Source organism: Novosphingobium marinum, assembly GCF_013408095.1.
GTDB classification, from domain to species: domain Bacteria; phylum Pseudomonadota; class Alphaproteobacteria; order Sphingomonadales; family Sphingomonadaceae; genus Novosphingobium; species Novosphingobium marinum.
On the sequence record NZ_JACBZF010000003.1, the window covers coordinates 1 to 55,096 of the forward strand.

Annotated in this window: 56 protein-coding genes, 2 tRNA genes and 1 pseudogene (1 of these 59 cut by a window edge); 25 read left to right on the forward strand and 34 right to left on the reverse strand. The window is 65.2% G+C overall.

The window, feature by feature from the left end:
- Window positions 1–754: 754 nt before the first annotated feature.
- Window positions 755–1,432: a recombinase family protein gene (locus FHS75_RS09230; RefSeq protein ID WP_179407457.1), complete on the reverse strand. Its 678-nt coding sequence runs from the start codon at window positions 1,430–1,432 to the stop codon at window positions 755–757.
- 684 nt (window positions 1,433–2,116) lie between these two features.
- Between FHS75_RS09230 and FHS75_RS09235 the strand changes: the two genes are divergently transcribed.
- The 4 genes and pseudogenes from FHS75_RS09235 (at window position 2,117) to FHS75_RS09250 (ending at window position 4,686) form a co-directional block, all read left to right on the forward strand.
- Window positions 2,117–2,590, forward strand: a complete 474-nt coding sequence (locus FHS75_RS09235; RefSeq protein ID WP_179407458.1) for a helix-turn-helix domain-containing protein — start codon at window positions 2,117–2,119, stop codon at window positions 2,588–2,590.
- Window positions 2,591–3,077: 487 nt separating this feature from the next.
- Window positions 3,078–3,551, forward strand: a pseudogene (locus FHS75_RS18250) (site-specific integrase); the annotation flags it as partial.
- A gap of 205 nt (window positions 3,552–3,756) precedes the next feature.
- Window positions 3,757–3,841 (forward strand) — tRNA-Leu (locus tag FHS75_RS09245).
- Window positions 3,842–4,014: 173 nt separating this feature from the next.
- Window positions 4,015–4,686 (forward strand): PilZ domain-containing protein, encoded by a 672-nt coding sequence (locus FHS75_RS09250; protein ID WP_179407459.1) that lies wholly within the window; start codon window positions 4,015–4,017, stop codon window positions 4,684–4,686.
- A gap of 1 nt (window position 4,687) precedes the next feature.
- Here the strand turns inward: FHS75_RS09250 and msrB are convergent, their stop codons facing one another.
- The 3 genes from msrB to FHS75_RS09265 all read right to left on the reverse strand — a co-directional run bounded on the left by msrB (window position 4,688) and on the right by FHS75_RS09265 (window position 7,489).
- Window positions 4,688–5,182, reverse strand: coding sequence for a peptide-methionine (R)-S-oxide reductase MsrB (msrB, locus tag FHS75_RS09255; protein WP_229735531.1), 495 nt, complete (start codon window positions 5,180–5,182; stop codon window positions 4,688–4,690).
- 64 nt (window positions 5,183–5,246) lie between these two features.
- On the reverse strand, window positions 5,247–6,482 hold the full coding sequence (locus tag FHS75_RS09260) for an ABC transporter permease (RefSeq protein ID WP_179407460.1): 1,236 nt from the start codon (window positions 6,480–6,482) through the stop codon (window positions 5,247–5,249).
- Entirely contained in the window at window positions 6,479–7,489 is a 1,011-nt protein-coding gene (locus FHS75_RS09265) for an ABC transporter ATP-binding protein (protein WP_179407461.1), read from the reverse strand. Before FHS75_RS09265 ends, FHS75_RS09260 begins: the two co-directional genes overlap by 4 nt.
- A gap of 46 nt (window positions 7,490–7,535) precedes the next feature.
- Here FHS75_RS09265 and queG point away from each other — a divergent pair, with 46 nt between their 5' ends.
- Window positions 7,536–8,612, forward strand: a complete 1,077-nt coding sequence (gene queG, locus FHS75_RS09270; protein ID WP_229735532.1) for a tRNA epoxyqueuosine(34) reductase QueG — start codon at window positions 7,536–7,538, stop codon at window positions 8,610–8,612.
- On the opposite strand, the gene FHS75_RS09275 is transcribed toward queG, so the two are convergent.
- The 8 genes from FHS75_RS09275 to FHS75_RS09310 form a co-directional block, all read right to left on the reverse strand.
- Window positions 8,609–9,838 (reverse strand): NAD(P)/FAD-dependent oxidoreductase, encoded by a 1,230-nt coding sequence (locus FHS75_RS09275; protein ID WP_179407462.1) that lies wholly within the window; start codon window positions 9,836–9,838, stop codon window positions 8,609–8,611. The genes queG and FHS75_RS09275 overlap by 4 nt on opposite strands.
- 88 nt (window positions 9,839–9,926) lie before the next feature.
- Window positions 9,927–14,627 carry an NAD-glutamate dehydrogenase gene (locus FHS75_RS09280; protein ID WP_179407463.1) on the reverse strand — a complete coding sequence of 1,567 codons (4,701 nt, stop codon included), beginning with the start codon at window positions 14,625–14,627 and terminating at the stop codon, window positions 9,927–9,929.
- Window positions 14,628–14,691: 64 nt separating this feature from the next.
- A complete protein-coding gene (locus FHS75_RS09285; RefSeq protein ID WP_179407464.1) occupies window positions 14,692–15,699 on the reverse strand; it encodes an LLM class flavin-dependent oxidoreductase in 1,008 nt (335 codons plus the stop codon).
- Complete coding sequence (locus tag FHS75_RS09290) at window positions 15,696–16,562, reverse strand: tetratricopeptide repeat protein (RefSeq protein ID WP_179407465.1); 867 nt, start codon at window positions 16,560–16,562, stop codon at window positions 15,696–15,698. The genes FHS75_RS09285 and FHS75_RS09290 overlap by 4 nt, the downstream gene beginning before the upstream one ends.
- A gap of 15 nt (window positions 16,563–16,577) precedes the next feature.
- Entirely contained in the window at window positions 16,578–17,324 is a 747-nt protein-coding gene (locus FHS75_RS09295) for an alpha/beta hydrolase (protein ID WP_179407466.1), read from the reverse strand.
- Between the two features lie 83 nt (window positions 17,325–17,407).
- Window positions 17,408–17,599: a helix-turn-helix transcriptional regulator gene (locus FHS75_RS09300; RefSeq protein WP_179407467.1), complete on the reverse strand. Its 192-nt coding sequence runs from the start codon at window positions 17,597–17,599 to the stop codon at window positions 17,408–17,410.
- Window positions 17,596–18,018 (reverse strand): hypothetical protein, encoded by a 423-nt coding sequence (locus FHS75_RS09305; RefSeq protein WP_179407468.1) that lies wholly within the window; start codon window positions 18,016–18,018, stop codon window positions 17,596–17,598. Before FHS75_RS09305 ends, FHS75_RS09300 begins: the two co-directional genes overlap by 4 nt.
- Window positions 18,015–18,209: a hypothetical protein gene (locus FHS75_RS09310; RefSeq protein ID WP_179407469.1), complete on the reverse strand. Its 195-nt coding sequence runs from the start codon at window positions 18,207–18,209 to the stop codon at window positions 18,015–18,017. The genes FHS75_RS09305 and FHS75_RS09310 overlap by 4 nt, the downstream gene beginning before the upstream one ends.
- A 192-nt stretch (window positions 18,210–18,401) precedes the next feature.
- On the opposite strand from FHS75_RS09310, the gene thrS reads away from it, so the two are divergent.
- On the forward strand, window positions 18,402–20,411 hold the full coding sequence (thrS, locus tag FHS75_RS09315; protein ID WP_179407470.1) for a threonine--tRNA ligase: 2,010 nt from the start codon (window positions 18,402–18,404) through the stop codon (window positions 20,409–20,411).
- Between the two features lie 3 nt (window positions 20,412–20,414).
- Here the strand turns inward: thrS and FHS75_RS09320 are convergent, their stop codons facing one another.
- From FHS75_RS09320 to FHS75_RS09330, 3 genes are all read right to left on the reverse strand, one after another.
- Window positions 20,415–20,852: an RNase A-like domain-containing protein gene (locus FHS75_RS09320; protein ID WP_179407471.1), complete on the reverse strand. Its 438-nt coding sequence runs from the start codon at window positions 20,850–20,852 to the stop codon at window positions 20,415–20,417.
- Window positions 20,853–21,136: 284 nt separating this feature from the next.
- Window positions 21,137–22,165: an agmatine deiminase family protein gene (locus FHS75_RS09325; RefSeq protein WP_179407472.1), complete on the reverse strand. Its 1,029-nt coding sequence runs from the start codon at window positions 22,163–22,165 to the stop codon at window positions 21,137–21,139.
- On the reverse strand, window positions 22,165–23,850 hold the full coding sequence (locus tag FHS75_RS09330; protein ID WP_179407473.1) for a M28 family metallopeptidase: 1,686 nt from the start codon (window positions 23,848–23,850) through the stop codon (window positions 22,165–22,167). The genes FHS75_RS09325 and FHS75_RS09330 overlap by 1 nt, the downstream gene beginning before the upstream one ends.
- A gap of 105 nt (window positions 23,851–23,955) precedes the next feature.
- On the opposite strand from FHS75_RS09330, the gene FHS75_RS09335 reads away from it, so the two are divergent.
- From FHS75_RS09335 to FHS75_RS09350, 4 genes are all read left to right on the forward strand, one after another.
- A complete protein-coding gene (locus tag FHS75_RS09335; RefSeq protein ID WP_179407474.1) occupies window positions 23,956–26,664 on the forward strand; it encodes a bifunctional [glutamine synthetase] adenylyltransferase/[glutamine synthetase]-adenylyl-L-tyrosine phosphorylase in 2,709 nt (902 codons plus the stop codon).
- Complete coding sequence (locus tag FHS75_RS09340; RefSeq protein WP_179407475.1) at window positions 26,661–27,146, forward strand: peroxiredoxin; 486 nt, start codon at window positions 26,661–26,663, stop codon at window positions 27,144–27,146. The genes FHS75_RS09335 and FHS75_RS09340 overlap by 4 nt, the downstream gene beginning before the upstream one ends.
- The gene (locus tag FHS75_RS09345; protein WP_179407476.1) at window positions 27,143–27,940 is read left to right on the forward strand and encodes a ferritin-like domain-containing protein; all 798 of its coding nucleotides are present in this window, start codon (window positions 27,143–27,145) and stop codon (window positions 27,938–27,940) included. Before FHS75_RS09340 ends, FHS75_RS09345 begins: the two co-directional genes overlap by 4 nt.
- 156 nt (window positions 27,941–28,096) lie before the next feature.
- Entirely contained in the window at window positions 28,097–28,855 is a 759-nt protein-coding gene (locus FHS75_RS09350; protein ID WP_373284986.1) for a M23 family metallopeptidase, read from the forward strand.
- Window positions 28,856–29,117: 262 nt separating this feature from the next.
- Here the strand turns inward: FHS75_RS09350 and FHS75_RS09355 are convergent, their stop codons facing one another.
- The 11 genes from FHS75_RS09355 to ccoN are packed head-to-tail and all read right to left on the reverse strand — an operon-like array spanning window position 29,118 to window position 38,744.
- The gene (locus FHS75_RS09355; RefSeq protein WP_179407477.1) at window positions 29,118–29,387 is read right to left on the reverse strand and encodes a hypothetical protein; all 270 of its coding nucleotides are present in this window, start codon (window positions 29,385–29,387) and stop codon (window positions 29,118–29,120) included.
- 39 nt (window positions 29,388–29,426) lie between these two features.
- Window positions 29,427–30,740: an oxygen-independent coproporphyrinogen III oxidase gene (gene hemN, locus FHS75_RS09360; protein WP_179407478.1), complete on the reverse strand. Its 1,314-nt coding sequence runs from the start codon at window positions 30,738–30,740 to the stop codon at window positions 29,427–29,429.
- Window positions 30,741–30,772: 32 nt separating this feature from the next.
- Window positions 30,773–30,994 (reverse strand): hypothetical protein, encoded by a 222-nt coding sequence (locus tag FHS75_RS09365; RefSeq protein WP_179407479.1) that lies wholly within the window; start codon window positions 30,992–30,994, stop codon window positions 30,773–30,775.
- Window positions 30,991–31,149 carry a cbb3-type cytochrome oxidase assembly protein CcoS gene (gene ccoS / locus FHS75_RS09370; protein WP_179407480.1) on the reverse strand — a complete coding sequence of 53 codons (159 nt, stop codon included), beginning with the start codon at window positions 31,147–31,149 and terminating at the stop codon, window positions 30,991–30,993. Before ccoS ends, FHS75_RS09365 begins: the two co-directional genes overlap by 4 nt.
- Window positions 31,146–33,272 (reverse strand): heavy metal translocating P-type ATPase, encoded by a 2,127-nt coding sequence (locus FHS75_RS09375; RefSeq protein ID WP_179407481.1) that lies wholly within the window; start codon window positions 33,270–33,272, stop codon window positions 31,146–31,148. Before FHS75_RS09375 ends, ccoS begins: the two co-directional genes overlap by 4 nt.
- Window positions 33,269–33,718, reverse strand: a complete 450-nt coding sequence (locus tag FHS75_RS09380) for a FixH family protein (RefSeq protein ID WP_308420087.1) — start codon at window positions 33,716–33,718, stop codon at window positions 33,269–33,271. The genes FHS75_RS09375 and FHS75_RS09380 overlap by 4 nt, the downstream gene beginning before the upstream one ends.
- On the reverse strand, window positions 33,715–35,268 hold the full coding sequence (ccoG, locus tag FHS75_RS09385; protein WP_179407482.1) for a cytochrome c oxidase accessory protein CcoG: 1,554 nt from the start codon (window positions 35,266–35,268) through the stop codon (window positions 33,715–33,717). Before ccoG ends, FHS75_RS09380 begins: the two co-directional genes overlap by 4 nt.
- The gene (ccoP, locus tag FHS75_RS09390) at window positions 35,255–36,175 is read right to left on the reverse strand and encodes a cytochrome-c oxidase, cbb3-type subunit III (protein ID WP_179407483.1); all 921 of its coding nucleotides are present in this window, start codon (window positions 36,173–36,175) and stop codon (window positions 35,255–35,257) included. Before ccoP ends, ccoG begins: the two co-directional genes overlap by 14 nt.
- Window positions 36,165–36,338 carry a cbb3-type cytochrome c oxidase subunit 3 gene (locus FHS75_RS09395; RefSeq protein ID WP_179407484.1) on the reverse strand — a complete coding sequence of 58 codons (174 nt, stop codon included), beginning with the start codon at window positions 36,336–36,338 and terminating at the stop codon, window positions 36,165–36,167. Before FHS75_RS09395 ends, ccoP begins: the two co-directional genes overlap by 11 nt.
- Window positions 36,335–37,081 carry a cytochrome-c oxidase, cbb3-type subunit II gene (gene ccoO / locus FHS75_RS09400; RefSeq protein ID WP_179407485.1) on the reverse strand — a complete coding sequence of 249 codons (747 nt, stop codon included), beginning with the start codon at window positions 37,079–37,081 and terminating at the stop codon, window positions 36,335–36,337. The genes FHS75_RS09395 and ccoO overlap by 4 nt, the downstream gene beginning before the upstream one ends.
- Window positions 37,082–37,091: 10 nt before the next feature.
- Window positions 37,092–38,744: a cytochrome-c oxidase, cbb3-type subunit I gene (ccoN, locus tag FHS75_RS09405; RefSeq protein ID WP_179407486.1), complete on the reverse strand. Its 1,653-nt coding sequence runs from the start codon at window positions 38,742–38,744 to the stop codon at window positions 37,092–37,094.
- Here ccoN and FHS75_RS09410 point away from each other — a divergent pair.
- Both FHS75_RS09410 and FHS75_RS09415 read left to right on the forward strand, forming a co-directional pair.
- On the forward strand, window positions 38,743–38,985 hold the full coding sequence (locus FHS75_RS09410; protein ID WP_179407487.1) for a hypothetical protein: 243 nt from the start codon (window positions 38,743–38,745) through the stop codon (window positions 38,983–38,985). The two genes, ccoN and FHS75_RS09410, sit on opposite strands and share 2 nt — an antisense overlap.
- A complete protein-coding gene (locus FHS75_RS09415; protein ID WP_179407488.1) occupies window positions 38,973–39,644 on the forward strand; it encodes an OmpW/AlkL family protein in 672 nt (223 codons plus the stop codon). The genes FHS75_RS09410 and FHS75_RS09415 overlap by 13 nt, the downstream gene beginning before the upstream one ends.
- A 55-nt stretch (window positions 39,645–39,699) precedes the next feature.
- Here FHS75_RS09415 and FHS75_RS09420 read toward each other — a convergent pair whose 3' ends face one another.
- The gene (locus FHS75_RS09420) at window positions 39,700–40,398 is read right to left on the reverse strand and encodes a Crp/Fnr family transcriptional regulator (protein ID WP_179407489.1); all 699 of its coding nucleotides are present in this window, start codon (window positions 40,396–40,398) and stop codon (window positions 39,700–39,702) included.
- Between the two features lie 64 nt (window positions 40,399–40,462).
- Window positions 40,463–40,539 (reverse strand) — tRNA-Arg (locus FHS75_RS09425).
- Between the two features lie 109 nt (window positions 40,540–40,648).
- Here FHS75_RS09425 and FHS75_RS09430 point away from each other — a divergent pair.
- Together FHS75_RS09430 and FHS75_RS09435 are read left to right on the forward strand one after the other, a co-directional pair.
- Window positions 40,649–41,080, forward strand: a complete 432-nt coding sequence (locus FHS75_RS09430) for a hypothetical protein (protein WP_229735533.1) — start codon at window positions 40,649–40,651, stop codon at window positions 41,078–41,080.
- A gap of 43 nt (window positions 41,081–41,123) precedes the next feature.
- A complete protein-coding gene (locus FHS75_RS09435; protein ID WP_179407490.1) occupies window positions 41,124–41,627 on the forward strand; it encodes an MmcB family DNA repair protein in 504 nt (167 codons plus the stop codon).
- On the opposite strand, the gene FHS75_RS17845 is transcribed toward FHS75_RS09435, so the two are convergent.
- Window positions 41,624–41,815, reverse strand: a complete 192-nt coding sequence (locus FHS75_RS17845; RefSeq protein WP_179407491.1) for a DUF1289 domain-containing protein — start codon at window positions 41,813–41,815, stop codon at window positions 41,624–41,626. The two genes, FHS75_RS09435 and FHS75_RS17845, sit on opposite strands and share 4 nt — an antisense overlap.
- 97 nt (window positions 41,816–41,912) lie before the next feature.
- Here FHS75_RS17845 and FHS75_RS09445 point away from each other — a divergent pair, with 97 nt between their 5' ends.
- From FHS75_RS09445 to FHS75_RS09490, 10 genes are all read left to right on the forward strand, one after another.
- Window positions 41,913–42,647: a sterol desaturase family protein gene (locus FHS75_RS09445; protein ID WP_229735534.1), complete on the forward strand. Its 735-nt coding sequence runs from the start codon at window positions 41,913–41,915 to the stop codon at window positions 42,645–42,647.
- Window positions 42,648–42,685: 38 nt separating this feature from the next.
- The gene (locus FHS75_RS09450) at window positions 42,686–43,063 is read left to right on the forward strand and encodes a DUF2141 domain-containing protein (RefSeq protein WP_179407779.1); all 378 of its coding nucleotides are present in this window, start codon (window positions 42,686–42,688) and stop codon (window positions 43,061–43,063) included.
- 87 nt (window positions 43,064–43,150) lie between these two features.
- A complete protein-coding gene (locus FHS75_RS09455; protein WP_179407492.1) occupies window positions 43,151–44,509 on the forward strand; it encodes a PAS domain-containing protein in 1,359 nt (452 codons plus the stop codon).
- A 65-nt stretch (window positions 44,510–44,574) separates the two neighbouring features.
- Window positions 44,575–45,663, forward strand: a complete 1,089-nt coding sequence (locus FHS75_RS09460) for a phosphatase domain-containing protein (protein ID WP_179407493.1) — start codon at window positions 44,575–44,577, stop codon at window positions 45,661–45,663.
- Window positions 45,664–45,674: 11 nt separating this feature from the next.
- A complete protein-coding gene (locus FHS75_RS09465) occupies window positions 45,675–47,027 on the forward strand; it encodes a M48 family metalloprotease (RefSeq protein ID WP_179407494.1) in 1,353 nt (450 codons plus the stop codon).
- Window positions 47,028–47,036: 9 nt separating this feature from the next.
- A complete protein-coding gene (locus FHS75_RS09470; protein ID WP_179407495.1) occupies window positions 47,037–47,792 on the forward strand; it encodes a DsbA family protein in 756 nt (251 codons plus the stop codon).
- Window positions 47,793–47,854: 62 nt separating this feature from the next.
- A complete protein-coding gene (locus FHS75_RS09475) occupies window positions 47,855–49,015 on the forward strand; it encodes a sensor histidine kinase (RefSeq protein WP_179407496.1) in 1,161 nt (386 codons plus the stop codon).
- A 49-nt stretch (window positions 49,016–49,064) separates the two neighbouring features.
- A complete protein-coding gene (locus FHS75_RS09480; protein WP_179407497.1) occupies window positions 49,065–49,862 on the forward strand; it encodes a LytR/AlgR family response regulator transcription factor in 798 nt (265 codons plus the stop codon).
- Between the two features lie 73 nt (window positions 49,863–49,935).
- Window positions 49,936–50,799, forward strand: a complete 864-nt coding sequence (nadC, locus tag FHS75_RS09485; protein ID WP_179407498.1) for a carboxylating nicotinate-nucleotide diphosphorylase — start codon at window positions 49,936–49,938, stop codon at window positions 50,797–50,799.
- A complete protein-coding gene (locus FHS75_RS09490; protein WP_179407499.1) occupies window positions 50,796–51,494 on the forward strand; it encodes a ribonuclease T2 family protein in 699 nt (232 codons plus the stop codon). Before nadC ends, FHS75_RS09490 begins: the two co-directional genes overlap by 4 nt.
- Here the strand turns inward: FHS75_RS09490 and FHS75_RS09495 are convergent.
- Window positions 51,491–51,946, reverse strand: a complete 456-nt coding sequence (locus FHS75_RS09495) for a nucleoside deaminase (RefSeq protein ID WP_179407500.1) — start codon at window positions 51,944–51,946, stop codon at window positions 51,491–51,493. The two genes, FHS75_RS09490 and FHS75_RS09495, sit on opposite strands and share 4 nt — an antisense overlap.
- 114 nt (window positions 51,947–52,060) lie before the next feature.
- On the opposite strand from FHS75_RS09495, the gene rpmB reads away from it, so the two are divergent.
- Window positions 52,061–52,351: a 50S ribosomal protein L28 gene (rpmB, locus tag FHS75_RS09500; RefSeq protein ID WP_179407501.1), complete on the forward strand. Its 291-nt coding sequence runs from the start codon at window positions 52,061–52,063 to the stop codon at window positions 52,349–52,351.
- 27 nt (window positions 52,352–52,378) lie between these two features.
- Here the strand turns inward: rpmB and FHS75_RS09505 are convergent, their stop codons facing one another.
- The 4 genes from FHS75_RS09505 to xseA form a co-directional block, all read right to left on the reverse strand.
- Window positions 52,379–53,386: an esterase-like activity of phytase family protein gene (locus FHS75_RS09505; RefSeq protein WP_179407502.1), complete on the reverse strand. Its 1,008-nt coding sequence runs from the start codon at window positions 53,384–53,386 to the stop codon at window positions 52,379–52,381.
- Between the two features lie 83 nt (window positions 53,387–53,469).
- Window positions 53,470–54,393, reverse strand: coding sequence for a M23 family metallopeptidase (locus tag FHS75_RS09510; RefSeq protein WP_373284987.1), 924 nt, complete (start codon window positions 54,391–54,393; stop codon window positions 53,470–53,472).
- Window positions 54,390–54,593 carry a DUF2093 domain-containing protein gene (locus FHS75_RS09515; protein ID WP_179407503.1) on the reverse strand — a complete coding sequence of 68 codons (204 nt, stop codon included), beginning with the start codon at window positions 54,591–54,593 and terminating at the stop codon, window positions 54,390–54,392. Before FHS75_RS09515 ends, FHS75_RS09510 begins: the two co-directional genes overlap by 4 nt.
- Before the next feature lie 25 nt (window positions 54,594–54,618).
- Window positions 54,619–55,096 carry the 3' end of an exodeoxyribonuclease VII large subunit gene (xseA, locus tag FHS75_RS09520; RefSeq protein WP_179407504.1) on the reverse strand. Its footprint extends 974 nt past the window's final position, so only the last 478 of its 1,452 coding nucleotides appear in the window; the start codon falls outside the window, past its right edge; its stop codon occupies window positions 54,619–54,621.

A 55,096-nucleotide genomic window follows, 5' to 3' on the forward strand; every position in this document is an offset into this window, starting at 1 on the left:
ACTGCTATACCTCGTTCTCAATCACGCGGCCGAAGAATGGAAACGGCCGCCGCGCGAGTGGTTCGAGGCCAAAACCCAGTTCGCCATCATCTTCGGCGACAGGTTCACGGTCTGATGAACGAAACCGGCCTCGCGCACAAAATTACTGACAGGCCCAGGCTGGGGATAGCTCCTGTGGTGAAGACAGAGGACTAGGCCCTTGGTCAGCCTTAAGGAGGTCTAGAGTGTGTATCTCTCTGCTATTCCCTCTCTGTCTCACCTTCAGCCCTATCCTTGAGCCTATAGTATACCGGGGGCGGGCGGGGGGTTAACCGGTAAGGTTTTTTTCATTCCGGTGCCCCCTCGCCCTTGGCCCCTCCTTCAGGCCAGTGCCATATCTGCTGGCTCTGTGTTTTTCGTTATGTCTCCGTAAACCGGGCGTAGCGCCTCCACGGCTCCCAAAAGCTGACCCCAGCTCATAACGATCCTGTCACCCGCGTACTCGCCCTCAGTTTGCGTTAGAACCGCGCTACCGCAGCCCATATCTACGCACTCTATCGCCTCATGCCCGCCTTCGCTGTCGTCCAGAATAGCCATAAGTTCCATGCATTACCCCCTTCGTGCGTGTGTCGTGACGCGCCCTCCACCTGAGGACGACGCACGCAGGCGTAGACCAACGCCCGCGTTTCGCCAATGCAGAAACGACATGAAGGCGCACTTTTATAGTTGTAAATCAGAGACTTAACACAGAGGCCGACTGTCCACGATAGTATGCCTAGGCAGCCATCCGAGCCAGCAGGTTCCTCACAGACGAAGGGTACCACTTGCCGCCCCTAGGCGTGACGATGCCCCGCTCGTTCAGCTCCCGCGCGATCGCAGGCAGCGAGGTTGCACCCCCTGCCCGAATGTCAGCGACCACAGGAGCCAAGTCAGACGCCCGCTCGTCAGCGTTGGCCTTCACGGTCTCCACGGCAGCGACGTTGCCCTTGGCGGCCCTTCGCAACGCAGCGGCTCCGTTGGGGTTGCCCAGCTTCGTGCCTCTCGCTTTCGCAGCGGCAAGGGCCTCCACGGTACGACGCGAGATAGCCTTGCGCTCAGCCTGTGCGACCGCAGCCATGATATGGACTGTCAGCTCGTTAGCCTCAGGCATGTCAGCAGCGATGAAGCGCCCGCCGCTATCCTGAAGGGTAGAGAGGAAGGCGACACTACGCGAGAGACGGTCCAGCTTGGCCACAACCAGCGTAGCCCCTGTGACCTTCGCCCTGTGCATCGCTTCCCGGAGCTGGGGACGGTCACTGCGCTTACCGCTTTCGACCTCCGTGAACTCCGCGACGATATGCCAGCCACGAGACTGACAGAGCTTGGAGACGGCTTCACGCTGAGCTGCGAGGCCAAGACCGGAGCGACCTTGCCCGTCGGTGGAGACCCGGAAGTATGCGACGACCTTACACATGAACCTGCCCTTACATATCTGCATAACGTCCGTTAGTCGGTTTTGTAAGGCTGCGCAAGAGGGTATTGCAGGCGGACCAATGCCCCAGCCAATGCAGGAGCTTGAACGGGCGACGATAGGCGGGAGAAGCCAGCCATATGTCCCGGCACTCAGGCAGGAACGCGCTACTCTCTGGTAGGTCCGCAGCGTTGCGGGCGAGGGAAGGCACGATGCAAGGCGTTGGCTTTGGGTCCCCTACGGGTCCCCTTTTCGCCTCCCTTGGGTTCCCCCGGCCATTCACCAAGGGACGCTTTCAAAAAGCCGGTAAAGCTCGCAGCATGTGGTTGTTGTTGGAGCTCAGAGACGTGAGAGGGGGCGGCGAAGGCGAGGCTAGCAGGTCCAAATGAAAGACCTGCCGGATTGGAACTCCCCCGCGTAACACGCAGTTCGCTTCCTGACTATCGAGAGCCGCCTCGCCAGCTTTCGCCATCTCCCGCCTTAAGTCTAGAGCCTTACGCCTGTCAAGCACTTTGGCCGACGCTCATGGCCTATTCCGTGACACCCATTTGGCTGACCTGTAGGGGGGATGTATTTATGTCTGATGTGTATGCCTTGATGAGTATATGTTGATGAGTGTGTGTGGATGTGTATACATTGTAAGCCACAGTGGCTCAAGGTTGGGTCGCGCTCTATGTAGGATTGGCTATGTCGGACTTATCAGAAAAATGGGGCAAAGAGGTGGCGGAAAGGGGTTTTGCGCAGATCCCGAACTATCTTCTGATCCTCAATCAGTTCCTCGATGAAGATAGACGCCTGAGCCCAGCAGAGTTGAACGTGTTGTTTCAGTTGGTCGGCGCATGGTGGCGAAAAGGAGAGCATCCTTATCCCTCACTGAAAACCATTGCCGTTCGATCAGGCATATCCGACCGTCAAGCGCAACGTGCAGTGAGTAATCTTGAAAGCATCGGCCTTCTGAAAAGGCAGAAGCGCAAGTCTGGTGGTGGGCTCATAGCGTCAAACGCCTACGACCTTTCACCTTTGGTCGGCTTCCTGGCCCAAGTGGCGAAAGCGTTCCCCAACGAATACCCCCGTAAGGTGCCCGCAAGTGTTAAGGCACGCCTTGCACAATCCTTGCAGTCTAGCAGTAATGCTAAGCCAGAACTGCAGAAGCGCGTCTAGGCGAATGCCCATCTACCCGGACCGCAAGAACGGCAAGCTAACAGGACGATTCCGCGTTGAAGTGACGGTGAACGGCAAGCGTCTGCGGAGGCGAGCCAATGGGATGCGAGAAGCCCGCACCTTGGAGGCAGAGCTGTTGGGCGAGCTTCAGGACTGCACCCTGCCGCCTCCTACGGCCCACCCTGAGGCCCCTAGAATAAACCCTGAGGCCATCACCGTAGGCCATGCCCTCGATAGGGCCAGAGGCATCCTGTGGGCCGGACAGGCCACTGAGGCCAGAAGCTACCGAAAGCTGGAACGCATCGCCTCTATCGTCGGAGAGACGCTGCCTATCGACGGCTTCGATGTGAACGCTGTGGATCGTCTCACTGTGACCTTGCGAAACGAAGGGTGCTCCGACGCTACCCTCAATCGTTACCTGTCATGCGTCTCGACCTTCCTTCGGTTCTGCAAGCGCCGTGGTATCCGCAAGGCCGACCTCCCCAGCATGGAGTGGAGAGACGAGGACGAGAACCGCATCAGGTGGCTTAGCTATGACGAGGAAGCCTCTCTCATGGAGCTTCTACCGTCTCCCTTCGACGCCGTGGTCTATGTGGCCATCAGGACAGGGCTTAGAGCCTCTGAGCTTCTCTCGCTCACCCCCGACCAGCTAGAGCCTCGCTGGGTCCACCTGTGGGGCACAGGGACCAAGAGCGGACGCACAAGGTCCGTTCCGATCACTGAGGGGCTGTACGACCTCTTGGCCTCCCTCGTGACCACCGGGACCATGCCTGACTACTGGCAGCTCAGGAACGAGTGGGACAAGGCGCGGAAGGCTATGGGGCTGATGCAGGACAAGACATTCGTCTTTCATGCTTGTCGCCACACCTACGCCACGCGAGCCGTGAGAGCCGGAGTGAGCCTTAGGGTCCTTCAGCAGCTCATGGGCCATAGGACTATCCAGACGACGCTACGCTACGCTCACGTGGAGGACAGAACGCTCTCGGAGGCCGCGCGGAAGATGACCGCCTTCCCTGCGCCAGATACGCTTCCCAAGGGTGGGGCAAACAGACCGAATTGCCCCACCCCCACCGGGTCGGGAAAACCGCTCCGCCGCTTCGCGCTCTCCATCCGTAGTTGCCCGCCCCGAAACTATCTGCCAGATCGCAAGCTTCCCGGTTCCGGTCGCGGACGTGGCGGAATGGTAGACGCAGGGGACTTAAAATCCCTTGAGCCTTGCTCGTGCGGGTTCGAGTCCCGCCGTCCGCACCAGCTTGCCCGGATTGGCCATGTTCCCTTACTGTCGCCCGGTGTCATTTCGTAGGCTCGCGTTTACCAGCCGGTAATGGTGTGTCGCGTACCCAAATCTCGGTACCCGCCTGAACATTTTGATTCCAAAGCCGCGCGCTCGGGATGGCGCCGGATATTAGGGGGTAATTACCGGGATGAAACTGCCCGAAAACGAGGTCGCACCAGCGGCGGGCAAATGGCCTGCCGAAGAGGAAAAGCGCGAGCTGCCGCGCTTCACACTGCTCATCCGCAGCGCCAAGATCAAATGCCGGAAGGGCGAATTCCTTTGCATCGTGCGCGATGTCTCGGGGTCGGGACTCCGCCTGCGTCTGTTCCACCCGCTTCCGCCCGATGAAACCTACACGGTCGAGCTTGCAAGCGGCGAGGAATTCGCGGTCGAGCCGATCTGGGAGCGGGAGGGCCAGGCCGGTCTTCGCTTCGCCGATCCGATCGACGTCCACCGCTTTATCGAGGAGGCAAGTCCCTATCCCAAGCGGGCGGTACGACTGCGGCTGACGCTGGCCGCCCGGATTTCGGCGGGGGGCGAAGCCTTCGAAGCGACGGTGCTTGACGTTTCACGCCAGGGCGCGCGTATTGAAACCTCGCAGCCGCTGGCGATAGGACAGCGGATCGTCCTTGAAGCGGAAGGCATGCCGCAGGTCGACGCTGTGGTCTGCTGGCGAAATGCGCCGGCATACGGCCTTGTTTTCCGGCAGATCCTCGGAATGGAGGATCTTGCCCGGCGCGCGGCCGACCTGCAGCTCAACCCACCGAAAAAGAGGGCCAGGCCCTCGCCGAAGGATAGCGCCGCCAGGCGCTGCGCCTGAATCAGGCGGGCCGGAAGTCCATCGCAGCGCCGTTCATGCAATAGCGCTTGCCGGTCGGCTCCGGCCCGTCGTCGAACACATGCCCGAGGTGGCCACCACAGCGCGCGCAATGCACTTCGGTACGCGGGTAACCGATCTTGTAGTCGATTGACGTGCCGATGGCGCCCGGCAGCGGCCTGTAGAAGCTGGGCCACCCTGTGCCGCTTTCGAACTTCGTGGTAGACGAAAAGAGTTCGTTACTGTCGGCCGCGCAAACGTAGGTACCCTTGCGCTTTTCGGAATTGAGGGACGAGGAGTAGGGGCGCTCGGTGCCCGCCTGCCGCAGGATGCGAAACTCCTCGGCGCTCAGGCGCTTTTTCCACTCGGCTTCGGAATACCTGACCGGAAAGCTCCTGGCCTCGGCATCGCCGCTACCGCATGCAGCCACCACCGGCAGGGCTGCGCCCATGCCGAGCAGAGTGAGGAATCGTCGGCGGGGCAAGGCTGCAGGGCTCATCGTGTCGGCAATCCTGTGTGGCATATATCCCGCAGGCTACGCGATCGGACCTGAACCGCCGATTTCAATGGGCGCGGGCGGGTCGCAATCTTGCGATCAGGCCGCGGCGAGGTCGCTTAGCGCCGGTCGGTCCGGACTTCATGACGCGCTTGCGGAACAGCCGGGCACCAAAGCGGACAAAGACGATCACGCACAGCGCCTGCCACGCAAAGGCGAGTCCGTGCGGCCATAGCGCCGGGTCCTGCGCGCCCCGCGCCAGCATCGCGAAGGGCGAGCTGAACGGCACGATCGCGGCGGTCAGTTCCACCGCGCTGCCGGGCTGCGTCATCGCGTAGCTGGCCAGGAAGAACACGACGAGCTGCATCATCGTGACCGGCATCGACAGCGTCTGCACCTCGCGCACGGTGGTCGCCATGGATCCCACGGCAAGGAAGACCGACCCGAGGAGTAGGTACGCCATCGCGAAGTAGACGACGCCCATCGCCAGGAAGAGCGGCCAGCCGACCGCAGGGTCCGGCAGGTCCGGCAAGGCCTGCCCCGCCACAAGTCCCATCGCGCCGCCGGCGACGGCCCAGACGCCGACACCGACAATCGAGATGCCGAGCATGGCGAACAGCTTGCCGAAGAATACCGCGTCCATCGGTATTGCGGCGGCCAGCACCTCGATGATCTTGTTGGCCTTTTCCTCGACGAGGTTGGACAAGACCATTCCAGCCAACAGCATCGTAAGCAGGAACAGGAGTGTCTGAGAGGCCTGCGCGGTAAGCAGCTGCCCGCGCCGCTCCTGCGCATTGCTGGTCGCGGTCGCGGCGAGCGCCACGTCGGGATAGCTTTCCGGCTCACGGCCCATCGCCTGCGCCGCCAGCATCGACACCGGGCCTCTCCATCGCTCAATCTGGTCCGCCGATCCGGTCAGCTGCGGCTCGGAGGGAGACCCGGTCAGGACAGCCGCGATATTGCGCTGGCGTCCGGCGAGCGCTTCGTAGGCATCGAACTCCTCGTCGGGTTCGAGTTCGCGAAGCACGACGAGATCGGGCGCGGCCCCCGCCATTCGCCCCGCCAGCGCGGCATGGGCACCTTTCATGGCCAGGACGTCCTTCGCTTCCATCGCAATGCCCAGTTCGGGACGCTCGGTCGTCTGCTGGACACGCTGGCCGACGCCTCCGGCCATCGCCCCCACCAGGATCGGGAAAAGCGGCCCCAGAAGGAAGAGGAAGAAGCTGCGGCTCATCAGGATCGCGGTAAAATCGCGCCGGGCGACCACGAAGGCCGCGCTGAGCGTAGAAAGGCGACCGGTCATGCGCGCTGCTCCACGTTCGTTGCCTCTTCGAGCGCCTTTGCCGCCGCTTCGCCGGCAATGGCCACGAAGGCATCATGGAGCCCCGCACGCTCGATCGACAGCGACAGAATGCCTGCTTCGCCCTCGATCAGTGCCCGCAACAGCGGCTCGACACCCGTTTCGGGGAGCGAAAAGTAAAAGAAAGTGCCCGCACCGGGCTTGGATTCGACGCGTGCGTCGGCGGGAAGCGCTGCGCGCCACGCCCCCTCCATGGCGCGAGTTTCGAGGCGAACCTGCGGACGGATGCGGTCCCGCGCTACGTCGACCGGGCCGGCGAAGGGGACCTTGCCGCCCGCGATGATCGCGACCTCGTCGCAAAGGCGCTCGGCATGGGCGATGACGTGGGTCGAGAAGATGACCGTCGCACCGCGGTCGGCCAGCCCGCGCATCATGCGTTCGAGCCGACCCTGGTTGAGCGCATCGAGGCCCGAGAATGGCTCGTCGAATACGACCAGCCTCGGTTCGTGAACGATCGTGCCGAGAATTTGCACCTGCTGCGCCATGCCCTTCGAAAGCTGGCGAATCTGGCGATCGGCAGCATAGCCGAGGCCGTGCTCCTCAAGCAGTTCGCGCCCGCGCCTGCGTCCTTCGGCAAGCGGCAGGCCGCGCAGCGCGCCGACGAAGGCGATCGCTTCATAGGATTTCATGGCCGGGTAGAGACCGCGCTCTTCCGGAAGGTAGCCGATGGCGCTCGCCATCTCGTGCGGACGTTCGGCACCAAGTACCTTGCGATAGCCTTCGTCCGGATCGATGATGCCCAGCAGCATGCGCAGCGTCGTCGTCTTGCCCGCGCCGTTCGGACCGAGAATGCCGTAAATCGCGCCTTCGGGAACGCTGATGTCAATGCCGTCGACAGCGGTGAAACCGTCGAACCGCTTGACCAGGCCGCGCGCCTCGATGGCAAGCGACTTGCGGTCACCAAGGCCCGCGTTGCCGGCCACCTGCCAATCTCCTAGGTCGAGTTTCATGCAATCGGCCATTAACCTTGGCATGTGAACGGGAGCGACAGCAAGTTTGGTTAACGAGGCGGTCATATCTTCGTTTCGCGACGATCTGGAAACGGAAGCCCGGCGGCTCGGTTTCGCGGCGTTCGGCGTCGCCTCCGCGCGGGAGGATGCGCAGGCCGCCGGGCGGCTGGATAGCTGGCTGGACGAGGGGATGCATGGCTCGATGAGCTGGATGGCCGAACGCGCGCATCATCGCCGCTCGCCGCAGGGGCTGTGGCCCGAAGCACGCAGCGTGATCGCGCTCGGCATGAGCTACGCTCCCGCGAACGACCCCATGGCGCTGGAGAACCACCCCGACAAGGCGCGCATTTCGGTCTACGCGCAGGGCCGCGATTATCACGATACGGTCAAAAAGGCGCTCAAGGGGGTTGCCCGCTGGCTTGTGGCAGAGGCGGCGAAGCGGGGTATCCCCGATGTCGGCGTGAAGGTCTTCACCGATACGGCTCCCGTGATGGAAAAGCCGCTGGCGCAGGCGGCCGGCCTCGGCTGGCAAGGCAAGCACACCAACCTCGTCAGCCGCGAGCACGGGTCCTGGTTGTTCCTCGGAGAAATCTACACCACGCTGGCATTCGAACCGGACCGGGAGGGGCGAGACCTGTGCGGATCGTGCCGGGCCTGCCAGGATGCATGCCCGACCGATGCCTTTCCGCAGCCCTATCGCCTCGATGCGCGGCGCTGCATCAGCTACCTCACGATCGAGCACAAGGGTCCGATACCCCACGAGTTTCGCGAGGGGATCGGCAATCGCATCTACGGCTGCGATGACTGCCTTGCGGTATGCCCGTGGAACAAGTTCGCGCAGACCGCACACCGGCATCGCGCCTTCCTGCCGCGCGCGGAACTTGCCGCACCGGCTCTCGCTGACTTGCTGGCGCTCGACGATGCGGGCTTTCGCGCGCTGTTCTCCGGTTCGCCGATCAAACGGATCGGACGCGACCGCTTCGTGCGCAATTGCCTGATCGCCGCCGGCAACAGCGCCGATCAGGCTCTGCTTCCGAACGTGGAGGCGCTGCTCGACGATTCCGATCCGGTGGTCGCCGAAGCCGCCGGGTGGGCGGCTGCGAAGCTGAGGCCGCTTGCCTAGAGCAGTTCCTTCAGCGGCTTGTCGGCATCGGCCAGCTCGTCGAGGTCGGGCTGGATGCCGGCATCCACGAGCTTGCGCCCCTGCACGTAGTCCTTGACCGAATTGACGCAATCGAGCGCGATGACCTTGCCCTCGCGCAGGTAGACGACCGAGAACGAACGCTCGTCCGGATCGCCGCGCACCACGGTCTTGTCGTAGCCTGCCGAAATGCCTGCCGTCTGCAGCTTGAGGTCGAACTGGTTGGACCAGAACCACGGGAAAGCATGGTAGGGCTGCGGATCGCCGCAGATCGCCTTGGCAACGCAGGTCGCCATGTCGTTGGCATTCTGGACCGATTCGACTCGCATGACCTGGCCGCCGGCGTAATCGCAACCGAACGCCGCGCAGTCCCCGATCGCGTAGACGTCGGGCAGAGAGGTGCGGCAATATTCGTCCACGTCGACGCCATTGGCTCCTGCGGCCCCTGCCAGCATCAGCGGGCCAACCGCGGGCACGATGCCGATGCCGACGATCACTGCCTCGGCGGGAATGACGGTACCGTCGTCGAGCTTCACGCCGGTCACCTTCTTGCCGTCGCCTTCGAGGCAGTCGACTTTCACGTCGGTGCGCAAGTCCACCCCGTGGTCGCGGTGCTCCTTTTCGTAGAAGTCGGAAAGTTCCGGCCCGGCCACGCGAGCGAGGATGCGCGGCAATGCCTCGAGCAGCGTCACCTTGCAGTCGAGCTTGGTCAGGACAGCCGCAGCCTCAAGCCCAATGTACCCGCCGCCGATGACGACGATATTGCGTGTCCCGTCGTCGATTTCGGCCATGAGGCGATCGCAGTCGTCGCGGGTGCGGACGGTGTGGACACCTGCCAGGTCAGCGCCGTTGCACGATAGGCGGCGAGCATCCCCGCCCGTCGCCCAGACAAGCGAGCCGTAGCCCAGCGTCGTGCCGTCGGACAGCGTCAGGTCCTTTGCCTGGGGATCGACCGCTGTCACTTCGACCGACAGCCTGAAGTCGATTTCCTTGTCAGCCCAGAAGGTCGGAGGGCGGATGTAGAGCCTGTCGAAGGCCTTCTCGCGCGAGAAGTATTCCTTGGAAAGGGGCGGGCGCTCGTAAGGATATTCCGGCTCTCGTCCGACGACTACGACCGAACCCTCGAATCCGTTCTGTCGAAGGGCGATGGCGCATTGCGCCCCGCCATGTCCCGCTCCCACGATGACGACGTCTGCTTTGTTTTCCATTTTCCCCCGTTCGGAAATAATCGGCTCCCGGTCAATTGCCCCTGTGCTCGCCTGACCTGCCCGCCGCCTTGATCGAGCGCATTTTTTGCTATCGCGCGAGCAGGCTTCTGGCCTGGCTTGCGAGCTGGGCAAGCATCGCGGGCGTAACCGCCACTGCCCCGCGCGCCCGGTCCACCATGGCACGGAACTGCTCAACCGCCGGTGCCTGCGCCTCGGCCCATGCGACAACCTCGTCTACCGGCTGCCCGTCGCAGCCCGCGATCCGGCGCAGGAAATCGAGGCGCATCTGCTGGAAATCGCGCGCCAGCCCGCCGACCAGGAGGCGCTCCCACGGGTCAGTCGGTGCCATGCGCATCGCCATTCCCTGCGTCCAGTCGAGGCTCAGCCGATGGCCCACCTCGACGAAGGCCTCGGCAAGGACCGTGGCAGGCATTCCGCATTCGCTGGACAGCCCCGAAAGGCCGACCGCGCCGTCGAGGTCGTAGAGCTCGCAGACCAGCTTCGCCTCGGCCTCGGGCGCACCGGCCTCGACGAGCTGCGCGCAAAGGACTTCGGTGTGTTCCCGTGCCTGGCTGCTTAGAGCATTGGCGACGATCCCCCTGAGCTCGGCGATGCCCGCTTCGAGATTCTCGATGAGTTCCGAGGGCTGGATGGACCCCGCGCCGGCACGCAGAAGGTCGGCGATATGGGGCCGCAGTCCGGCAGCCGCGCGGTCGAACAGGAGCAGCCGCGCCTTCTCGGGCATCTGCGCGGTTTCGATCGCGCGCCATACCGAAGGCATTTCGAACAGGCGTTCTGCGGCAACAAACGCCGCGCCCAGATGGCTGGGTGCAGCGCCCTCTTCCTCGAACAGCTCGAACGGGTGGATCAGGCCCATGCGGTTGATCATCTCGTTCGCCAGCTTCGTCGCGATGATCTCGCGGCGCAGCTGGTGGTGATGGATCTCCGTCTCGAAGCGGTCCTGCATCGCCGACGGGAATGCAGCGACCAGGTCTTCCTCTAGGCACGGATCGTCGGGAAGCGGAGAATCCTCGATCGCGGCCTGCAGCGAAAGCTTGGCAGACGACAGCAGCACGGCGAGTTCCGGCCGGGTTAGCCCGCCCCCTTCGGTCGCGCGCCGCGCGAGCGTCTCGCTATCGTCCAGTCCCTCGGTCTTGCGGTCGAGGCTGCCCTGCTCTTCGAGAGTTTCTATAAGCCGCAGGAAGGACGGCAGGGTGTCGCTCCGCCCCGTCTCCGCGATTGAAAGGGCGAGGGCTTGCAGCCGGTTGTCCTCGAGCACGAGACGCGCGACTTCCTCGGTCATTTCGCCAAGAAGTTCGACGCGGCCCGCTTCGGTCAGCGCCCCCGATCGCTTGGCGTCGGCCAGCGCGATCTTGATGTTCACCTCGTTGTCCGAGCAGTCGACACCGGCCGAGTTGTCGATGAAGTCGGTATTGATGGCGCCGCCCCGGATCGCGAATTCGATCCTTCCGGCCTGTGTGACGCCGAGGTTCGCGCCTTCGCCGACGACCCGGGCGCGGACGTCCTCGGCATCGACACGCAGCGTGTCGTTCGCCGGATCGCCCACCTCGACGTTGTTCTCGCTCGCAGCCTTGATGTAGGTTCCGATGCCGCCGAACCAGAGCAGGTCGACCGGCGCCTTCAGGATCGCCGAGATCAGCGTGTCGGGATCGGCTTCCTCGAACTCCACGCCCAGCGCAGCACGGATTTCAGGCGAGAGCGCTATGCGCTTCATCGAGCGCGGAAAGACCCCGCCGCCCTTCGATATCAGCGCTTTGTCGTAATCGTCCCAGCTCGAACGAGGCAACTGGAACAGCCGCGACCGCTCGTCCCAGCTTCGGGCGGGATCGGGATCGGGATCGATGAAAATGTGCCGGTGGTCGAAAGCAGCCACGACCTGGATCGACTTCGACAGCAGCATGCCGTTGCCGAAGACATCGCCCGACATGTCGCCGCAGCCGGCCACGCGGACGGTGTCGGTCTGCACATCGACGCCGCGCTCGAGAAAATGGCGCTGCACCGATACCCAGGCACCGCGGGCCGTGATGCCCATCGCCTTGTGATCGTAGCCCTTCGAACCGCCGCTCGCGAAAGCGTCGTCGAGCCAGAAATCGTGCTCGTCCGCGATGGCATTGGCGGTATCGGAGAAGCTGGCAGTGCCCTTGTCGGCCGCGACGACGAAATAGGGGTCGTCGCCGTCGCGGATGACCATCGGGCTGGGATGGACGACTTCGCCGCCGACGAGGTTGTCGGTGAGCGACAGCAGCGAGCGTATGAAGATCTTGTAGCTGGCCTTGCCCTCGGCCGCCCACGCTTCGCGGTCGAGGCCGGGATCTGGCAGGAGCTTGGGATAGAAGCCGCCCTTCGCGCCCGTCGGCACGATGACCGCGTTCTTCACGCGCTGCGCCTTCATCAGCCCGAGGATCTCGGTGCGGAAATCGTCGCGCCTGTCGGACCAGCGAAGGCCGCCGCGAGCGACCGGGCCGGCGCGAAGGTGGATGCCTTCCACCCGCCGCGAATATACGAAGATCTCTCGCCAGGGCACCGGCTTCGGCAAACCCGGCACGAGCGCGGAATCGATCTTGAAGCCCAGTGCGACGTCGCCCGAGGTTACGCCCGGCTGCATGAAGGCGTTGGTGCGCAGCGTGGCCTCGACGATCGAGCGGTACTGCCGGAGCAGGCGATCGTCGTTGATCGCGGTGACGTCGGCCAAGCCTTCGCGGATGGCAACCGAGGCCTGGGCTTCTGCGTCTAGGCGTTCGCCGTCGAAGTGGGGATCGTGGCGGGACCGGAACAGGCCGATGAGGCCGCGCGTCACTTTCGGGGCATTCTGCAGCGCGTCGACCGCGGTAGCGATGCCGTAGGTGATACCGGTCTGGCGCAGGTAGCGATAGATCGCCCGCAACCAGTTGGCCTCGTGCGCCTGAAGGCCCACAGCGATTATCAGCCGGTTGAACGGATCGTCTTCGGCCTCGCCGTTGAGGACGGCGGAAAGCGCGTTCTCGATGGGATGAGAGCGCGAAAGCAGGGCCTCGCTGTCGAGGCCTACAGGCAATTCGAGCAGGAAATCGTGGATCGCGCCGAGGTCGCCGGTCTCGAGCATCGTCGGCACTTCGCCCGCGACGCGGAAGCCGAAATTCTCGAGCATCGGGACGGCATCGGAAAGCGGCAACGAGCCGCTCTTCTGGTAGAGCTTTAGGCGAAGCCGACCGGTCGCGCAGCCATCGAGGCAATGCAGGCGCGCATTACGGTAGGACGTCGGACCCTCGCTCGAGGGAAGCCTGCGGAGGCGCTCGATGTCGGCTGCGGCCTCGGCGGGGCCGTAGACCGTGCGGTAGTTGAGCGGAAACGCCTCGGCATAGCGCGCTGCGATCGCCGCCGCGCGCGTCGGCGTTTCGCTCCGGGCAAGTTCGCGCTCCACCGCTTCGGGCCAGCCACGAACCATCGCTTCCAGCTGGGCGGACAGCGGCGCCTCGTCGCTCGGCTCGGCACCGTCGCGAATGTCGAGGACCATTCGATAGAGTGCCAGGTTGCCGTCGACTTCCAGTGCCCAGTCGAGTGCCGGGGCGTCCGCCGCGTTCTGCAGCATCGCCTCGATCTGCAGGCGCAACGCGGTCGAAACGGCATCGCGCGGCAGCCACACGAAGGCGAAAAGATGACGCTTGAGCGGCGCGCTCACCAGCGCGACTTGCGGACGCGGGCGGTCGGTCAGGCTGACCATCGTCGTCGCGATGCGCTCCATCTGCGCTTCGTCGAAACCGATCAGGACATCGTGCGGGAGGCGGGTCAGCACATGGACGAAGGCCTTGCCGGTGTGGCCCGACGGCTCGAAATCGAGGCGCGCCATGATATTGGCCATCTGCGTGCGCATGCGCGGCACTTCGACCGGCGGGGCGGCGAGCGCGGCGCTCGTCCAGATTCCGGCGTGCACCGAGAGGCTGACGGTCCTGCCATGCTCGACGACGGGCACGATGAACAGGTCGAGCGGGACCCGGCGATGGACGCGGCTGAGGCGGTTGGCCTTGACGGTGAGTGGCGCAAACCCCTTGCCCTCGTCGAACCATTCGAACGCCCGCTCGAAACTGCGGTCGGCAAGAAGCTCGGTCGCGCCTTCCCGGCAGATCCCCAGTGCGCCGGTCTGGCTACCGTCGCGGTGCCGCTCCACCCGTCCGAGCTGGGTGAGCATGCCGTCGTTGAGCCAGCGCAGGAGCGCACCGCCTTCGGCATCGCCGCCGCCGGCGGCTTCCAGCTTCTCGGCATCGGCGATCATCGCCTTTTGCATTTCGGGCCAGTCGGTCACCGCGCCGCGCACGTCGGCGAGGGTCGCCTCGATCCCGGCGCGCAGTTTCACCCGGGAACGGGCATCGACGCGATTGGCTTCGATGTAGACGAGCGATTCGCGCTGGCCCTGATCTGATCCGCGCGGCGGCAGCGACCGCAGCCAGCCATCCGAATCGCGCTCGGCCCTGACCATGGGATGGACCATGCGGTCGATCTTGATCCCCTGCGCGTCGAGCGCGGCGGCAAGCGAATCGACGATAAAGGGCATGTCGTCGTTGACGACGGCGATGCGGGTGAGGCGCTTCCCGATCGGGCCGGTGACCGATTCGATTGCGATCGAAGGTTCGCCGCGCCGCCGCCTGCTGGCGGCATCGACCAGGAAGCGGGCCGCTTCGTCCAGCTCCATCCTGTCGAAGCCGGGCTCTCCCGGCAGCAACGATTCGCGAAGGCTTTCCGCGATCCTCGCGGCAAGGCCAGTGGCTTCCGGCTCGGCCTGAAGCGTCGTCATGTCCCTCTCCCGGCGTTGCGACACGGCATTGTGTGCCTAATGCACGTGTCGCGGTCTTGTTGCCCTAGCCCGGCTCGCCGACGGGTTCCAGTTCGGAGACTGCCTCCATCGCCAGCCGGGCAGAGCGGATGCGCGCTTCGGGATCGTGGATCGATCCTGCGAATACCAGTTCGTCGGCTCCGGTGCGCTCCATGAAGGCGCGAACGCTCTCGCGGATGGAAGCGGGCGAACCGATGGCGCTGGCGGTGCGGATGAAGCGCAAGGTCGCGGCATCGTGCGGCGACAGGCTCTCGCGATAGCCCCGGACCGGGGGCTGCAGTTTGCCGGGCGTGCCGTGACGCAATGAAACGAACTGCTGCTCGAGCGAGCTTGCGAGATAGTTCGCCTCCTCGTCGCTGTCGGCAGCGATGACCGTCATCGCCGCGGCGACGTGAGGCCTGTCAAGCCGGTCCGACGGCTGGAAGCGCTCGCGATAGACGCGCAACGCATCGTCGAGGTGCGTCGGCGCAAAATGCGAGGCGAAGGCGTACGGAAGGCCGAGATGCGCGGCAAGCTGCGCGCCGAAGAGGCTCGACCCGAGAATCCACATCTCCACGTTGGCGCCGTGACCGGGCGTCGTCGCGAGCGGCAGCCGGGGATCGCCGGAAAACCGCGCCATCAGTTCGACCACGTCGTCGGGAAAGCTTTCCGCCGCACGCATCAGGTCCTTGCGCAATGCCTGGGCGATCCGGCCATCGGCGCCGGGTGCCCTGCCGAGGCCGAGATCGATACGACCGGGAAAGAGCGCCTCGAGCGTGCCGAACTGTTCGGCTATCACGAACGGATTGTGGTTCGGCAACATGATGCCGCCTGCGCCGATGCGGATGGAACTTGTCGCATGACCGACATGCGCAAGCACCACCGACGTCGCCGCTCCGCCGATCCCCTCCATCCCGTGATGCTCCGCCACCCAGTAGCGGTGATAGCCCGCTTCCTCGGCCGCGTGCGCAAGCCGGGCTGCCTCAAGGTAGGCTTCGGCGGGTGTGCCGCCTTCGCGGATGGGGATGAGATCGAGGAGCGTGACGGGGATCATGAAGCCTCCAGCTGTTCGATGTAACCGCGCGCAACGCGGGCCGCATCGCTTTCGGGCGCGGCATCGATAACGGATTGCCAGCTCTTTCGCGCTGCCTCGTCGCGTCCGGAAAGCACGGCGATCACCCCGGCTTCGAGCCCGATGTCGGGAGCGATCGGCATCAGCTCGGCGGCCCGTTCTATCTGCGTCTGCGCCGACGCCAGGTCTCCCATCCGCCGCGAAAGCGTTGCGGAAAGCAGCCAGGCCTGCGCGCTTTCCGGCAGGGCGGCTCGCGCTACGGCAAGCGAACGCGCCGCCTCCTCTTCGCGGCCGAGCGCGACGAGCGCCTGTGCCTTGTCGAGCGCGATTTCGCCGGCGAAGTCTGGTTGTTCGGAGTTTCTCGCGTCGGTCTCGGCAAGTTCCAGCGCGTCGAGGGCGGCGCGCGCGTCACCCGATGCCAGCGCGGCGTTGCCCGCCATCGATCCGCGACGCGCCCTCGCCGCAAGGTCCTCCGGCGCTGAGTTGTCGCGCGACGCGACGAAGGCGACGTAGGCCGGCTCCCATCGCTCGAGCCTGCTCAGTGCGACGCCGAGGCAATGCCCGGCCTCGGCACGTTCTCGCCCCTGCGAGGCGTCGAACCATTCGCGCGAGGCTTCGGCGGCAGCGAGCGGATCCTCGTTCGCTTCGACGAGGCACTGTGCAAGATCGGGCGATATGTCGAGCTTCACTGCCCGGCTTTCCTCCGGCTGGTCGACGACGGGAGCGGCCGCCTCCCGCTCCTTGCGCTCGACGATCTCGGGCGGAAGCTGCGTCGGATCGTCCATGCCCGGCGCGGTCACCGGGCCGACCTGGGCGAGAAGGAGAAGTGCAAGGAAAACAGACATCGGGAGGGCTCCACGTCAGGCCGCCTCGGCCACCAGTGTTTCGACGGTGCGCAAGAGAAGCGCGATGTCCTGATCGCGCGAAAGGCGGTGGTCGCCGTCCTTGATGAAAGTGGCCTGCACGTTCGATGAATGCAGCGCCGCCGCCAGCTTGAGCGAGACTTCCCATGGCACGTCGGCGTCGGCCTGGCCGTGCAGCAGGCGGACCGGGCAATCGAGGGCGATTTCCTGCCCGAGCAGGAGCTGCTCCTGGCCGTCCGCCCAGAACCCCGGATACGTGGGCGTCGGCTCCGGCCCGTAGGGATTTTCCTCGTGTATCGCCTTTCCGCGCTTGAGCAGCGCGGCTTGCGCGCGGTCGAAGCCCCACTCGGTGAAATCGGGCGCCGCAGCGATGCCGATCATGCCTGCAACCTTGCCGGGCGGGAGTGCGAGTGCCGCGAGCAGCATCAGCCAGCCACCCATCGACGAGCCTGCTAGGATCACCGGCCCGTCGCAATGCGCCTCGACCAGCGCGAGGACTTCGTCGCGCCAGCGCGAAAGCGTGCCGTCCGCGAAGTCCCCGCCGCTCTGGCCGCAGCCCGAGTAATCGAGAAGCAGGCAGGCGCGGCCCTTGTCTTGTGCCCATTCGAAGAGCGCGGTCGCCTTGCCCCCTGCCATGTCGGACTTGTAGCCCGGCAGGAAGACGATGGCGGGCCCCACTCCGGTCAGCAGGCGGTAGGCGATGCGGCGCCCGTCGGGCATTTCGTGAAAGGCAAGTTCTGTCATTGCCGGCCAACGTGGGCGCTCGTCGCGGTCCGGGCAAGGGCGGATGCCGCTGTATCGGGCATTCGAGCCGATCTCGCGCGCCGTCAGTCGCGCAGGAAAATCTCCTCGATTGCAAGGCCGAAGACATCGGCTATCCGGAAGGCAAGCGGTAGCGACGGATCGTACTTGCCGGTCTCGATGGCATTGACGCTCTGTCGCGAGACGTCGAGCCGGTCGGCCAGTTCCTGCTGGCTCCACGCGCGTTCGGCGCGCAGCACGCGAAGTCGGTTGTTCACGCGTCGAGCCCCCGCAAGCGGTGATAGAAATATCCGATGGCCCAGCCGGTCGTCAGGACGAGGATGATGTCCTTGCCGGTCAGCGCATCCACGTCTCCGACCAAGACGTCGAAGACGATGACCACCGTCATCATCGCCACGATACCCACGATCGCGCCGTTGGCCATGAGCCGGTAGTGGAAATCCTCGATCATCCGGCGGTCGAAGCGCGACGCGATGGCCGCCACGATCCCGCAGCCAAGCGTGATGGCGAACAGCAGGGCCAGGGTTCGGGGATCGCTGCCGTCGCCGTCGCTAGCCGGCCAAAGCCAATCCCTTGCGATCACGAGTGGCACGAGGACAAGCATTGCACCGAACACCCAGTCCGGGCTGATGCGGCAAAAGCGCTTCCAGGCGCTCCTTGGTCTGGGCGCGTTCATGCCATCCGCCGCGTCTGGACGCAGGAAACGTTTCCGCGGTTCATTGCCACGACCGCAATCGCGGGGGTGGTGATGACCAGCAGTTGCGCGGCGTCGCGCGTCACCAGGCCGGACTGTGAGCCGAGCGCGATGAGAAGGATTACCGCGGCCCACACGAGGGCGGCAGCGGCGGGGCGGCAGAAAATCGACATGGTCAAGCTCCCTTGCTATGATGTAAAGTGACCTTGTCTTACCAGCATCGTGAAGTCAAGCGTGTTTTACATTTTGTCGTGTTTGCATGTCGCCTGTCCCCGTTTTCCGCATTCATCCGCGTAAGAATCGGCCCCTTTCGGCAAGCGGCGCTTTCTGCCAAAGGCCAACTCCATCGAAGTCGAAGAGAATCCATGACCGAAGTCCTCAAGATCAGCCTGCCCGACGGTTCCATGCGCGAGATGCCGGCGGGCTCTACGCCCGGCGATGTCGCCGCCGCGATCGGTCCGGGCCTCGCCAAGGCCGCGCTTGCCGCCAGGGTCAACGGCGAGGTGCGCGATCTCGACCGCCCGTTCGACGCCGACAGCGAACTGGCACTCATCACGGCACGCGACGAGGACGAGGCGCTCGAACTGGTGCGGCACGATTACGCGCATGTCCTCGCAGAAGCGGTGCAGGCGCTCTGGCCGGGTACCCAGATCACCTTCGGCCCGGCAACCGATGACGGGTTCTACTACGACGTGAAGGCGCCCGATACGCGCGACCCGTTCTCGATGGACGACCTGCCCGCCATCGAGGAGAAGATGCGCGAGATCATCGCTGCGGACAAACCGCTGAGGCGCGAGGTGTGGACCCGCCGCCGGTTGATCGACAAGTGGGATGCCGAGGGCGAGACGTTCAAGGCCGAATGGGCCCGCGAATTGCCCGAGGGCGAGGAACTTACCGTCTACTGGTCGGGCAGCGACTGGCTCGACATGTGCCGCGGCCCGCACCTGCCAAGCACCGGAAAGCTCGATCCCCGGGCCTTCAAGCTCATGCGCGTCGCCGGAGCATACTGGCGCGGCGACCAGAAGAACGCGCAGCTGACGCGGATTTACGGGACTGGCTGGCTCAACAGGAAGCAGCTAGACGCGCACCTCATGCGGCTCGAGGAGGCCGCCAAGCGCGACCACCGCAAGCTGGGCCGCGAGATGGACCTGTTCCACTTGCAGGAAGAAGCGCACGGCTCGGTCTTCTGGCATCCCAACGGCTATCGCATCTGGCGTGAGCTCGAAGCCTACATGCGCCGCAAGATGGACGGCGCCGGATATCGCGAGATCAAGACCCCGCAGCTGATGGACGTGCGCCAGTGGGAGCAGTCCGGCCACTGGGGTAAGTACGCCGAGAACATGTTCGCGGTGCCAGACATCGTGCCGGAAGTCGAAGCGGAGGACACCGCCGCCTCGCCCAGGGTCGCACCCGATGCCGACTGGATGGCGATCAAGCCGATGAACTGCCCCGCGCATGTTCTCGTCTTCAAGCAGGGCATCACGTCCTACCGCGAACTGCCGATCCGGCTGGGCGAAATGGGCTGCTGCCACCGCAACGAGCCGCACGGCGCGCTCCACGGGTTGATGCGCGTTCGCCAGTTCACTCAGGACGATGCGCACATCTTCTGCACCGAAGCACAGGTCGTCGACGAAGTGCGCGCATTCTGCAAGCTGGCCGACAGTGTCTATCGCGATTTCGGTTTCAGCTACGAAGTGAAACTCGCCCTGCGCCCCGAACGGCGCTTCGGATCGGAAGCCGACTGGGACAAGGCCGAGCAGGAATTGCGCGATGCCGTCGCCGAAGCGGGCATGCAGAACGAGGAATACGGCTGGGAAGAACTTCCGGGCGAAGGAGCCTTCTATGCCCCCAAGCTCGAATGGCACCTGACCGATGCGATCGGCCGTACCTGGCAGGTCGGTACGATTCAGGGCGACCGCGTGCTGCCCGAGCGGCTCGATGCCAGCTACATCGGCGAGGACGGCGAACGCCACCGCCCGGTCATGCTGCACCGCGCGATCTTCGGGTCGTACGAGCGCTTCATCGGCATCCTGATCGAGCATTTCGCCGGCAAGCTGCCGGTCTGGCTGGCTCCGGTTCAGGCGGTGGTGGCGACGATCGTTTCCGATGCCGACGGATACGCCCGCGAGGCCGAAGCAAAGCTGAAGGCGGCGGGTATCCGCGTCGAGACCGACCTGCGCAACGAGAAGATCAACTACAAGGTGCGCGAGCACAGCCTGGCGAAAGTCCCGCACCTGCTGGTCGTCGGCAAGCGCGAAGCGGAGGAAGGCACCGTCGCCATCCGCACGCTCGGCGAGCAGCGGCAGCAGGTTGTCTCGCTCGACGATGCCATCGCCATGCTGCAGACCGAGGCGACGCCGCCAGACCTGCGCTGAGTTTCAGCCGAATTCCCCGAAGAACGTGACGACGTGCATGTTGCGCGGACGCCCGTACTTCTTTTCCAGGATCAGCCTGACCAGCGTGCACGGGAAGGTGCGTGTGCCGCCCCCGATGGCGTAACGCATCTGGACCGGGGCCGCGAGGCGATGCTGGATCGCGAAGTAGGGGCGGCCCGGCTTGTGCTCGCAGCGAAACTGCTCGAGCGCTGCATCGTTCGCAGGGCTGTTGAGCAGTTCGAGCGCGGCGCCTAGCTGATCGTCGAATTTCACGAAAGACGTGATCGCGGCCACCGCGCGCGAACCGCGCGAGCCCTGCATGCGGTCCCACATAGCGGCGTTGGTTATATCGACGTGGCGCGCTCCGGCATGACCGGTGCCCTGCTCGGACTGTACGAAGATGCGGCGGACCTCGTCGAGAGTGAATGGCGTATACGGCATCGACCGACTCCCCAGCGAGAGCCGACCATACCATCACTTCGCAGCGCCGCTAAGCGCTGCGAGGCTTTGCAGCATTTTCGTCGAAAGTCGGCGGCCGCGAAGGCTTCAGAGTGCCGGAAGCGCCTGTCCTGCAGCGATGAGGGCGAGCGCACAGCCTGCAACCAGGGACGCTCGGAGCATCTCTGCCTGGAGGCGGGCCACAGGAGCGGCGGCAAGGGCGAGGGCACGGGCCATGAACCATGGGTATGCCCCATGCCCTTTGCCAATTGCTTAAACCGGATGGTTTATTTCCGGTTACCGCCTTCCTCGTCGTCCGCCTCGTCGGCGCCGAACGGCATCGGCATCTGCTGGCAAGCGCAGTGGAAGCCCCCGCCGCCCTTCAGGACGGCCTCGGAAGGCAGCCCGATGGTCTCCCGATCCGGAAACAGCGCGTCGATCGCCGCCACCGCCTCATCGTCGTTGGCAACGCCGAAAGTCGGCACCACGATCAGCTTGTTCGTGATCGCGAAGTTCACGTAGCTCGCCGGTTCGATCTTGCCGTCCACCTCGAAGCGACCGGGCGAAGGAACCTCGCGAACGGTGATCCCGCCCGCAGCTTCGGCGCGTTCGTACGCGTCGCGATAGACCTCTGCGTTGGGATCATCGTCTCCGGCAGGCGTCGGAACGGCGAGCGTCCCCGGCCCCACGAAGCGGGCAAGGTTGTCGACGTGGCCGTCGGTATGGTCGTTCATCAGGCCGTCGCCGAGCCAAAGCAGCTTGGCAAACCCGAAATCGCGCGCCAGCCGTGCGCCGATTGCATCGCGGTCGAGTTCCGGGTTGCGGTTCGGATTGAGCAGGGTCTGCTCGGTCGTGACCGCGAAGCCTTTGCCATCGTGATCGATCGCCCCGCCTTCGAGCACCCAGTCGGAGGTCAGAGCCTCCATTCCGGCGCTGTTGGCAAGGACCGCGCCGATGGCGAGGTCACCGGGCATGAGGTACTTGCCGCCCCAGCCATTGAAGCCGAAGCGACGCGCGACGCGGCGGCCCTGCTCGTCCGCCATGATGATCGGGCCGGTATCGCGCAGCCAGATATCGCCGAAGATGCGCTTTTCGAGCTTCACCGCGCTCGAAACGAGCGACCGCGCACGCTCCTCGTTCGCGTCGTCTCTGACGATCAGGCGAACTTCCTGGCCGCTCTCCGCGACGGCGTTGGCGAACGCGGCGATCTGTTCCTGCGCCTGTTCGAGCACGCCGGACCATTCGCTTTCGTCATGCGGGAAGCCGATCCAGAGCCAATCCTGGGGGTGCCATTCGGGAGGATAGCGATACGCCATCAGCACCCCCCCGCAGCTGCACAGGATTCGTCGCGGATCGCGCGGAACTCGTCGCCCGGCAGCCAGTTCGGCCAGTCGTCCGTTTCGGCGAGCGCGCGGCCGAGCCGGTAATAGACGCGCAGGTCGGCCAGCGCTCCCGACCAGTCCCAGCCGGGATCGAATTCGTCGTCCGGACCGTGATAGCGGTTCTCGGTGTAGTCCTTGGCGACCGCCGCGCCGGCCTCGCGTCCTCCAACGACGAGGTCCTCGCCTCCGTCGACGTAGAACATCGGCACTCCGCGCTTGGCGAGACTGAAGTGGTCGGAGCGGTAGTAGTAGCCCTTTTCCGGCGTCGGCTCGGGCGTCGCTACGCGGTTCTCGGTTGCGAGGACCTGGTCGAGGTAGCCGTCGAGTTCGGACTTGCCGCCGCCCACGACGGTGACGTCGCGCGCCGGACCTGCCAGCGAAAGCGCGTCCATGTTGACGCCGCCAACGGTGCGGTCGAGCGGGAAGACCGGGTTCGCGCCGTAGTATTCGGAGCCGAGCAGGCCCGATTCCTCCGCCGTCACGGCCAGGAACACCAGGCTGCGGTCGGGAGCGCCGGCGCGCGCGTGCGCATCTCCGAGAGCTGCCAGGGCTGCCGTTCCGGTCGCATTGTCGATGGCACCGTTGCAGATGTCGTCACCCGCGGCGTTCGGCTTGCAGCGGCCGAGGTGATCCCAGTGCGCGGTATAGAGGACGTACTCGTCGGGACGCGTTGCGCCCGGCAGCATTCCGATGACGTTCCGCGATGCGAAGCGGCGGATCGAGTTATCAAAGGAGACATCGGCCCGAAGCCCCAGCGGGACCGGGCGGAAACCCTTCTGCCTGGCACGTGCCGAAAGCGTCGCGAGATCCTGTCCTGCAGCAGCGAGAATCTTTCCGGCCACGTCCTTCTGGATCCAGCCGTTCATCATCGTCTCGCTCATGCCGTTGTCGGCCGTCTGCGCGTAGGCCTGCGGTCCGGACCAGCTCGATTCGACGACGTTCCAGCCATAGGCGGCGGGGAACGTGTCGTGCACGATCAGCGCGGCGGCAGCGCCCTGCCTTGCCGCTTCCTCGTACTTGTATGTCCAGCGTCCGTAGTATGTCATCGCCCGCCCGTTGAACGTGCCTTCGAGAGCTTCGGTCTCGTAGTCGGGATCGTTGACGAGGATGACTGCGGTCTTTCCCTTCATGTCGATGCCGGCGTAGTCGTTCCAGCCCTTCTCGGGCGCAACGATGCCATAGCCGACGAAGACCATTTCGCTATCGTCGATGTCGATGGAGGGTACGGCACGATAGGTCGTGCCGACGTACTGGCTGCCGTAATCGAACTGCATCGACTGGCCGCTGCCGCTGACGGTCAGCGGGGAAAATTCCTCGCCGGTGATCTCGACGAGCGGGACATCCTGCACCCAGCTTCCGTTGTTGCCCGGCTGCAGCCCTGCCTCGCGAAATTTCTCGATGAGGTAGGCGACGGTCTTTTCCTCGCCCGGTGTGCCGGGAGCCCGGCCCTCGAATTCGTCCGAGGAAAGGACGCGGGTCATTTCTCTCATCGTGTCGACCGAAAGGTCGGGGATGTCGCCGGTCGCGGCGGACGCGGGGGCGGCATAGTCGGTTGCAGGCGCCGTCGTCGCGCAGGCGGAAAGCGCCAGCGCAGCTGCGCCGATAATCAGCGGCTTCATGGAAAACTCTTTCGCGAAAAACATGGATTGGGGCCCAGTTGCCAGACGCAAGACATGGTTACAACCCGGCTTGCCCCAAGAGGTTGCGCACGGCAGGTAAGGCCAATGGACGCCGACTGGACCGGAGCGCTCGAGCGCGCACGGGCGCATTCGCCCTACCTTTCGCAGGCTCTCGAAAGGCTGCCGGAGCTGGCCGGGATACTCGCGGGCGGCGATGGCGAGCAGGCGCTGGACCGTGCCAGGACCGCCGGCGCCGGCTGCGATGACACGGGCGTCGCATTGCGTCGCGAGAAGCTTGCGCTTTCTCTGGCACTTGCCATCGGCGACCTTGCCGGCGCGTTCCCGCTACTCCGGGTGACGGGCGAGCTTTCGGACTTCGCGGACCGCGCGATGGACGCCGCGATCGCCGATGCCATCCGCCGCCGCGCCCCCGACTCGGAACCACAGGGCTTCATTGCGCTGGCGCTTGGCAAGCATGGAGCGCGCGAGCTCAACTACAGTTCGGACATCGACCCTATCCTGCTATACGATCCGGACACCCTGCCCCGGCGCGATCGCGACGATCCGGGGGAAGCCGCACAGCGCGTCGCGCGCACCCTCGTCCAGACGCTCGCCAACGTGACTGCCGAGGGGTACGTGTTTCGCGTCGACCTGCGTCTGCGGCCGGCATCCGAAGTGAGCCCGCTCGCCATCTCGCTCGATGCAGCGCTGACGCACTACGAAAGTTCCGCGCTGGCATGGGAGCGCGCCGCGTTCATTCGCGCGCGCCCTTGTGCGGGAGACATCGCCGAAGGCGAGGCTTTCCTCGCTTCGATAAGGCCTTTCGTATGGCGCAAGAGCCTCGATTTCGGGGCGATAGCGGAAATCGCGCGGCTGACATCCAAGATTCGCGCGGCATCGAACGGTGCGGCGCAGGTCGGCCCCGGGTACGATCTCAAGAAAGGGCGTGGCGGCATCCGCGAGATCGAATTCTATGCACAGACCCACCAGCTGATCCACGGCGGACGCAATCCATCGCTGCGCACGCGGGGCACGCGCGAGACGCTCGATGCGCTCGCCCAGGCGGACCTGATCGCTTACGAGGATTCGAAGTTTCTCGGCGAAAGCTACGACCGGCTCCGGCAGGTCGAGCACCGGCTGCAGATGGTTTCCGACCGCCAGACCCACAGCCTGCCCGAAAACCGGGAGGCGCTCGATTCGGTGGCAAGGCTCGACGGGCTGAGCACGGGCGGCGAACTGGTCGAGGAACTGGCTGCGATCACCGAGGCCGTTGCCCAACGCTACGACGCGCTGATCGACGCTCATACGCCCGCGTCGGGAAGCGCCACCAGGCATGCCGCGGAAGGAGCGCCGCTTGCCGTGGAACTCGAACGGATGGGATTTTCCGATCCGCAGTCGCTGTCCGAACGGATTGCGGGATGGCGTGCCGGAAAGCTGAAGGCCTTGCGAAGCGACGCGGCGCGCGCGGCGTTCGGCGCCATCCAGCACGACCTGCTTGCCGCGCTGGCCGAAGCGCCCGAACCGGAGCGCGCGATCGCGCGGTGGGAGCAACTCCTCTCCCGCCTTCCCAGCGCGATCAACCTGTTCCGCCTGCTCGAAGCGCGGCCGGGCCTCCTCGACCGCCTCGCGCGTATCTTGTCGATCGCACCGCCGCTCGCCGACGAACTCGCCCGCCGGGCCGACCTGCTCGACCCGCTGATCGATGCCAGTGCCTTCGACCTGCCCGGCGACGTTCGCTCGCTCGCCGCGGAATTCGCGGCATCCGATGACGACGACTACGAGCGCCTGCTCGACAGGGTTCGCCGCAAGGTGGGCGACGCGCGATTCACTCTCGGCGTGCAGCTGGTCGAAGGCAGCACCGATCCGCTGGCGGTATCGGCGGCCCTGGCGCGCATCGCGGAGGCCGCCATCCTCGCGCTCGGCAACGCGACCGTCGCCGAATTCGAGCGCAAGCACGGACAGGTCCCGGAAAGCGAGCTGGTCATCCTCGGCCTCGGCCGGATGGGCGGCGGGGCGCTTACCCACTCTTCCGATCTCGACCTCGTCTACCTCTTCACCGGGGAGACCGGGCGCGAATCGGACGGCGATCGCCCCATCGGCGCAACGCTCTACTACAATCGCCTCGGCCAGCGGTTGACCGCCGCGCTGTCGGTGCCCACCGCAGAAGGAGCGCTTTACGAAATCGACACGCGGCTGCGGCCCTCAGGCGAGCAGGGGCCTCCTGCCGCCAGCCTCGACAGTTTCGAGCGCTACCAGAAGGAACAGGCCTGGACTTGGGAACACATGGCGCTCACCCGCGCGCGGTCGCTCTACGGCTCTCCGGACGCGCGGGCGCGGCTCGAGGGAATCGTCGCCGCCGTCCTGACCGCACCGCGCGACCTGGAAAAGCTGCGCGCCGACGTGCTCGACATGCGCAGGACGATGGCAGAGCACAAGCCGCCCAAGGGCCTGCTCGATGCCAAGCTGGCGAGGGGCGGCCTCGTCGATCTCGAATTCCTGGTCCACTACCTGCAACTTCGCGAGCATACCGCGCTTACCCCGCATCTCGGCGAAGCGGTGCGCGCACTCGTGGCGGGCGAACTGCTGCCGCCGGAACTGGTCGAGGCCCACGATGCGATGACGCGCCTCCTGGTCTCGGCGCGGTTGCTCGCACCCGATGCGAAACAGCCGCTCCCGGCCGCCTGCGAGGCACTTGCAAAGACGTGCGGCGTCGGCGAATGGGATGACATCCCGAAAGTGCTCGGCGATGCGCGGCATACCGTCGCGCGTGCATGGCGCGATATCCTGGGCGAGGAACTGGAGATCGAGGAATGAGCGAACAGCCAACCCGCTTTCCTGGCGAAGGCGACACGATGCCCGACATCGCGATGGAAACGCCCGATGGCGCAAGTGTGAAGCCGTCCGATTTTCGTGGTCGCAAGCTTGTCGTCTTCTTCTATCCGAAAGACGACACGCCCGGCTGCACGACCGAGAACAAGGAGTTCACCGCGCTTGCCGGCGAGTTCGAAAAGGCGGGAACGGCGTTGCTCGGCGTGAGCAAGGACCCTCCCGCCAAACATCTGAAGTTCATGGAGAAACATGACCTTGCGGTCCCGCTTGCCAGCGACGCGTCCGAAGGCGGACTATCGGACGCGCTCGGTATCTGGACCGAAAAGAAGAACTACGGCCGCACCTACATGGGGATGGTGCGCACGACGTACCTGGTCGACGCCGGGGGACGGATCGCGAAGGTCTGGAACAAGGTCCGCGTCAAGGGTCATGTCGATGCGGTGCTGGAGGCCGCCAGAACCCTTTGAGCAGCCCGTCGGTTTCCGGAGCCATCGCCTCCGCCCTTGCCGAAAGCGAGCCGTCCGCCAAGGTCATGGCCGCGCGGAGGGTCGCGCGCGAATGGCGCAAGGGCCGGCTGCCGTTTCGGTTCGACGTCGCGATGCCGGACGTGCCGGGCCGACCCGCCCGGCCCGAGCTTCTGCCGCCCACGAAAATGCCCAAGCGCGGGCGCGGGCAGTCGCTGAAGGGGCGAATCGCCCTGTTCCATGCGCTGGCCCACATCGAGTTCGTCGCGATCGACCTCGCACTCGACATGGCAGGCCGGTTCGGCGGCGAGATGGGAAAGGATTTCGTCTCCGACTTCCTTTCGGTGGCCGCCGACGAGGCGATGCACTTCGTCCTTCTCGAAAGGCGGCTCCGCGCTCTCGGCAGCTTCTACGGCGACCTTCCTGCCCATGGCGGCCTGTGGGACGCCGCCGGCGAAACCCGCCACGACGTCGCCGCGCGGCTCGCCGTGGTGCCGATGGTGCTAGAAGCACGCGGCCTCGACGTGACGCCGACGACCATCGAGCGCATGCGGAGCGCAGGCGATTCGGCCGGAGTACGCATCCTGGAACGAATCCTTGACGACGAAATCCGGCACGTTCGCGTGGGCGCAAACCATTTCGCCGAGGTTTGCGAACGGCGCGGCAAATCCCCTGATTCAACGTGGAAAACCCTCGTGAAAAAACATTTCCGCGGAAGGGTTTCCGGTCCATTCAACGATTCGGCGCGTAACGCTGCCGGTTTATCGCGCGAACTCTACGCCGGTATTGCCTATTAAACTTTGGCAGGGGTACCCAAAGCTCGACGAGAAGGCGGGGGGTATTTCCGACCATCTCCAGAACGAACGCCTGGGACGCTTTCGGCGTCGCGGGAAAACTATTGCGGTCGCACGCCTGCACCAGAAAACAGCGGGCGCCAAAAGAAGGTATTCCGAGTGGTCGTTCAGACTCTTGTTTCAAAGATTTCCAAGGCGGTCGGTGGGGCCGCCGCAGCTGCGATCATGATCGCGGCGACACCGGCGGCAGCCAACAGCAGCGCGAACGCCGACATTGCCGCCCCGCTTCGCGCGGCACAGGGCGCAAAGCCCGCCACCGGCGCCAACGACGAGGAGTTCTCCAAGCTCTTCAACAGCTGGCAGCAGTTCGAGGAAAGCGGCGTTCCGGCCCTTGCCGCCGTTGCCGAGGCTACCAGCCAGGCCGGCCTTACTGCCGCTTCCAAGTCCAAGGTTTCGGCAGCGACGATGACTTCGGTGTCGATCCCGTCGCGCATGCCGGTCGACGATGCCCGACTGACAAGCTCGTATGGCATGCGCGATCATCCGGTCACCGGCGGACGTCGCGCCCACAAGGGCGTCGACCTTGCCCAGCCCACGGGCACCCCGATCTATGCCACCGCCGACGGCGTGGTGAGCAAGGCATCCTGGTACGGCAGCTACGGTCTTTACGTTTCGCTCGAACATGGCGGCGAAATCCAGACCCGCTATGCGCACATGTCGCGCCTGAACGTTGCCGATGGGCAACGGGTCAAGAAGGGCGACGTCATCGGGTTCGTCGGCTCGACCGGCCGGTCGACCGGGCCGCACCTGCACTATGAAGTGCGCGTTCGCGGCGATGCGGTCAATCCCGTCCCCTACATGACGGCAGACCACCTCGCCAGCGCCAGCGTTTCGCAGGGCGCGGGCGGCCCCGAGTAAGTCATTTCAGGTCGAGAGCGTAAGAGCGCTCCGGCCTGCTCCTTTTGGGAGAGGAGAGGGAAAGGCGGCGCGCGGCGTCGCCTTTTTCTGTGGTCGATCCGGAAAAAAACCGGGCGGCCGTCACGAGGCAGGCCGCCCGAGTTGGGGAGAAGCAGGTCCGACCGCGAAGCAACCCGAAGGTGGCAACGGCCGGACAGGACTGCCAGCCCCTCTCTCGCCCCGCCGCGCCGGCAGGGCATTGATTTTGATCAAGAAGGCCGGATCAGCCTAGCGGGCTGCCGATTTCGGCTCCGTACCCCGCGATTGCAAAGGCCCAGATCACGATGCTTGCGATCCAGCCTGCATTGAAGAGCGCGACAGCGAAAATGACGGCTTTGCGCGAAGCGCGCGGCCGGCTTGGCGCCGGTCTGACGTCAGCGGTGCCTGCGAACAGGTGAGCAAGCGCCTGGAGATGCAGCATGAGCCAGATGCCCGCCGCAAGCGAAGCGACGGCGCACAGGGCGAGCAATGTCGGGTAAAACCAGATCGGCACGTTTCTCCTCCTGAAATATCAGAGCCAACGCGCAAGTCTTCAAACCGCCGAACTGAACCTCCTCGGCGAATGCTGCGGGTAGGGGTCGAACTGCGCGGCAATGCTGCGCGCATAAGGTAAACCGCCGGGAGCGATGGCGAGTTCCCGAACGGTGAACGCGCACAGGCCCGCCTGCACGAAAGGCGCCAGCCTAGGTGCCGCTTCCCGGCGCAGGTCCTCGGCAACGATTGCCTTGCCGTCGCACAGGAGCTGCTCGATCACCGCGCCCCGACGCGCATCGTCGGCAGTCTTCGCGACGCCGAGCGAGGCCGGGAACCGACCCTGCGACAGCTTCATGCGATATCGGCCCGCGTTCTTCTCGTTCTGGGCGATAAGGCCGGGCAGGATGGAAATCGCCGATGCGCCAAGACCTATCAGGCAATCCGCCGCGTCGTCGGTGAACCCCTGGAAGTTCCGGTGCAGCCGCCCCTGCTCCGCCGCGACCGCGATGGCATCGCCGGGCAGCGCGAAGTGGTCGAAGCCGACCGGCGCATAGCCCGCATCGCTAAGCCTTTCGAAACCCTCGGCAGCCATCGCGAACCGTGTGTCCTGATCGGGAAGCGCCCCGGCATCGATGCGGCGCTGTCGCGCGATGATGTGCGGCACGTGAGCATAGCCGAACAGGGCGATACGATCGGCACCGAGACCGGACGAGCGATCGATCGAATCGCGAAGGGCGGCCATGTCCTGCCCGGGCAGGCCGTACATAAGGTCGAAATTGAGCGAGGTCACTCCGGACTGCCGCAGCCAGCCTGTCGTCCTCTCGATCAACTCAGCGGGTTGTACTCGCCCTATGGCTGCCTGCAACTGCGCATCGAAGGTCTGCACGCCGAGGCTGGCGCGGGTGGCCCCTACCGACGCGAGAACCTCGACCCAGTTTTCCGTCATGGTGCGGGGATCGAGTTCGATGGAGACTTCGGGGCGTCCGAAGCGGAACCAGACGGTCAGGGCGTTGAACAGGCGGACGAAATCGACCGGACTTACCGCATTGGGGCTGCCGCCTCCGAAAGAGAGCCTCGTGACCCTCGCCCCTTCGGGAAGCGCCTCGGCGACAAGCGCGATCTCTTCCTGCAGCGCGTCGAGATAGTTCGCCAGTCGTTCCTTGCGATTCGCAGCTCCGGTATTGCACCCGCAATACCAGCAGATCTTTTCGCAGAACGGAATGTGGACGTAGAGCGAGACTTCGCCCGATACCCGCGACAGCGCCCGGGCGTAGTCGTCCGTGCCCACCGCGTCGGTAAATTCGGCGGCCGTCGGAAAGCTGGTGTAGCGTGGTACCGGCGTCGCCAGAAGTTCGGGGTGGTAAGGCCACATGGCATTCTACCTCGCTGAAAGCCGCCCCGTCTTCATTGCGTTCGATCAAGCCGCTTGCGCCTGCTTCCGGAATGGCAGCCCTTGGCGCAGCACGGCGCCTCACTCGTACCCGGCGTCGGCGCGCGAATCGGTATCTGCACCGTACCTCCCGAACAGAGCGGCGCGACGAGAGGCTGCGCCGCCGCAACCGGGAGCGGGCCGGTCATCGCCGGAAGCAGGGCGATCCCCGTGGCGATCCGCACGAACCGGTTCATGGCGGACCGTCCCCTTGGTCCTCGTCGAGCAAAATCCGGTTCGCGGCGCCGTCAAGATCCTCGAACTGCCCGCTGCGCATCGCCCAGAAGAATGTGCCCAGCCCCAGCAGACCCATCAGGAGCGCGAGCGGGATGAGGAAGCCGAGAATGGTCATCGCTCGCTCCGCGCCAGCCTCAGCGAATTGGCGACGACGACCAGCGAACTGCCAGACATCGCGATCGCGGCGACGAGCGGCGTCACATGGCCGAGAAAGGCGAGCGGGACGGCGAAGACGTTGTAAAGAACGGCGAATGCGAAATTCTGGCGGACGACCTTCATGGTGCGCCTGGCAGTCCTTACCGCATCGGCAACCGGCATCAGTTTTTCCCCGACGAAAACCGCATCGGCCGCCTGCTGGCTGACGTCGCTCGCCGAGCCGGGCGCGATCGAGACGTGCGCCCCTGCCAGCGCCGGTCCGTCGTTGAGGCCGTCGCCGATCATCAGGGCGCGATGGCCCCGCGCCGCAAGGGCTTCCAGACGGCACAGCTTGTCCGAAGGCTGGAGGCCGCCCTCGCCTGCGATCCCGAGCGCCTCGGCCACGCCGCGTACGGCCTCCTTGCGATCGCCCGAAAGTATGGCGCTTTCGATGCCCTGTCCGGAAAGATCCGAAAGCGTTGCGCGCACATCGCTCCGCAGCGGATCGGAAAAGGCGATGGTCTGCCGGCGCCCGTCGCGCACCAGGTCGACGGCGAGGCCGGCGAGCACTCCCTCCGGGCGCAGCAGCGCCACCGCCTCGGTTCCGAAATTGCCGCGTACGCCCGTTCCCGCTTCCTCGCCCACCCCCTCGAGAAGGGCAGGCTGCACACCTCCCATTCGAAGCGACCGGGCAAGGCCCTTGCTCAGCGGGTGGCGGCTTGCCTGAGCGAGGGCGAGAGCGATGGCCCGGTCTTCCGGTCCCAGGAAGGAAAGATCGATCGGACGCGGCTCACCCAGCGTCAGTGTGCCGGTCTTGTCGAAGAGGGCACGGTCGACTTCGGCAAGCCGCTCCAGCGCGCTGCCGTCCTTGATCAGCAGGCCACGACGCATCAGGGCGCCGGACGCGGCGACCTGCGCGGCGGGAACGGCGAGCCCAAGCGCGCAGGGACAGGTAATGATCAGCACGGCCACTGCGATCAGGATGGACTGGTGCCAGCCGGCGCCGGCCAGCATCCAGCCGGCGAATGCGAGCAGCGCCAGCGAATGGACCGCAGGCGCATACAGGCGCGCCGCCCTTTCCGCGATGCGCACGTAGCGCGACCGCGACTGGCCGGCCTCGTCCATGAGCCTCGCTATGTCGGCCAGAACCGTGTCGTCGGCGACTGCGGTGACGCGCACCCGGACCGGAGCGCCAAGATTGATCATTCCGGCATGAACCGCGTCGCCAGCCCTGCACGCTCGCGGCTCGCTCTCGCCGGTCAGCATCGATGCGTCGATGGTCGTCTCGCCCGCCTCGATTTCCCCGTCGGCGGCCAGCGCTTCGCCCGCGGCCACGAGCATAGTCATTCCGGGGCGTAACCCTTCGGCGGCGACCCATTGGGTTCCGCCGTTCTCTTCCAGGACGTGAGCGCCACGGCCCATCCGTCCAAGCAGCGCCGCTATGCCGGACCGCGCGCGACCGCGCATCACGGCATCGAGCACACGTCCCGCCAGAAGGAAGAAGAGCAGCATGACCGCTCCGTCGAAATAGGCATGCTCGCCGCCCGTCAGGGTCTCGTAGATGCTCAGGCCGGTCGCAAGGAGCACGCCGATCGAGATCGGCACGTCCATGTTCGTTCGCCGGTAGCGAAGCGCCATCGCCGCCGAAGCGAAGAACGGGCGGCCCGCATAGGCGACCACCGGCACGGCAATGATGGCGGACAACCAGTGAAAGAGCTCGCGGGTCAGTCCCTCTGCCCCGGACCACACGCTGACCGAAAGCAGCATGATGTTCATCATGCCGAAGCCCGCGACGGCCAGCGCGCGAAGCAATCGCTTCGTTTCGGCATCGTCGCGCGCGAGCGGGTTTTCTGCGGCGCGCTCGGCCTCGAAGCCCAGCTCGCGCAACGCCTCGATCAGGTCGTCGTCGGTAATCTGCGCATTATGGCTGACCGCGACTCTTTTGGCAGAGAAGTTGACTCTCGCCGCAGCGACGCCCGGCAGTTGCGAAAGGCCGCGTTCGATCTTGCCGATGCATCCCGCGCAGCGGATCCCGGGCACGGTGAAACGGCTGTCGGTGCAGGGTTCGGCTGCGGGTTCGAGGTCGGCAACATGCGCGTTCACGGCAACGGGCGCTCCCCGCGCCAGGTTTCGCCGCCGCGCGCGATTTCGACACGGACCGTCCAGCGGCCGGCCGGGAGCGGGTCGCGGCTTACATAAATATCCTTGCCCTCGGGCGCGAATTGCAACGCCGTATCCGGCATCCGGCCAAGCGGATGGCGAGCCGCCGCCCTGACAGTCGCGCCGGCCGGCACGCCGCCGGTTCGCGCTTCGATCCTACCGTCTTCGCGGCGGGCGAGCGCGACTTGCCAGCCCAGTCGCTCCGATTCCCCGGCGGCGTCGAGCCATTCATTGAACTTCTGGCTGGCGACGTAGGAGTTCTTGACGACGACGCCTCCGAAAGTCGAACTCGCCAGGCTTGCCATCGTGAAATTGACCGCAACGACGATGCCGAAACCGCCGACCAGGATCGCCAGCATGTGCCTGCCGGTAAATTCCCGCACCATCATTCGTCTCCGGGCGCTTCGAAGCGCGTTTCGCCAAGGTCGGTCTCCCCAGCTTCGTCGAGGGCGCGAAGCCGGAAGTGAAACTCCTGTTCGGGCGTATCGGGCGGAGCCATCACGTAGGCGCGGACCGTTTCGGTCGAATCGGACGGGACATTGCGGACGATCCGTCGCGATGCCTTGTCCATCGGGATTTCCTCGCTCCACATCGTCGCGCCGTCGAGACCGACAAGCTCGATCGCCATCCGGCGCGGGCGGGTCTGCATGTTGCGAAGCTTGAGCGTGTAGGCGTTGCGCACCGATCCGTCGCTCATCAGCATGAAAGGCGGGTTTCGGTCGGGCGCGACGGTCAGGTCGGTGCGGCTGCGCGTGCCGAGCGCGAACAGCAGCGCAAGGCCGATGATCGCCCAAACCGAGAAGTAGACGACGGTGCGCGGGTGAAGGATGGTCTTCCAGGCCGGCTTCGGCTCCTCGCCGGCAGCCTCGCGCTCGCAGTCCTCGAGGGTCGCGTAGTCGATCAGCCCGCGCGGGCGGCCAGTCTCCTTCATCACGCGGTCGCAGGCGTCGATGCACAGCGCACAGGTGATGCAGCCGATCTGGGGCCCTTCGCGGATATCGATGCCGGTGGGGCAGACGGCGACGCATTGCAGACAATCGATGCAGTCGCCGAACTTGCCGGGGTTCTTCTCCGCCTTCTTGACGCTGCCGCGCGGTTCGCCGCGCCAGTCCTTGTAAGTGACGATCAATGATTTCTCGTCAAGCATGGCGGTCTGGACGCGCGGCCAGGGGCACATGTAGATGCATACCTGCTCGCGCATGAACCCGCCCAGCGTGAAGGTGGTGGCGGTGAGGACCGCGACGGTCGCATAGGCGACCGGTGCCGCCTCGAGCGCGAAGAATTCCCGGAAAAGCGTAGGCGCGTCGGCGAAGTAGAGTATCCACGCACCGCCGGTCGCGAACGAGATGAGCAGGTAGATCGACCACTTGAAGGCGCGCCGCGCGATCTTCGACGGACCCCACGGCGCCTTGTCGAGCCGCATGCGCGCATTGCGGTCCCCGTCCACGAAGCGGTCGACATGCTGGAACACGTCGGTCCAGACCGTCTGCGGACAGGCATACCCGCACCACGCCCTGCCCACCGCGCTGGTGACGAGGAACAGGCCGATCCCCGCCATGATGAGCAGTCCGGCGACGAAATAGAATTCGTGCGGCCAGATCTCGATGTCGAACATGTAGAAGCGGCGGTTCGCGAGATCGATGAGGACCGCCTGGTCCGGCGCATAGGGGCCGCGATCCCAGCGCAGCCACGGGGTGACGTAATAGATCGCGAGCGTGAGCACCATCACCGCCCACTTGAAACGGCGGAAAGGCCCGTCGATCCGCTTGTTATGGACTGCCTTGCGCTTTTCGTAGAGCTTTTCGGGCAGGTGCACGCGCGCCGGTTCGCCCGGCTCGTGCCGCCTAGTGGCGGCCTCCGGCACGGCTACGGCGCTGCTGACGGGGTCCACACTCTTCTCGACCCCGTCCTTCACAAGGGTTTGGTCAGGGTTGTTCATCCACCTCTATCGCCGGGTCTGCGGCGACCTCCACGAAGTCTTCGCCTCCCCCGAGCGAATGAACATAGGCCGCCAGCATCTTGATGGTGACCGGATCGAGCCTTCCGCTCCACGATGGCATCATGCCGTGCGAAGGATTGTCGATCTGCGCGGCGATCTGCTCGCGGTCGCTCCCGTAAAGCCAGATCGCGTCGGCAAGGTTCGGGGCGCCGAACTCGCGAAGCCCTTGCCCGTTTTCGCCGTGGCAGACGACGCAGTTGGCCGCGAAGAGGTCCGCGCCGCGACTTGCAGCGGGGCTCTGCTCCTCCTTGCCCGACAGCGTCAGAACGTAGCTGCTTACATCCCGGATCTGGTCGGGGGTGAGGAGCCCGTCCCGCCCGAAGGCGGGCATCATCGAAAAGCGCGTCTCGATGTCGCCATGCTGGCGGATGCCGTGGACGAGCGTATATTCGATCGCGCGCAGGTCGCCCCCCCACAACCACTCGTCGTCGTTCAGGTTCGGATAGCCCTTGCTGCCCGCCGCCCCGGCGCCGTGGCACTGAACGCAATTTACCTTGAAGGCGGCGCGGCCACCGCTGACCGCAGCGCGCATCAGGTCGCTGTCGTCCGGAAGGCGTTCGATCGGGATGCGGGCAAGCCGTTCTCGCACCGTGGCACGCGCCTGGTCGGCAACGCTCATCTCATTGGCGAGCTGGCCGCGGCTGGTCCAGCCTAGCATGCCCTCCGTTCCCTTCTCGATCAGCGGCCAGGCCGGGTACGCGATCATGTAGGCGATTGCGAAGATGATCGTCAGGTAGAACGTCCACAGCCACCAGCGCGGCAACGGCGTGTTTAGTTCCTCGATCCCGTCCCATTCGTGGCCGACGGTTTCGGTATCGGTGGCTTCATCGATGCGCTTATTCGCCATCGTTCTCGTCCTTGAAGATCATGTTCGCCGCATCGCGGTGCCGTTCGCCGTTGCCTGGGCGGAAGGGCCACAGGACAAGCGTGAGGAACGCTATCACCATGGCCAGCAAGCCCCAGCTGTCGGCAAGGTGCCGCAACGTCTCGTAGGTTGAGTGGACGCTCATCGGCCCGTCTCCGTGGCAAGTTCCTCCTGCGCGGCCGCACTGTTCACGTCGACCAGAGTTCCCAGCATCTGGAGGTAGGCGACGAGCGCGTCCATTTCGGTTAGCCGGCCCGGCTGGCCGTCGAAGTCGCGAACCTGCGCCTTGGGATAGCGGTCGAGCAGGTCCTCGGCATCGGCGTCCGGATTCGCCTGCGCGCGCATGTCCTCCATCGCCCGTGCGATGTCGCGATCGGAATAGGGCACGCCCACGGTCCGCAGGGCCTTCAGGCGCGAAGCCGGTTCGATATCGAGGTCGCTGTCGAGCAGGAAGCCGTACTGCGGCATCACGCTTTCGGGCACGACCGACTGCGGGTTTTCGAGGTGCTGGACGTGCCAGGCGTCGGAATAGCGACCCCCGACGCGTGCGAGATCCGGCCCGGTCCGCTTCGATCCCCACTGGAACGGGTGGTCGTACATCGATTCGGCGGCAAGGCTGTAGTGCCCGTAGCGCTCCACCTCGTCGCGGAAGGGACGGATCATCTGGCTGTGGCAGACGTAGCACCCCTCGCGCACGTAGATGTCGCGGCCCGCCTGCTCGAGCGGCGTATAAGGCCGCATCCCATCGACTTCCTCGATCGTGTTGTCGATCCAGAACAGCGGCGCGATCTCGATGATCCCGCCGATGGCGACGGTGAGGAAAGCGGCCACGCCGAGTAGCGTGACGTTGCGCTCCAGCTTCTTGTGCCGTTCGGTCATTGTGGTCATCGGTCGGTTCCTATTCGGCCAGAACCGCGATGGGGCGGTCGGCTTCGGGATCGTGGGGCGCATCGGACATCGGCTTTTCCTCGCGCAGCTTGCCAGCGATGGTCAGCCACACGTTCCAGACCATGACGCAGGCTCCCGCCAGGTAGAGGATGCCCCCGAACGCGCGCATGATGTACATCGGGTGGAGCGCAGCGACGGTGTCGGCGAAGCTGTTCACCAGGTAACCGTCGGCCCCGTATTCACGCCACATCAGGCCCTGGGTGATCCCCGCAACCCACATGCTGGCGGCGTAGAAGACGATCCCCACCGTCGCGAGCCAGAAGTGCCAGTTCACCATCCGCAGGCTATACAGTCGCTCGCGCTCCCACAGCCGCGGGACGAGGTAATAGACCGCCGCAAAGGTGATCATCCCGTTCCAGCCGAGCGCCCCCGAATGCACGTGTCCGATCGTCCAGTCGGTGTAATGCGACAGCGAGTTGACGCTCTTGATCGACAGCATCGGCCCTTCGAACGTGCTCATCCCATAGAAGGCGAGCGCCATCACCATCATCCGGATGATCGGGTCGGTGCGGACCTTGTCCCAGGCACCGTTCAGCGTCATCAGGCCGTTGATCATGCCCCCCCAGCTGGGCATCCACAGCATGATCGAGAACACCATCCCGAGAGTCTGCGCCCAGTCGGGCAGCGCGGTGTAGTGCAGGTGATGCGGTCCCGCCCAGATGTAGAGGAAGATCAGCGACCAGAAGTGGATGATCGACAGGCGATAGGAGTAGACCGGACGCTCTGCCTGCTTCGGCACGAAGTAGTACATCATCGCGAGAAAGCCGGCAGTGAGGAAGAAGCCCACCGCGTTGTGGCCGTACCACCACTGGACGAGCGCACCCTGAACGCCGGCGAAGACCGGATAGCTCTTGGCGCCGACGATGCTGGCAGGAACGTCGAGGTTGTTGACCACGTGCAGCATCGCGACGGTCAGGATGAACGCCAGGTAGAACCAGTTGGCTACGTAGATGTGCGGTTCCGCGCGTCGCACGATCGTGCCGACGAATACCGCGAGGTAGGCGACCCAGACGATCGTGAGCCACCAGTCGATGTACCATTCGGGCTCTGCATATTCCTTCGACTGGGTAATGCCCAGCAGGTAGCCGGTCGCGGCCAGCACTATGAACAGCTGGTACCCCCAGAACACGAACCGGGCGAGGCCGGGGAAGGCCAGCCGAGCCCGGCAGGTGCGCTGCACCACGTAGAAGCTCGTCGCGATCAGAGCATTGCCGCCGAACGCGAAGATGACCGCCGAGGTGTGGAGCGGGCGGAGCCGTCCGAAGTTGAGGTACGGCTCGAAGTTGAGCACGGGGAAAGCAAGCTGGAAAGCGATGTAAAGCCCCACAAGAAAGCCGGCCATGCCCCAGAAGACCGTGGCGACGATGCCCCACCGAACCGGGTCGTCGTCGTAACGGCCAGGATTCGCCGGCGTGCGCAGGAAGCCCCGCGCGAGCGCGCCATAGTCGGTGCGGCCAAGGCTCACCCACAGGCCGATGAAGGCGGCGAGCGCGATGATTGCCATGTGAATGGCAAATCCCGAATCGGCTGCGGCCGCCATGGCGACGACCGCGATAAGCAACGCTGCCAGCCACCAGCCGGCGCGCGTGAGGACGGTTTCCATGCCCCTTCCCTCGCAATGGATTGAATATGCAGGCGGCAATTGGGGCTTTTGCTGCGCCGCGACATTGACGCGGATCAAATTGCCGTCTCGCGCAATCGAAATTTGTTCTCATTTCCGAATATTGCGCGAAATCAAGGAATCGGCGACGGTTACGCTCGAAGGGTCCGTTCGCCGCCGCAACAATCCTGGTCCGCGCGGGGCGGACACTGCGGCGATGGATGAGGCAAAATGCGCAAACTGACGCTGCTGGCCGCCCTCGCGGCCGCTACCGCTTTCACCGCTCCCGCCCACGCGGGCGACCCCAACGGCAAACTGCAGGTCAAGCTTCTCGGCACCGGCGTTCTCGTCGATGGCGAGATTACCGAGGTTCGCAACGATCCGCTGGCGCTCACCCCGGGCGCGCAAACCGACATCAACAACAATGTCATCCCGACGGTCGCGATCGAATACTACGCCACGCCCAGCGTGTCGGTGGAGACGATCTGCTGCCTGACCCAGCATCACGCCTCGGGCGTCGGCGCTCTGGAAGGCGCGGCGCTCATCGATCACATCATGATCCTGCCCGCGACGGTCACGCTGAAGTACCACCTGAATGCCGGTCCGGTGAAGCCCTACGTCGGCGTCGGCCCCTCGGTGTTCTTCTTCATCGACGAAAAGCCCGGCGCAACTGCGGCCGCTCTCGGCGTCGATCGTGTCAAGCTGAGCAACAAGGTCGGGTTCGCGCTACAGGCAGGCCTCGACATTCCGGTCAACGACACCGGCCTCGGCATCTCGGTCGACGGAAAGAAGTACTTCATGGACACCGTCGCCCATTTCGAGGCGGGCGGTACCGAGGTCCTGACCACCGAGCACAAGCTCGACCCATGGGTCGTCAGCGCCGGCGTCTATTACCGCTTCTAACGTTATTTAGTGCGTGGGCCGGAATCCGGCTCCCTGCGCGCAGGGAGCCGCCCGCTCAACCCGCCTCGGCGGAAAGTGCATCCGGATCGCGGATCACGACTTCGCGCCGGGAAGGCAGGTCGATGACGCCCGCGTTCCTGAGACGGGTGAACTGACGGCTAACGGTCTCGATCGTCAGCCCCAGGACGTCGGCAATCTGCTGGCGCGAAAAGGGCAGCACGAAGGCGCGCTTCGCCCCAGGTTCATCGGTCGCACACCCCGGCTCGACAAGCCGCTCGGACATCTCGAGCAGGAAACTAGCGACCTTTTCGGACGCCGATAGCCGTCCCAGAAGAAGCATCCAGCGCCGAGTCCTGTCGAGTTCGGCAAGGGTCCGCTGAAGCAGCTTGCGCTCCAGCCCCGGGTGCTCTGCCGCGAAGTTGTCGAAATCGCGCCTGCTGAACACGCAGACCCGTGAATCGGTTAGTGCCGTAACCCCGTGCCCTGTCGTGCCGCCGAAGGGCCGCCCGATAAAGTCCGACGGATAGACGACACCCACGATCTGCTCGCGACCGTCCTCGGTATTTGTCGAAAGTTTCAGGACACCGTCGACAACGTTCGCGACCAGGACCGAATCCTCGCCTTCCCAGATAAGCGATTCCCCAGCGCTCAGATCGCGCTTGCGGCCCATGGCGCTCAACGCCTTTATCTCATCGCTGTCGAGCGCCGAACAGATCGCCCGGTTTCGCACGACGCACAGGTCACACGTTGACATAGATTGCCACTATCAATGCTGCCCGCCTGTCTCAACCCAAATGAGACCGCCCCCGGCGCAGCCCTGGCGCACCCGACAGGATTCGAACCTGTGACCTCTGCCTTCGGAGGGCAGCGCTCTATCCAGCTGAGCTACGGGTGCGTGCGGCAGGAGCGGTTAGCAGAGCGGGTGCGGGCTGGCCAGCGGATATTGCCGGTGCGGGCGACCGTTTGCATTTTGGCAACCGTAATCGCGGTATGCGATTCGGATCATGGACGCGACACCGTTCGATACGACCAGCGCGCGGGGAACCGGCGGGCGACTTCCCGGATCGGGGAGGGCGCAGTTCGGGCAGGGTTCTGCCAGCGCGCTCAGCATGCGGTGGTCGGCGCTGCACGACGCCGCGCAGGCAGTGGCCGCTCTCGCAGACATCGAACCCGAGCGAATGACGGCGCAAGTGCGCAACTTCCCTGCCGTGATGCGCGACGCCGGGGGATGGCGCCGCGAAGCGGCCGAACAGGGCATCGACGATATTTCGGCGATGTTGGAGCCGGGACTGGCCGCCTTGCTTGCGGTCCACGCCAGGGGCGCGGACACCGGCGCGCCCGCCATGGCGCTGTGGAAGGAATTCCTTGCCGCGCGGGATGCGCTGATTGCCCTCGCTCCGCCAAAGGGCGCCCACGGGATGTACCGCCGCGCCTGACGCGAAGAGCTTGCAAGTTCGCCATATGTTCCTATGAAGGTGCATGGCCTTTTCTTCAGCTATCGCGACCCGGACTGAAACCGCTGCCGGGCTGACGGCATCGGACCTGACCCGCGGCATCTGCCGGCTCTTCGCTCGCAATGATGTCTGGTGTCTTTCGGAGATGCCGCTTCGTTGCGGACGGCGCGCAGATCTCATGGGCATCGACCGGAAGGGCCGGGTCATCATCGTCGAAATCAAGGTCAGCCGCGCGGATCTTCTCGGTGATGCAAAATGGCCTGACTACCTTGAATTCTGCGACAGGTTCTACTGGGGCCTCGCGCCCGGTCTGGAGCGCGGGTGCCTGGAAGGCGAAGCGTTCCTGCCGGACAGGTGCGGCGTGATCGTCGCCGACGGTTACGATGCCGAGATCGTCAGGCCCGCGCCGCTCCTCGGGCTTGCGGCCGCCCGGCGAAAGGTCGAGGTCGAACGGCTAGCCCGCGCTTCGCTGCGGCGACTGGTGACGGGGGCCGATCCGTACACCGTCCAGTGGGGCACCGAAAGCTAGCGCATCTTGCGCAACAGCCTGCGCCAGAACGACCGTTGGCGCACCTTGGCGAGGACAGCCCGCTTGGCTTCGGTATCGAGGTCCCGCCACGCCGCGATTTCCGCGCGCGTCCGCCGGCAACCGGAACACCAGCCGGTCGCGGCGTCTATCCGGCAAACCCCGGTGCAGGGAGACTGCGGTTCGTACACCTGTCAAGCGTGAAGCAGTATCGCAACCGGCACGCAAGTCTTGGCAAGCGCAGGCGCGTATCCTAGAGGTCGCCCTCGGGCACCTCGGGAAACGGACATGGGCGGAACGACATCGGCATGGGCCGCGGCCGCGCTTTCCGCCATCGCTATGGCGGGCATCGTCCTTGCCCGCTATTTCGCCACTTCGGGCCTGTTTGCGCTCGCCACTTCACGTGCCAGGCCGGGCCTTTACGAAGGTCTCGGTCCGCAGATCAGGCGCGAAATCGGATGGTCGGCAATGTCCGCGGTCGTTTACGGCATCCCCGCAGGGATCGTCGCCTGGGGCTGGCAGGCGCATGGCTGGACGCGAATCTTCACCGATATCGGCGACTGGCCCCTGTGGTGGTTGCCGGCCTCGCTATTCGTATACCTCTTCGCGCATGACACGTGGTTCTACTGGACGCACCGGATCATGCACGAGCCGCGCATATTTCGTGCCGCGCACGCGGTCCATCATGCCAGCCGCCCGCCAACGGCATGGGCGGCAATGAGCTTTCATCCGATAGAAGCGCTGACCGGGGCCATCGTCGTCCCGGCCCTCGTATTCCTGGTTCCGATCCACGTCGGAGTCCTCGGCCTGGTACTCGCCGTGATGACCGTAATGGGGATCACCAATCACATGGGCTGGGAGATCTTCCCGCGCCGCCTCGTTCACTCGCGGTTGGGCCACTGGCTGATAACCGCAAGCCATCATCAACGCCATCACGAGCAGTACTCATGCAATTACGGGCTCTATTTCCGTTTCTGGGACCACCTGTGCAGTACCGATCGCGGTCTCGCCACGCCGCGCTAGGCCTCGCGCTCGCTGTGCCGCTGCTTGTCGGCGCGGCGATGCCGGCGGGAGAGGTCAGCGCGACCGTCACGAACCTGCGCTCGGAACAGGGGCAGGTGCTCGCCTGCCTGACGGCGCGGCCCGGCGCCTTCCCCGATTGCGAGAAGGATCCCGAAGCGCGAACCCTGATCCTCAAGGCGGAAGAGGGCATGCAGCTCGATTTCGGACGGGTCCCGACGGGCCGTTACGCCATCGCCATCGTCCATGATGAAAACGGCAACGGCAGGCTAGACAAGCGGCTCATGTTCCCGCGCGAAGGCTACGGTTTCTCGCGCAATGCGCCGATAGGATTCGGCCCGCCCAGTTTCCGCAGCGCCGCTTTCGCGGTGGAGCGCGAACCTGAGCACCAGTCGATCAAGATGCGCTACCTCTTCTGAAAACCTGCGATAAACCTGACCGCACTTAACGGTTAATTCACCACGATGGGCGAGAACGCTTGCCGAAAGGGCAAGTGGGGAAGCCACATGGACAGTTTGCGCGGACATTTCCCGGAAGATCACGGGTCGGGCGAATCGCACGACTTCGATCTGTCCGACGACGAATCCGACCGCGAGGTTCCTCCGGTCGCTATCGGCCAGGACGAGCGGCGCATGCAGGTGCGCGCCTACAATTTCTGGGTCGCTATGCTGGCCGATCGCAACTTTCCGTCGATCGAGGATCTCGATCCGGAGCGATTGCCCGACTTCGGGCCCTACAGCGTGCTTCTCGATTTCTCGTCGGGCATGGAGGATCCGGCAATCCGGTTCCTTGGCGACAGGCTGGGAGCGGAATGTGGCGCTGGCAGCACCATCAGCCAGCTCTCCGACGTTCCGGCGCGCTCACTGCTGTCGCGCATCACCGACCATTACATGCAGATTCTGGCCAACCAGGCACCAATCGGGTTCGAGGCCGAATTCGTCAATCAGCGCGGCACGACGATCCTCTACCGGGGCATCCTGCTTCCGTTTTCCAGCGACGACGACACGATCGACTTCATCTACGGCGTGATCAACTGGAAGGAACTCGCCGACCAGAAGACCACGGACGAACTCCTGCTGGAAATCGACCAGGCGCTTGAGCCGCGCACCGAGGCGCGGCGCGAGGACGGACCTCTGACCGAGTGGGCGGATGGTCCCGCCGAGCTGCCCGTGCAGTCTATAGAACCGGATGACTTTTCGCAGCCGGATACTTTAATCCCCGAACCTTCGTTCGGCCAGGCGACGGCGGTGTCCGACACCGATTGCGGAACGCTTGCGGATACGCTTGCTTCCGCGCGCGAACTCGCGGAAGCGGCCCGCTGCAGTGAAGAGCGCTCACGCCGCGCTCTCTACGCCGCCATCGGCAGGGCATACGATTTTTCGCTTTCGGCCGCGCGGGAATCCGAGCAGCTCGCGGCACTCTTGGAAGATGCCGGAATTGCCGTGCAGGAACGCGCTCCGATGACGCCGGTCGTGAAGCTGGTGTTCGGAGCCGGTTACGACAAGACGCGTCTTGCGGAATATGCCTGCGCCCTCGATCACGCGCACCGCGTCGGGATGGCGCGCGGGACGCTGGAGGACCACCTGTCTTCGCTGCCGGGCGGCCTCAAGGCCTTCGTCGCCGAGGAGCGGCTCGTGCGCAGGGGAGACAATCCTCCGCAAGCTCTTATCACCGCGCCTCGGCCGGGTATCGCACGCAAGCTGCGCAAGATCGAACCGCGCACTTTCGCCGAAGTCGCGAGCGAGGGCGAGGAATTCACACTTCTCGTTGCGCGTCGCCTGCCCGACGGCGAAGTCGTCTTCCTGGGCGAGATTTCAGATAATGTACCGCTTCTGGAGAAGGCGGCACGTCACCTTATCGGCTGAAAACGCCGGTAATGTACGTGCAATGTCCCTTCAAACGCGGGGAGCGGTAGCCTAGACGGGCATCGATGCCCTTCTTCGGTCGCCCCGCCATCGTCCGTCCCTATTTCGGCTATCGGAACACCGGCCGGCTGGTCCTGGCCGCCCGCGCCCTTCGCGCCCGCGCGCCGAACTGGGACCGGGAAACCACTTTCGCAAAGCTTCGGACGCTGTTTCGCCATTTCGCCTCGCACGAAGTCGCGGAGCTCGATGTCGGCATCGAGGCGCGCAGCGAAACCGGCCGGACCGTCGAGGCGCGCTGCAAGACCGACCGGGAGGGCTTTTGCCATTTCGACCTGGCACTGGGTGCCGGCTGGCCGCTTCCCGAGCGGACGAGCTGGGAGACGGTGACCCTGCGCTGGATCAATCGGGAGGGGCCGCAGCAGGTCGCCGGATACGTGCTCGCTCCCGGTCGCGAACAGGCCCTCGGCGTGGTCTCCGACATCGACGACACGATCATGGAAACGGGCGCGCACGACCTGCTCTCCAACTGGCGCCGCGTACTGGCGCAGATGCCGGGCGAGCGGCTTCCCGTGCCCGGCGCGGCGGCACTGTTCGAAAGCCTCGGCGGCGGAGTGGCGGGGCAAACCCGGCCCGCAACCCGCAGGCCGTTCTTCTACGTTTCTTCCAGCCCGTGGAACCTGTTCGACTATCTCCTGGCCTTCAAACAGGCGCATGGCCTGCCGCAGGGACCGATGATGCTGCGCGACTGGGGCTTCGACCGGGCGACGCTGGGCGGCAAGGGGCATGGGAGGCACAAGGCCGCCGCAGTCGGCAAGCTCGTGGAATTCTACGAAGGCATGCGTTTCGCCCTGATCGGAGACAGCACACAGGCCGATGCACTGGCCTGGGCGGAGGCGGTACAGGCGCATCCTGACAGCATCGCCGGCGTCTTCATCCGCAAGGCGCCCGGAGCGGCGATCGGCGATGAAGAGCAGGCGGCGCTCGAGGCGATCGACAGGGCGGGCGTGCCCTTGTGGATCGGCGAGAACTACGACGTCGAGGCCGATTTCCTTCGCTCGCTGGGGTTTTCGGATCACGGCGAGACGCAAACGGTGGTCGAGGCCGCCCGCAGCGATCCCGCCGCTTCACCACAGGTTCAGGCCCGCGAGCCTTAGGGAAAGACAAGATGCGCGCATTCCAAGGCCTGATCGTCCTCGTCGTCCTTCTCCTACTGTCGGTGCGTCCTGTCGCCGCGCAGTCGATCCTGCGCGATGCCGAGACCGAGGCGCTCTTCAACGACATGGCGGCGCCGCTGATAGAGGCTGCCGGGCTCGACCCGCGCAATGTCGATATCGTCCTTATCAACGACAATTCGATCAACGCCTTCGTCGCGGGCGGGCAGGCGGTCTATATCAACGCCGGACTCATCAACGCCGCGGACACCGCGAACGAGGTGCAGGGCGTGATCGCGCACGAACTCGGCCACGTCACCGGTGGCCACGCCGTCTTCAACCCGGGCGGGAAGGCTGCCAGCGGCATCAGCATCCTGTCGCTACTCCTCGGGGCCGCTGCGGCGGCGGCGGGCGGCGGCGAAGCAGCAATGGGCGTGCTGATGGCAGGCCAGCAGGCAGCGATGGGCAAGTTCCTCGCCTACAACCGCTCACAGGAATCGAGCGCGGACGCCGCAGGGGCCCAGTATCTTTCCGATGCCGGTATCAGCGGAAGGGGCTCGATCGAGTTCTTCAAGAAGCTCGAGAACCTCGAATACCGTTACGGATACCGCCCCCGCGCCGGCGACGAGTTCTTTTCGACGCACCCGATGACCAGCGACCGTATCGCGACCCTTTCGGACACCTATGCCAAGGATCCCGCCTGGAACGAGCCGAGCAATCCTGAGCTCGAGGCGCGGTTCACGCGTGCCAAGGCCAAGCTGTTCGGCTACCTTGCCGAGCCGAACGACACGCTGCGCACCTATCCCGAGACCCGGAACGACACGCCGGCCCGCTACGCCCGCGCCTATGCATTTCACAAGCAGGCGCACATCGACAAGGCAATGGCGGAAGCCGACGCCCTCCTCGCCGACGATCCCGCCAACCCCTATTTCCTCGAACTGAAAGGGCAGATCCTGCTCGAGAACGGGCGCCCCACGGAAGCTCTCGAGCCGTTGCGGCGCGCTACCGAGATGACGGGCAACCAGCCGCTCATCGCCACGCTTTTCGGGCACGCGCTGATCGCCACCGAGGATCGCGAGAACTTCATCGAAGCCGAACGCGTGCTCAAGGCGGCAGTCGCGCGCGACCGGGAAAACCCTTTCGCCTGGTACCAGCTCGGCGTCGTCTATGCGGCCAACGGCGACATGCCGCGCGCGCGCCTCGCCAGCGCCGAGCAACAGGTGATGCAGCGCCAGTACGCGCAGGCGCTGCGCAGCGCCGAGGCCGCCGAGGCGGGGCTTCCCGCAGGCTCGCCCGACTGGCTGCGGGCACAGGACATCGCCCTGCAGGCGCGCGGCGAGATTGAACGTCGCAAGAAGAACCGGTAGCGCCGGACCATGACCGACAGGGGCTCCACGTACCGCGATCCGAAATGGCTGCTCGCTCTTGCCATCCCCGTGCTGTTGCTGGGCGGAGCGATCGGCTGGTTCGCGCACGCGGGTTCCGGCGGCTCGCTCGGCCCCGGCGATCGGACCGCGGTCGAGAACGTGGTGCGCGATTACATCCTCGAGAATCCGGAAATCCTGCCGCAGGCGATGGAGAACCTGCAGCGCCGCGAAAGCGCGGCACAGCTTTCGGGCATCCGCGACGAAGTCGAGACGCCCTTCCCCGGTGCCGTGCTCGGCAATCCGAAGGGATCGGTCACGCTCGTCGAGTTTTCCGACTACGCCTGCGGGTACTGCCGCCAGAGCGTGGAGCACGTGAAGCAGCTGATCGCGGCCAACCCCGATCTGAGGGTCGTGATGCGCGAAATGCCGATCCTCTCGCCCGAAAGCACGGATGCCGCACGCATGGCGCTCGCAGCCGCACGGCAGGGCAAGTACGCCGCGTTCCATGACGCGATGTTCGCGGCTGGGCGCCCTTCGGATGCCACCATAGAAGCCGCCGCACGCGCCGCCGGGCTCGATCTCGCCAGGGCCCGGCAGGACGCGCGCGACCCGGCAATCGAGGCCGAGCTTGCCGGAAACCTCGATCTCGGACGGCGAATAGGGTTCAACGGCACACCCAGCTGGATCGTCGGCGACAGCATCATGGCCGGGGCGGTCGGGGTCGAGACGCTTTCGCGGGCCATCGAGGAACAGGGCGGCGCATGAGATCGGCGGCAAGGACCGCATTGCCGTTTCGCGCAATCCGGCGTTCGGGCTAAAACAGCGCCATGGCCGTACTTCCGTTCCAGCCGATGCCGTTCTTCGCCAACAAGAACAAGGCGTTCTGGCGGCTGCAGTTCGCCGGCTGGGGCGGAGCGATGCTGCTGCGCGCGATGTCGGCAGTCGCCAACGACCAGCCCGCATCGTTCCTCGTCCTCGTCCTCATCGCGACGATCACAGGCTTCTCGATCTCGCTGATCCTGGCGGTCATCTATCGCCAGCTCATCGCCCGCCGCCCGCTCGTGACCTGGGGCGTCACCGCCCTCGTGCTGCCGTTCGCGGTCGGCCTTCATGCCTTCATCGATGCATGGGTCATCTCGCTCTACCGCTCTGAAAGCGAGGCAAGTTTCGCACAGTTGCTGATCGGCGTGTTCTACCTTGATGCGACGCTGCTCGGGGCATGGTCGGCGCTTTATTACGCGATCAATTTCTTCCTGCAGGTCGAGGAACAGAACGACCAGCTCATCCGGCTGGAGAACCAGGCGACAAGCGCGCAGCTGGCGATGCTGCGCTACCAGCTCAATCCTCACTTCCTGTTCAACACGCTCAACTCGATCTCCACCCTGGTTCTTCTGAAGCAGACAGAGCCGGCGAACGCGATGCTGAGCCGCCTGTCGTCGTTCCTGCGCTACACGCTCATCAACGAGCCGACGGGGCGGGTCACGGTTGCGCAGGAGGTCGAGACGCTGAAGCTATACCTCGATATCGAGCGGATGCGGTTCGAGGACCGCCTGCGCACCAATTTCCGCATCGATCCCGAGACCGAAGTGGCGCTCCTGCCGTCGCTCCTGCTCCAGCCGCTTGTCGAGAACGCGATCAAGTACGCCGTGTCCCCGCAGGAAAGCGGGGCCGAAATCACCATCGCGGCTCAGCTTGTCGGGAACAGACTTCGCGTTACCGTCTCGGATACCGGACCGGGCTTGCAAAGCAGCATTACCCGCAACAGGCTGTCCGGCGTCACTTACGATGGAGGCGAACCTGTCTCGACCGGCGTCGGCCTTGCCAATATCCGCGACCGGCTTGTCCAGGCCTATGGCGAGAACCACCGTTTCGAAACCACGGAGCCACCCGGTGGAGGCTTCGCCGTCATCATCGAGATACCCGTCGAACGGCGGGAGCAGGTAGAAGAGGCTCCCGCCCAGCCCAAGCTCGCCGCCGCGGCCGAGTGAAGGAAACCTTTGCGCCGCGGCTTCGTTTTTCAGATCGAGACACCAGCGCATGACCATTCGCACCATCATAGTCGATGACGAGAAGCTGGCCATCCAGGGCCTGCAACTGCGTCTTGAGAAGTTCGAGGATGTCGAGATCATCGACACCTGCTCGAACGGCCGCGAGGCGATACGCAAGATCAAGACGGAAAAGCCCGACCTTGTCTTCCTCGACATCCAGATGCCCGGTTTCGACGGCTTCAGCGTCGTGAAGGGCGTTATGGAGATCGAGCCGCCGCTCTTCGTCTTCGTTACCGCCTACCAGGAACATGCCGTGCGCGCCTTCGAGGCGAACGCCGTCAACTACCTGATGAAGCCGGTCGAGGAGGACAAGCTCGCCGACACGCTCGCCCGCGTACGCACCCGCATCGCCGAAAAGCGCTCCGCGGACGAGGCCGAGAAGCTGAAGAGCGTCCTCGCCGAAGTCGCGCCCGACGCGATGGACCAGATGCCCGCCGAGGCCGAGACCGGCGGCGACCGGTACGAAAAGCTCATCAACATCAAGGACCGCGGCCAGATCTTCCGGATCGATGTCGACACCATCGAGCATATCGAGGCTGCCGGCGATTACATGTGCATTCGCACGGCCGACAACTCGCTAATCTTGCGCGAGACGATGAAGGACCTCGAACGAAGGCTCGACCCGCGCATGTTCCAGCGCGTCCACCGCTCGACCATCGTCAATCTCAACCAGGTCCGCCAGGTCAAGCCGCATACCAACGGCGAATGCTTCCTCGTGCTCGATTCGGGGGCGCAGGTGAAGGTCAGCCGGTCCTACCGCGACGTCATCGCGCGCTTCGTCCACTGACCCTCGAAAGGCCGGGATAACGTCCGGCACGTCTCTCGACGCCCAACGTCAGGTCTGCAATCAAGGCTGAGCCATGACTGCCTTCAGCCTGCCCGGCTTCGATCTCGAAGCGTTCGTCGTCCTCACCCTTGCGGAAGACCTCGGTCTCGACATGCCGGGCGGCGGCCACGACGTGACGTCCGAAAGCGTGATCGAGGCCGAGGCCCGCTTTGCCGGCGTGATGGACGCGCGGCACGAAACCGTCGTGGCGGGCCTGCCCATCGCGGAAGCGTTCTTCCGCCGCCTCGACCCCGGGATGGAGATCGAGATCCTGTTCGACGAAGGAGACGTCGTCGGTCCGGGCACGGACATCATGCGGCTGTCGGGCCATGCGCGCGCCATGCTCACCGCCGAACGCAGCGCCCTCAATACCGTGCAGCACCTCTCCGGCATCGCAACGATGACTCGCGAATATGTCGAGGCCATGGGCGATACGAAGGCCGTGCTCCTCGATACGCGCAAGACCATACCCGGCCTGCGTTTCCTCGAAAAGTACGCGACCCGGATGGGCGGCGCGCAGAACCACCGCATGGGCCTGTGGGACGCAGCGATGATCAAGGACAACCACGTCTCGGTGGCAGGCGGCGTTGCCGAGGCGGTCGGTCGGGCCAGGGCCGCAGGAGTAAAGCGGATCATCTGCGAGGTCGACCGGGTCGACCAGATCGAACCTGCCATCGGTGCCGGGGCGACCGACATCCTGCTCGACAACATGGAACCCGGTACCATCCGCAAGGCACTCGAAGTTGTTGCCGGGCGTGTGCCCTGCGAAGCTTCGGGAGGCGTGACGCTGGAAACCATCGGCGCAATCGCGGCGACCGGCGTGGACTTCATCTCTGTCGGTCGTCTCACCCAGAGCGCGCCCGCCGCCGATATTGGACTCGACTTCTCGCCGCTATGAGGCTGCTCGCGGCGATCGCACTTGCGCTTGCGCTGCCGGTATCGGCCTATGGTCAGGCCTACCAGTGCCGGTTGCCGCAAAAGCTCGAACCCGTCCGCCCGGCAAAGCCCGACGGGCCCGCCCGTAAGACCCCGGTGGGCGGCTACATCCTCGCAGCAAGCTGGTCGCCCGAATACTGCAAGATGGGCGGCAACCGCTCTTCGATCCAGTGTTCCGGCCGCAACGGCCGCTTCGGCTTCGTCCTCCACGGACTGTGGCCGCAGGCGCGTTCCGGCCCGCCTCCGCAGTGGTGCTCGCTCACGCCGCGACCGTCACCCGGCCTCATCCGCCGCAACCTGTGCATGACGCCGGTTCCATGGCTGCTCGAGCATGAATGGGCCAAGCACGGCAGCTGCATGACGGAAAATCCCGAAACCTATTTCAAGGTGAGCGGCATCCTCTGGCGTTCGCTGCGATGGCCGGACGCCGACTATCTGTCCCGCAAGGACGACCTGACCGCCGGCGACCTTCGCACCGCGTTCCTGCGCGCCAATCGCGGCTGGAAGCGCAACCAGATCGGTATCGAGACGAGCCGCACCGGATGGCTGAGAGGGATCAGGCTCTGCTATGGCCGGAACTTCATGCCGACCGCCTGTGGCCGTCGGACCCTGGGCCCCGCGGACGGCGCCTCGATCAGGATATGGCGCGGGCTCTAGCGCCTTTCGCGAAAGAATTCGCGGAGAATGGCGGCCGCCTGCGCCTCGCCGATACCCGGATAGACTTCTGGCCAATGGAGGCACTGCGCCTGCTCGAAGACGCGCGCTCCGTGTTCCACCGCGCCCCCTTTCGGGTCCGGAGCCGCGTAATAGAGTCGCGCAATCCGTGCGTGCGAGATCGCGCCCGCACACATCGCGCACGGCTCGAGCGTCACCCACAGTTCGCAACCGGAAAGCCGCTCGTCCTGCAGGCGGTCGGCAGCAGCGCGAATAGCGAGGATCTCGGCGTGCGCCGTCGGATCGTGGCGCGCACGCGGGGCGTTTCGGCCCGATGCGACGACTTCGCCATCCTTGACCACGACCGCGCCAACGGGCACTTCGCCCGCCTCGGCCGCAGCCTGCGCTTCGGCGAGCGCGCGCGCCATGGGTTCGGGAAGCGGCCAGCGGGTCATCCCGGCGGCGCTAGCGCCCTGTCGACCCTTGCGCAACTTGACCTTGCCCCGGTGAATCGGTAAGGGCGCGCCTTCCCGTACCAACGGCAACGAATTTTTCGAGCGAGAAAGACAATGTCCCGCATCTGCGAACTGACCGGCAAAGGCCGCCAGGTCGGCTGCAACGTCAGCCACGCCAACAACAAGACCAAGCGCGTCTTCCTGCCCAACCTGCAGAACGTGACGCTGCTGTCCGAATCGCTGGACCGCAGCTTCAAGTTCCGCGTTTCGACGCATGGCCTGCGCTCGGTCGAGCACAACGGCGGCCTCGACAACTGGCTGCTGAAGACCGCGGACGGCAAGCTCAGCCCGCGCGCGCTCAAGGTGAAGCGCGAGCTTCGCAAGAAGCAGAAGGAAGCCGCCTGAGGCTTCTTCCGGCCTGACAGGCCCGGATCAAGGCGTGCGGCCGTGGTCGCGCGCCTTTTTGCTTGCCTGCGGCAGCCTCGCCGGGTCGACGCTCAGCTTCCACAGCAGCGTGCGCTGGAATGCCGCGCCGTTATCGTCGGAAATCAGCCAGACCGTCGCACGGTCGGCCTTGCCGGGAGTGATTGCCAGCCCCTCGAGATTGTCGACGGGAAGGGCCGAGGACAGGCGCGCGACCACCTCCCCGCTCCAGGTTGCGCCAGCCTTTATCGCTTCGGGATCGGCAATCAGGATGAGGCAGGCGAATCGCGCCGGCAATGGCCAGAGGAGCTTTCGCATGAGGATGAGCACGCGGCCATCGGGAAGCTGGGCCATGTCGGTCGGGCTGTAGTCCGCCGGTCCCGCAAAGATGAATTCGGCGCCGCGACCGCCAAGAACCGGATCGTCGTCGAAGAGCAGGGCCTTGTGCCGGCGATCCTCGAACAGACCGCTGAACCCCTCGCGCAACACGACAAAGCGGCCATCGGACAGCCTCGTCATGGCTTCCGGGCCGGAATTCGCTCCCCAGTCGGCCATTTGCGGCAACTGCTCCATCCGTTCGAGGCGGTGGTCGGCATCGAGGCGCGAGATCGCATTGCGGCTTTCCCAGCCCAGCCAGACCTTTCCGGTTTCCGGATCGACCGTCGCCGCCTCGACATCGCCGTTCGCCTTCACTTCTTGAGGCTGCTTCAGGACGGGTTCGAGGCTCGGGTCGGCTTCTGGCTCGCCCGGTGGCGAGAAGGCCATTTGCCAGCCCCTGTCGCTGAATGCCATGAAGCGCCCGTCCGCCAGCGGCACGAGGGCGGAAAAGCCGCCGAAACCGTGGTGTTTGCTATCGAGGTGCCAGATTTTCTCGAGGCGGAATTCGCCTAGCTGGCCTGCAAGCCTCCGCTCGTCCGGAAGGGCGACGGGCGCGTAGGTGAGGGCCAGTGTCTCAACTCGCGGCGGAAGATCCTCGCGCAGCCAGACGGTCGGCGCCAGGGCGATCGCAAGGATCATGGAAATGACGAAGCCCCGCACGCCGGCGGGCTTAGTCGAATTTCAAGCCGCGCGACAAGGCAATTGCCGTGCCGCGCTTGCGCTCAGGACATCGGGCCGGTCAGCAGGATCGGATCGATCCGCGCGTCGCGCCACTTGATGCTCCAGTGCAGGTGCGGACCGGTCGCGCGCCCGGTGGCACCGATCCTGCCGATGACCTGCCCTTGCTGCACCCTGTCGCCCTCGCGCACGAGGATTTCGGAGCTGTGGAGGAATGCGCTGTTCAAGCCCATCCCGTGGTCGATCATGAGAAGGTTGCCTTCGAGCGAGAACGGCGTGTCGGTCGCGAGGATCACGATGCCGTCAGCAGGTGCCACGAAAGGCGTGCCGCTCGTACCGGTCGTGACGTCGATGCCGCTGTGATAGCTTCCGGGCTCGCCGCGATAGATGCGCTGCGAACCGAACATGCCCGAAATGCGACCCTCGACCGGCCAGATGAAGTCCTGCCGCCAGCCTTGTGCGCCGGTGACCATCGCGCGCGCCGAGACGATCCGTGCAAGTTCGGGGCGCCGGACGCGCATGAACGCTTCGGTCGCGCCGCCTGAACGGCGCGCGACGTTGACGCGCTCGATGTCCCAGTCGCGGGGCGAAACCTCGATCGCGCGGCTCACCCGGTTGCCATCAGGCAGCACGGCAGTAAGTGTCGCGACACCTCCCGCATCGCGATCGAACGCCGCGAAGAACTTGCCATCGTCGTCGAGAACGAGGGGCTCGCCGTTGAAGAGCACCTCCGTGGCACCGCCGGGCGCAGTCCCCCGTATCCAGCCGCCTTGCGTGAGCTCGCCTGCAAATTCGAACTCGGCGGGCCGGACCGGTTGCGGCGGCTCCGGCAGCTGCACCGCGGCACGCGGAGGCTGCGCGGCAGGCGCAACCGCCACCTCGTCCGAACCGCTACCCGCAGCAACGCAGCTTGCGGTCGCAACAACGGCGGCCAGCCCGCCCACGATCAGCGGAAAACGCAGGTTCACGCATCCCCCAACAGTCGACGGGTCGCGATCTCCGGGCTGGCATAGGCTTCCTGACGCTCGACGCTCCAGTAGCGAAGGGCTTCCAGCGCGATAGGCTCACCGGTGACGGCGCATGAGACGTGGCTTCCTGCGGACAGGACGCGAAATCCGTTGGGGCCGTATTCCAGGCGGGCGGGGCGATCTTTCGAGGACATCAGCATGTCCCCGATATAGAAGCGACGAGGCCTAAAACAAATCCCCCTGCTTCGGATTGTCGCCCGCAACCGGCGCCTTGCGTGTCTTCTTCGCGCCGACCGAGACCGCAAGCTTGCCGTCGCGGAACTTGAGAACGAGCGCAGCCTCGCGCGACGCAGCATCGTGGCTCGTCAGCGTCTCGCCCGACGCGGAAAGGACACGCGCGAAGCCGCGATCGAGCGGCTTGTCGGGATCGAGTTGCGGCAACACCCGGGCTAGCGCCGCGAAACGGTCCGTTGCCTGCGCATGACGCCTTGAGAGCAGTCGCACATTCAGCCCGGAACGCTCCAGCCGCTGCCGCTCGGCCACAAGGCGCTGGCGCAGGACCGGCAGCGATAGCCCGTCCGCCGCCTGGTCGAGCCGCCGCTGCGCCGCGGCGGCCCTGTCGGAAAGACCGCGGCGCAGTTTCTCGCCCGCCTCGTCGAGCCGCTGGGCCGCCGATTCCAGCAGGGCCTGCGGCCTGGGAAGT

Bases quoted from the DNA above. Each gene is read 5' to 3' on its own strand.
- FHS75_RS09230 (WP_179407457.1), bottom strand. From the start codon at position 1,432: ATGTGTAAGGTCGTCGCATACTTCCGGGTCTCCACCGACGGGCAAGGT.
- FHS75_RS09235 (WP_179407458.1), top strand. From the start codon at position 2,117: ATGTCGGACTTATCAGAAAAATGGGGCAAAGAGGTGGCGGAAAGGGGT.
- FHS75_RS09250 (WP_179407459.1), top strand. From the start codon at position 4,015: ATGAAACTGCCCGAAAACGAGGTCGCACCAGCGGCGGGCAAATGGCCT.
- msrB (WP_229735531.1), bottom strand. From the start codon at position 5,182: ATGAGCCCTGCAGCCTTGCCCCGCCGACGATTCCTCACTCTGCTCGGC.
- FHS75_RS09260 (WP_179407460.1), bottom strand. From the start codon at position 6,482: ATGACCGGTCGCCTTTCTACGCTCAGCGCGGCCTTCGTGGTCGCCCGG.
- FHS75_RS09265 (WP_179407461.1), bottom strand. From the start codon at position 7,489: ATGAAACTCGACCTAGGAGATTGGCAGGTGGCCGGCAACGCGGGCCTT.
- FHS75_RS09275 (WP_179407462.1), bottom strand. From the start codon at position 9,838: ATGGAAAACAAAGCAGACGTCGTCATCGTGGGAGCGGGACATGGCGGG.
- FHS75_RS09280 (WP_179407463.1), bottom strand. From the start codon at position 14,627: ATGACGACGCTTCAGGCCGAGCCGGAAGCCACTGGCCTTGCCGCGAGG.
- FHS75_RS09285 (WP_179407464.1), bottom strand. From the start codon at position 15,699: ATGATCCCCGTCACGCTCCTCGATCTCATCCCCATCCGCGAAGGCGGC.
- FHS75_RS09290 (WP_179407465.1), bottom strand. From the start codon at position 16,562: ATGTCTGTTTTCCTTGCACTTCTCCTTCTCGCCCAGGTCGGCCCGGTG.
- FHS75_RS09295 (WP_179407466.1), bottom strand. From the start codon at position 17,324: ATGACAGAACTTGCCTTTCACGAAATGCCCGACGGGCGCCGCATCGCC.
- FHS75_RS09305 (WP_179407468.1), bottom strand. From the start codon at position 18,018: ATGAACGCGCCCAGACCAAGGAGCGCCTGGAAGCGCTTTTGCCGCATC.
- FHS75_RS09310 (WP_179407469.1), bottom strand. From the start codon at position 18,209: ATGTCGATTTTCTGCCGCCCCGCCGCTGCCGCCCTCGTGTGGGCCGCG.
- thrS (WP_179407470.1), top strand. From the start codon at position 18,402: ATGACCGAAGTCCTCAAGATCAGCCTGCCCGACGGTTCCATGCGCGAG.
- FHS75_RS09320 (WP_179407471.1), bottom strand. From the start codon at position 20,852: ATGCCGTATACGCCATTCACTCTCGACGAGGTCCGCCGCATCTTCGTA.
- FHS75_RS09325 (WP_179407472.1), bottom strand. From the start codon at position 22,165: ATGGCGTATCGCTATCCTCCCGAATGGCACCCCCAGGATTGGCTCTGG.
- FHS75_RS09330 (WP_179407473.1), bottom strand. From the start codon at position 23,850: ATGAAGCCGCTGATTATCGGCGCAGCTGCGCTGGCGCTTTCCGCCTGC.
- FHS75_RS09335 (WP_179407474.1), top strand. From the start codon at position 23,956: ATGGACGCCGACTGGACCGGAGCGCTCGAGCGCGCACGGGCGCATTCG.
- FHS75_RS09340 (WP_179407475.1), top strand. From the start codon at position 26,661: ATGAGCGAACAGCCAACCCGCTTTCCTGGCGAAGGCGACACGATGCCC.
- hemN (WP_179407478.1), bottom strand. From the start codon at position 30,740: ATGTGGCCTTACCACCCCGAACTTCTGGCGACGCCGGTACCACGCTAC.
- FHS75_RS09365 (WP_179407479.1), bottom strand. From the start codon at position 30,994: ATGAACCGGTTCGTGCGGATCGCCACGGGGATCGCCCTGCTTCCGGCG.
- ccoS (WP_179407480.1), bottom strand. From the start codon at position 31,149: ATGACCATTCTCGGCTTCCTCATCCCGCTCGCGCTCCTGATGGGTCTG.
- FHS75_RS09380 (WP_308420087.1), bottom strand. From the start codon at position 33,718: ATGATGGTGCGGGAATTTACCGGCAGGCACATGCTGGCGATCCTGGTC.
- ccoG (WP_179407482.1), bottom strand. From the start codon at position 35,268: ATGAACAACCCTGACCAAACCCTTGTGAAGGACGGGGTCGAGAAGAGT.
- ccoP (WP_179407483.1), bottom strand. From the start codon at position 36,175: ATGGCGAATAAGCGCATCGATGAAGCCACCGATACCGAAACCGTCGGC.
- FHS75_RS09395 (WP_179407484.1), bottom strand. From the start codon at position 36,338: ATGAGCGTCCACTCAACCTACGAGACGTTGCGGCACCTTGCCGACAGC.
- ccoO (WP_179407485.1), bottom strand. From the start codon at position 37,081: ATGACCACAATGACCGAACGGCACAAGAAGCTGGAGCGCAACGTCACG.
- FHS75_RS09410 (WP_179407487.1), top strand. From the start codon at position 38,743: ATGCCCCTTCCCTCGCAATGGATTGAATATGCAGGCGGCAATTGGGGC.
- ccoN (WP_179407486.1), bottom strand. From the start codon at position 38,744: ATGGAAACCGTCCTCACGCGCGCCGGCTGGTGGCTGGCAGCGTTGCTT.
- FHS75_RS09415 (WP_179407488.1), top strand. From the start codon at position 38,973: ATGCGCAAACTGACGCTGCTGGCCGCCCTCGCGGCCGCTACCGCTTTC.
- FHS75_RS09420 (WP_179407489.1), bottom strand. From the start codon at position 40,398: ATGTCAACGTGTGACCTGTGCGTCGTGCGAAACCGGGCGATCTGTTCG.
- FHS75_RS09430 (WP_229735533.1), top strand. From the start codon at position 40,649: ATGGACGCGACACCGTTCGATACGACCAGCGCGCGGGGAACCGGCGGG.
- FHS75_RS09435 (WP_179407490.1), top strand. From the start codon at position 41,124: ATGGCCTTTTCTTCAGCTATCGCGACCCGGACTGAAACCGCTGCCGGG.
- FHS75_RS09445 (WP_229735534.1), top strand. From the start codon at position 41,913: ATGGGCGGAACGACATCGGCATGGGCCGCGGCCGCGCTTTCCGCCATC.
- FHS75_RS09450 (WP_179407779.1), top strand. From the start codon at position 42,686: ATGCCGGCGGGAGAGGTCAGCGCGACCGTCACGAACCTGCGCTCGGAA.
- FHS75_RS09455 (WP_179407492.1), top strand. From the start codon at position 43,151: ATGGACAGTTTGCGCGGACATTTCCCGGAAGATCACGGGTCGGGCGAA.
- FHS75_RS09460 (WP_179407493.1), top strand. From the start codon at position 44,575: ATGCCCTTCTTCGGTCGCCCCGCCATCGTCCGTCCCTATTTCGGCTAT.
- FHS75_RS09465 (WP_179407494.1), top strand. From the start codon at position 45,675: ATGCGCGCATTCCAAGGCCTGATCGTCCTCGTCGTCCTTCTCCTACTG.
- FHS75_RS09470 (WP_179407495.1), top strand. From the start codon at position 47,037: ATGACCGACAGGGGCTCCACGTACCGCGATCCGAAATGGCTGCTCGCT.
- FHS75_RS09475 (WP_179407496.1), top strand. From the start codon at position 47,855: ATGGCCGTACTTCCGTTCCAGCCGATGCCGTTCTTCGCCAACAAGAAC.
- FHS75_RS09480 (WP_179407497.1), top strand. From the start codon at position 49,065: ATGACCATTCGCACCATCATAGTCGATGACGAGAAGCTGGCCATCCAG.
- nadC (WP_179407498.1), top strand. From the start codon at position 49,936: ATGACTGCCTTCAGCCTGCCCGGCTTCGATCTCGAAGCGTTCGTCGTC.
- FHS75_RS09490 (WP_179407499.1), top strand. From the start codon at position 50,796: ATGAGGCTGCTCGCGGCGATCGCACTTGCGCTTGCGCTGCCGGTATCG.
- FHS75_RS09495 (WP_179407500.1), bottom strand. From the start codon at position 51,946: ATGACCCGCTGGCCGCTTCCCGAACCCATGGCGCGCGCGCTCGCCGAA.
- rpmB (WP_179407501.1), top strand. From the start codon at position 52,061: ATGTCCCGCATCTGCGAACTGACCGGCAAAGGCCGCCAGGTCGGCTGC.
- FHS75_RS09505 (WP_179407502.1), bottom strand. From the start codon at position 53,386: ATGATCCTTGCGATCGCCCTGGCGCCGACCGTCTGGCTGCGCGAGGAT.
- FHS75_RS09515 (WP_179407503.1), bottom strand. From the start codon at position 54,593: ATGCTGATGTCCTCGAAAGATCGCCCCGCCCGCCTGGAATACGGCCCC.